This is a genomic window from Sphaerospermopsis kisseleviana CS-549 (assembly GCF_028329225.1).
GTDB classification, from domain to species: Bacteria; Cyanobacteriota; Cyanobacteriia; order Cyanobacteriales; family Nostocaceae; genus Sphaerospermopsis; species Sphaerospermopsis kisseleviana.
On the sequence record NZ_JAQMTI010000272.1, the window covers coordinates 1 to 40,935 of the forward strand.

Consider the following 40,935-nt stretch of genomic DNA (forward strand, 5'->3'; position numbering starts at 1 on the left):
CGTGTCTAGCTACTCCTGCGTGTTGCGCCAGTAGTAGTCGTTGTTGCTTGTTAACTTTGAGTTGGGTTTTGAATCCTAGTAGCATACAGTGATTTTACTGTAATTCTGTCACAAAGCCAAAAGATGACAGGAAATTTTCAGCAAATGTGAGTATTTGTTATTCTTGGTTAAGAAAACAGTAACTAGCTACTAACCTCCTGCCTCCTATTCTTAACTAGCAACTTAGGTTAATACAAAATTACTGCTATTTTCTAACATTTTGACCACTTGGGATAATTAATAGCAGTAAAACTTAACTTTTTTCTATATGTATCCGTACTTTGGTAGACTTAAAGACTGAAATGGTCAGATAAAAACGACGCTAATATCAGCAACTGAGAGGGCAGTCCTGTGGAAAATACAATTGGTTTAGAGATTATTGAGGTTGTGGAGCAAGCAGCGATCGCCTCTGCAAAGTGGATGGGTAAGGGTGAAAAGAACACTGCTGACCAGGTAGCAGTGGAAGCTATGCGCGAACGCATGAATAAAATCTATATGCGCGGTCGCATTGTGATCGGTGAAGGTGAACGTGATGACGCTCCCATGCTTTACATCGGTGAAGAAGTAGGTATTTGTGCTAATCCCGAAGCTAAAGCACAATGCAATCCTGATGAATTAATTGAAATTGATATCGCTGTTGACCCATGCGAAGGTACTAACTTGGTAGCCTACGGACAACCTGGTTCAATGGCCGTTTTGGCAATTTCTGAAAAAGGTGGTCTGTTTGCTGCTCCTGATTTTTACATGAAGAAGTTAGCAGCACCCCCAGCAGCTAAGGGTAAGGTTGATATCAACAAGTCAGCTACCGAAAACTTGAAGATTCTTTCTGAGTGTTTAGGTCGCTCTATTGAAGAACTGGTAGTAGTTGTGATGAAGCGCGAACGCCACAACGATTTAATCAAAGAAATCCGCGAAGCTGGCGCAAGAGTACAATTAATTTCTGATGGTGACGTAGGTGCAGCTTTATCTTGCGGTTTTGCTGGTACTAACATTCACGCGCTGATGGGTATTGGTGCTGCTCCTGAAGGTGTAATTTCTGCTGCTGCTATGCGTGCTTTAGGCGGTCACTTCCAAGGTCAGTTAATCTATGATCCTGAAGTTGTGAAAACCGGTTTGATCGGTGAAAGCAAACAATCTAACTTAGATCGTCTAGCTTCTATGGGTATCACTGACCCAGATAAGGTTTATGATGCTCATGAATTGGCATCTGGTGAAACTGTTCTCTTTGCTGCTTGTGGTATCACTTCTGGTAATTTGATGCAAGGTGTACGTTTCTTCCACGGTGGTGCTAGAACTCAAAGTTTGGTTATTTCTAGCCAGTCTAAGACTGCTCGCTTTGTAGATACTATTCACATGAATGAGCAACCCAAGGTTGTACAACTGCACTAAGTAATTTTGGATTTTGGATTTTGGATTTTGGATTAAATTAACTCCAATCTAAAATCTAAAATCTAAAATCTAAAATTTTCTTACCCATTACAAATTATCCATTTAAGAATTTAAGAAATAAAAGATGAATATTGCAGTGGTGGGGTTAAGCCATAAAACAGCCCCAGTAGAAGTAAGAGAAAAACTCAGTATTCCTGAACCTCAAACCGAAGGTGCGATCGCTCATCTCCTCAGTTATCCCCATATTGATGAGGTGGCTATCCTTAGCACCTGTAACCGTCTAGAAATTTACATTGTTAGCAGTGAAATTACTTACGGTATTCAGGAGGTTACTCAGTTTCTGGCAGAACACAGCAAATTACCTATCATATCTTTGCGTCAACATTTATTTACTTTGATGCACTCTGACGCTGTGACTCATGTGATGCGAGTTGCTGCTGGTTTGGATAGTTTGGTTCTCGGTGAAGGTCAAATTCTGGCTCAGGTGAAAAATACTCACAAACTGGGACAACAATTTAATGGTATAAAAACAACTTTAAATCGCTTATTTAAACAAGCTATCACCGCAGGTAAACGAGTCCGTACAGAAACCAGTATTGGTACTGGTGCAGTTTCTATTAGTTCCGCTGCTGTGGAATTAGCGCAAATTAAGGTAGAAAATTTAGCTCCCTATCGGATCGCTATTCTCGGTGCGGGGAAAATGTCGCGGTTACTTGTACAACACCTAATTTCTAAAGGTGCAACTCGAATTGCTATTGTGAACCGTTCTCGTGAACGTGCGGAAGAATTAGCAAAGCAGTTCTCAGAAGTACCTATTAAAATACATCTGTTACCAGAAATGATATCTGTGGTTTCCCATAGTGATATAGTATTTACTAGCACTTCTTCAACAGAGCCAATTTTGGATCGTGCTAAGTTAGAAATGGTTTTAGATCCTAACCACTCGTTGATGTTATTTGATATTTCTGTACCTAGAAATGTTGATGCAGATGTAAACGATTTGCCAAATGTCCAGGCTTTTAATGTGGATGATTTAAAAGCTGTTGTAGCGCAAAACTACGAAAGTCGTCGTAAAATGGCACAGGAAGCTGAAAAAATCCTAGATGAAGAGGTGGCAGATTTTGATGTGTGGTGGCGGAGTTTAGAAACTGTCTCTACTATCAGTTCTTTGCGGAATAAAGTGGAAAACATCCGCGAGCAAGAATTACAAAAAGCACTTTCTCGCTTAGGGTCAGAATTTGGTGAAAAACACCAAGAAGTGATTGAAGCTCTCACACGAGGAATAGTGAATAAAATTTTACATGATCCCATGGTACAATTACGGTCACAGCAAGATGTTGAAGCTAGACGTAATTGTATGAGAACTCTGCAAATGCTATTTAATTTAGATGCAGAAGAGCAGTTTAGTTAATCAAAGGGAACAGGGAACAGGGAACAGGGAACAGAAAAATCTTTATTCTGACTCCTGACTCCTGACTCCTGACTCCTGACTCCTAAAGTTTGAGTTTCTCTAACTGCTTAGTTTGTTCTTCGAGTCTCACTTGTAGGCGATCGCATACTAAATCACACAATTGAAATAATATCGGATCAGCTATTTCATAAATCACGCTGACTCCTTCGGGTGTTCTTTTGACAATACCCGCTTGAGTTAAAATTTTAAGATGCTTCGATACGTTTGCTTGTCCTAGTCCAGTCTCAGCTATGATTTGGGTTACATTCTTCGCTCCATTTTTTAAACAACACAACACCTGTAACCGACTGACTTCAGATAGCACTTTGAAATATTCTGCAACATGACTAAGAGCGCCCGGAAATATATCTGACATAAAAAACCACAAAAATTTTATAACTTTATGTTGACTATCTTACTATATAGCAATATAATCATTTTGTTAGGTAAATAATTCAGGTGTAAATATGTTATTTCGCCAACTTTTTGACAGAGAATCTAGTACATATACTTACTTAATTGCTGACGAGACAACAAAAGCAGCAGTTTTAGTAGATCCGGTGTTGGAACAGGTAGAACGGGATCTAAAGCTAATTGAGGAGTTAGGATTAACACTACGCTACTGTTTAGAAACTCACATCCATGCAGATCATATCACAGGTACGGGTAAATTACGTCAACTAACTGGATGTTTGGGAGTTGTACCAGCAAATGCACCAGCGAGTTGCGCGGATCAACAAATGCAAGATGGGGAAATTTTACAATTAGATTCTATTGTAATTGAAGCGATCGCCACACCAGGACATACAGATAGTCATCTAGCTTATTTATTAAACAAAGAAAGATTATTAACCGGCGATTCTTTATTAATTCGCGGTTGTGGAAGAACCGATTTTCAAAGTGGTAATGCGGGAATTTTATTTGATGTCATTACCCAAAAAATGTTTACTCTTCCTGATGCAACTTTGGTTTATCCTGGACATGATTATAAAGGTTTTACAGTTTCAACTATTGGGGAAGAAAAGCAATATAATCCTAGATTTAAAGGACATAATCGGGACTGTTTTATTCAATTAATGAATGGGTTAAATTTACCTAATCCGCAAAAAATGATGGCTGCTGTTCCAGCAAATGAAAAGTGTGGAAATGCTATTGCAGTTTAATATTTTAGGGTATTTCTCACGCAGAGGCGCAGAGTACGCAGAGTTTTTAATGGCAGAGTTTTTAATATTTAGTAAATAGGATTTTGAGGAGTTTTGAGAAATGAATACTTCAACTAAACAGGAATTACAATTTGTTGATGCTGCTGGTGTTAAGGAGTTAATAGAAAAACAGCAAGTACATTTAATAGATGTGCGAGAAATTTCAGAATATGCAGGTGAAAATATTCCCGGTTCTCAAGTTTTACCACTTTCTCAATTTCAACCAGAAAAAATCAAATTAGTTCCTGGTAAACAAGTTGTTATTTACTGTCAATCTGGAAATAGATCCAATAAAGCAGCACAAAAATTAATTCAAGCTGGGTTTGTAGATTTTTGTCAGTTACAAGGTGGAATTACTGCTTGGAAACAGTCAGGATATCCGACTCAAGTTAATAAAAATGCTCCTATTAGTATTATGCAACAAGTACAAATAGTTGCAGGTTCTTTAGTTTTTATAGGAACTGTGTTAGGTGCTTTTGTTTCTCCCTGGTTTTTAATTTTAAGCGGTTTTGTGGGTGCTGGTTTGGTATTTGCAGGGGTGACAAATACCTGTGCAATGGGTATGTTATTAGCTAAGTTACCTTATAACCAACGTGGTTAATTTTTCTTTGTAATAATTCAGGAGTCAGGAGTCAGAATATTTGTTTGTAGTAGTGAGCTACAAAAGTAAGTTTTTGTATCAATTATCAAGAATAAATCGAAAACTCTAATTCTTAATCCTTTATTCTGTATCCTGAATACTTACCTAAAAATTACGAATTACGAATTATTATGATGTGGATATTAGGACATATTTTAGCAACGGGAATTGGTATTAGTTTAGGTTTAATTGGTGGTGGTGGGTCGGTTTTAGCTTTACCAATATTAGTTTATGTAATGGGAGTACCAACAAAACCTGCAATTGCTATGACTTTAGTAATTGTAGGTACTGTGAGTTTAATTGGTTTAATTCCTCATTGGAAAAAGGGAAATATTAATTTTAAAAAAGCATTTATTTTTGGTTCTGCTACTATGTTGGGTGCTTTTTTAGGGGCAAAAATTGCAGGTTTACCATTTGTTACTGATAATTTACAAATGCTGCTGTTTGTAATTATGATGCTGATAGCAGCAAGTTTAATGATTAAGAGAAGTTTGCAAAATTCCACTAAATTATCTTCAGAAGATCACTTAGAAAATATCAAAATCGAAGTTTATCAACCTCCTGTTTGTCAGTATTGTTGGTTATGGTTGTTAACTGAAGGTTTAGGTGTGGGAATATTAACAGGTTTAGTGGGAGTTGGAGGAGGTTTTGCGATTGTGCCGGCTTTAGTTATTTTGGGTAAAACTCCGATGAAAGAAGCTATTGGTACTTCTTTATTAATTTTAGTTGTTAATGCAATTTCTGGTTTTTTAGGTTATTTAGGACAAGTTGATTTAGATTGGAATTTAATCGGATCTTTTGTGATTGCTGCTAGTTTGGGTAGTTTTTTTGGTGCTTATTTATCTCAATTTATTGATGGTAAAAAATTACAAAAATATTTTGGTTATTTTTTAATAGCTGTAGCGGCTTTTGTGTTATTTCAAAATCAAAGTCAAAGTGCTTCTCCAAGAAAAAAATCAGCGTTAAATTGGCAAGATAAAGTAACTATTCTGAATCCTGTACAGACTGCCCAGCATAACCTATAGTCATAAAAAAAGCTGTTAGGATATTAACTGATGATAAAACCTCAAGATAAAAAGATGACAAATTGTCTTTCTTGTGATACTGTTATACAGTAATACTGTAGTGATGATAAAAATATTTATGTAGGGGTTTAGCATTACTAAATCTTTACTGACTTCTGTCTCCTACTAGATCTACATAAATCGTGAATTATTAAAAATAATGTTTCTATATCTTTCTAAATTACTACCTCTATTTTTTTATCCTTTGGGATTAGCTTGTGTTAGTTTAATAGTGGCTTTGGTAACTTTGTGGAAACGTCCAAAAATTGCCGCTGTTTGTATTTCCCTATCTTTAACTTTATTATTGGTTTGTGGTAATGCTTGGGTGGCTAAAAATCTGGTGCGATCGCTAGAATGGCAAAATATCCCCATGACGGAAATACCCCAAGCTGAAGCTATTGTGGTTTTGGGTGGTGCTACTAAATCAGCGGTTTGGCCTCGTCCGACGGTTGATTTAAGTGAAGCGGGCGATCGCGTGATTTATGCGGCTCAACTCTATCGGCAAAAAAAAGCACCTCTAATTATTTTAAGTGGTGGTCGCATTGATTGGCGTGGTAGCGGTTTTCCTGAATCAGCAGATATGGCTACTATTCTTACATCTTTGGGTATACCAGCCCAAGCGATTATTCAAGAACCTGATTCTTTAAACACCTATCAAAACGCTGTTAATGTGCAGAAAATTCTCGGAGAACGAGGAATTAAAAAAGTATTGTTAGTAACTTCGGCTATGCACACACCGCGATCGCTCAAAATTTTTCAGCGTCAAAATATTGATGTTATTCCTGCACCCACTGATTTTCTCGTTAGTCGGGGTGAGTTGGAAGAATTAACCAGCACTCCCAAAGCCGCTATACTAAATTTATTCCCTGACTCTGATAACTTGAATCAATTTACCAGTGCTTTAAAAGAATATATTGGACGTTTTGTTTATGGTTTGCGGGGTTGGTTGTGAGTGACTGGTGACTGGTGACTGGTGACTGGGAAAAATTCACTAATAACCAATGACTAATAACCAATGACTAATAACCAATGACTAATAACCTATGAGTAAAGAACTACCATATATAGTCCCATCACCTCAGCCGGAAGTTGAGGAAGTGTTTGCAGTTCACCAAACAACTGTAGAGTTTTACCACGAAGTTCAGACTCGTTCGGAATTTAAACGTTATTGTGAATGGTATTACACAACCGCAGCCGAAAACCGTAGAGATTTAGAAAAAATGCGCGGCGAACTCAATATTATGGGGTGGTTTTTTCGCCGCTAAAAGAATACAGTAGCGAGTTATCAGTTATCAGTTATCTGTGACTCATGGTTTCTGACTCCTGACTCCTGTACGGGCGTTGGCGAAGCGTGCTGGAAGCATCAGCATTCGGGCAATCAATTATCAATTTTTGTCTAAGGTTATTTTCCGAATGCTTCGCCCCTACTGACTACTATTTAAATAACCTCTAATTCATTCTCACGTAAATGAGCTTTAAATTTTTTGCTAAACTGAACTAAAATTGGCAGGTTAGCACTGACAGGTCTGCCTTGCCATTGAGTAACAACAGCAAAAATTTCCCCTTCTGATCCTTTGATGTCAAAACCCTGACCCCGATGCTCAGGATGATGATAAACTATTACCGACTCTTTTACACGAACGCGATCGCCAATATTCATAGTATTATTTATACCTAATTTTCTTGATTACTGAATTGATTGACTTGGTTGATCTTACCATATCTTGACATTCAAGAAATATAGCTTATTGGCGCTGGGGGCAGAATTGTTGTAATTCTGGGGGAAGTTGCTGACACAACCGCCCAAAAGACTGGGGTTGAAGTTGCCACCAAGCAAATAAACCTAAACTTGTACCTCCAACCAACAAAGCTAAAAATCCGCCTAAAACTAAGACCAGTTTACCCCGATTTGCTGCTTTAACAGGAGTAGAAGCTGATTCTTCACTTAGATTCAAATCTATTAAAGCTAGGGAACTCTCTGCTAAATAATCTACTGCTGGTGCTTGCGCTTCAAAGTTTTCTGTTTCTGTGCTTGTGATCCCTACTTCCTCTGTTTCGGACGTTTCTAATACTATTGGTACAGGTGTAACAGGTACTAAATGGGCTTGGGAAGTACGGACAACCGTGAGAACAATAGATGTATTATCTTGACCGTTTTTTTCATTTGCCAATTTTACCCAGTTACGTGCTGCATCTTCCACTGTCAGTTTACCTGTTAACAGGGGAATTGCATAATTCTGCCAAGATTTTTCTACCCAATCATGATCACTTAAACCATCGGAACATAATAATAAAATCCCGTCTTCTTCCAAAATAAAGCGTTTGATGGCAAATTGTAGAGATTCGGCTTCTTTTGTTCCTAATGCTTGGGTGAGTGCATGGGCGTTAGCTGTTGTGATTGCTTGACGATACAAACTTTGACCAAAACACACTTCCCTGGTTGCCATATCATCATCTATGGTTAGTAGTTGGCAATAGCTGGGAGTAATCCAATAAGCACGACTATCACCAACATTAGCTATATAAAGTTCATGAGTATTTTCTGATTCCCATCCTGTATTGGTGACTATACGTTGCGGTAATTGTATGGCCATGACTAACGTGGTGGCCATGCGTTCTCTACCTTGGCGGTTTTGTTCGTCGTTGCGTGACCAGATCATATTATTTACTACCCGCAAACTAGCCGCTAGTTGTTGCTGCAACAAATCTGGGGGGACAATTTCTGTTTGTTCGGCTACATCTTGTAACCAAGCACGGATTTGTAATTTTAAGGACTGAACTGCTAGTTGACTGGCAACTTCGCCGCCTTCATGTCCGTCAATACCATCACAAACTACTGATAGATGCTGGTTTAAATAGTTGTCTATTTTATCAGTAGTATTAGGGAAACAACTGTCCTCATTGTGTTTCATCACAAGACCTGCATCTGTAAACCCAGCAACTTTCACCATTAATGGTAATTCTGCTGCTGATGCTAGTAATAGTTGATTAAGTTGATGGCTAATGGTAGTAAAATCTACTTCACCTTGGCACATCTGCTGGATGATATTACTTAAACCAGGGGCTATTTCGGCTTTTGCTACCAGTACCCATGAGTGCCAAGATTGCCCTAAGTGCTGCAAGGTAAGTGTTTCTGTTGTTTGGTATAGTTCTAGTAATTTGATACACCAACCTTGAAGGAGTATGTTATTTGGTGATAGTAAACTTGCAGCTACTCCCAGTTCTGATAAGGGTTTCCACAGTTGGAGAATTTGCCATAGCCAGTATAATTGTCTAACGGCTTTTGCTTCTTCCCATACTTCGGTAATGATGGGGTAGAGATTGCCTTTTGTATCTATAGGTGCATTTTCTAATAAGAGAATATCATTTGTGTCTTCTGTGTCTTCGGTTGTAGAAGTTGTAAATCCGTAGGGTTGGGGGATGTGTAACTTTTGTGGATATAATTTTAGGTAGGGGATAACTGCCGGTGGCAGTTCTGATGGTATTTCTGGTGGTTTTCCTGGTTGGGTATCTAGCCAAATTTGCTGTGTAATTACCTCATATCTGTCGGCAATTTTTGTTTCCGGGAGTATGTTGGCTGCGTTTGTGCCGATCGCCCACAGATAGCGGTAAACTATGGGTGTTTGGCAATTTTTACAAGTGCGATCGCCTAGATTATTAATGGGTTTTTCACAGTCGGGATTGATACAATGAATTATCCGTTCAGTAGAAATCATAAATGTATAAACTAAGGAGTTAGGAGTCAGGAGTCGTAGGGGCGAAGCGTTCGGAAAACAACCTTGGACAAAAATTAATAATTTATCACCCCAATGCTTTGCCCGTACAGGAGTCAGGAGGAAGAAGAACTAATTTCTGTACTTTGCACTTTATACTTTGCACCCTGCACCCCGCACTGAGTCAAGAGAATAGTTAAGTCAGAAATTATAAAGATTTAATAATTTTAAAAGAAGTTTAAGTATAATACTCAAAGTTTGATTTATGCTACATATTCTATTTTTGAGCTTGAGTTGTGAGTGTATAAATTATAAAGAAATTCAGGTGATTTTAGATCAAATTGGGATGTTAATTACTAGAATAGGAATCAAATATGTTTGTATGCTCTTGTTGATAGGTTTGTACTTGAAAGCAAAAATTTGGAAATCAAAAATTTCTTTCCGTAAATAGTGATGGTTGAGATGTAGTTAATCACAAAATAATATTGGGGTTAAATTTTTTGTTTTTATTGTCTGGGATGGCGTTATGCCAACTTTTACCTTAATCTGGCTGGTAGCAGGAATAATCCTGTGTTTGATGGAACTTTTGTTACCAACTGCCTTTGTAGAATTTATGATGGGAATTAGTGCCTTTGCGGTGGCGCTACTTTCTTATTTGGGTTTGAGCAGTTTATGGCTACAAGTTATTCTTTGGCTGTTGCTTTCCACGGTTTTAGTTGTGTTTTCCCGCAGGTTTTTACAACCACCAACACGCAGATCAAAAATCTCTGATGCAGTGATTGGCGAAACTTTAACAGAAATTTTACCAGGTCAGGCGGGACGGGTACTATATGAGGGTAATTCCTGGCGGGCTAGATGTGATGATGACAAACTCAGTTTAGCACCAGGGCAAAAAGTTTATGTGGTCAGTAGAGAAGGTACGACTTTGATTGTAATGCCAGAAAATATTTTATGACAGGTGACAAATGACAGGTGACAGATAAGAGTTTTCAAAGCACCGTATTTGCGGAGATTTATCAAAATGGGTCAGTTTTTATTGTTACTTGCTTTGGCTTTTGGGGGCGGTACTGTTGTCCTCAAATCAATTAGAGTGATTAATCAAGGTGATGAAGCTTTGGTGGAAAGTTTGGGTAGTTATAAGAAAAAGCTTGGTCCAGGCTTAAATATGATTAATCCTTTTTTCGATAACATTGTGTATAAGCAAACTATCCGGGAAAAGGTTTTAGATATTCCTCCTCAGCAATGTATCACCCGTGACAATGTTTCCATTACTGTTGATGCGGTGGTGTATTGGCGGATCGTGGATATGGAGAAAGCTTACTATAAGGTAGAAAATCTCCAGTCAGCGATGGTTAATTTGGTTTTAACTCAAATTCGCTCGGAAATGGGACAATTGGAGTTAGATCAGACTTTTACTGCCAGAACTCAAATTAATGAAATTCTGCTGAGAGATTTAGATATTGCTACTGATCCTTGGGGTGTAAAAGTTACACGAGTGGAATTGAGAGATATTATCCCATCTAAGGCTGTGCAAGAGTCTATGGAATTGCAAATGTCCGCAGAAAGACGGAAACGGGCAGCAATTTTAACATCTGAAGGTGATCGAGAGTCGGCGGTAAATAGTGCTAGAGGTAAAGCAGATGCTCAAATTTTGGATGCGGAAGCGCGACAAAAGGCGATAATTTTACAAGCGGAAGCGGAACAAAAAGCACTTATTTTAAAGGCGCAAGCGGAAAGACAGCAGCAGGTTTTGAAAGCACAGGCGATCGCGGAGTCAGCAGAAATTATAGCCCAAAGGATGCAAACTAACCCAGATGCACACAAAGCTTTAGAAGTTCTCTTTGCACTAGGTTATTTAGATATGGGTACAACTATTGGTAAAAGTGATAGTAGTAAGGTGGTGTTTATGGACCCTCGCACCATACCTGCTACTTTAGAAGGTATTCGTTCTATTGTCTCTGATATTCCCAATGGTTCTCATTCTTTGTTGGAGAATAGGGACTAGGTTATTATCTCATCTTGTGGGTTAGGCATCCTGCCTGCCCTGTATAATTAGCGGGCAAGATACCCGCACCACAAGAAACACTTGTATATTTTTTTATTGGTCAGTCCCTTAATAAAAACTCTTACCTGTCACCTGTCACCTGTCACCTGTCACCTACTTCCTGACATTTATTACACAGTCCGAAAAATTCTAGGGTGTGGTAAAATACTTTAAATTTATGGCTGGTTTGTAACTCGTTTTCTAGTTCATGGACTGGACATTGATGGATAGGTATGGAAAGACCACATTGTAAACAGGTGAGATGATGTTTATCTTGTTGGGTTAAACTATACAAAGCCTCACCATTAGATAAAGTTCTCACCTGTACTTTACCTTCGAGTTTCAAAGCTTCTAGGGAACGGTAAACTGTGGCTAAACCCATGCTTTGACTACAGTTACGTAATTCTATGTATATGTCTTGTGCGGAAATTCCTTGTTTGATGTTTTTCAATAGGTTTAAAATTCGCTCTTGACTGCGGGTACGTATAGCTTTCATAGTAATTTTGGCTTTTAGATTGGGACTGGAAAATAAAAATTTTTTTGTATCTTATGTGACTAGTTTAAGTTACCATATCTGATATGAGCTTTTTTGATTGGCTGGCTGATAGATTAACTTTAACCAGTCTGTGATTCTATTTTCACTCAGTTGGAACATAAAAGTTATAGGATAGCGATCGCACCATTCAGCAAAAGTTACCCCCCTCATGCAAAGGAAGTATTTAGCTAAAATTTTTGTGACTCTTCGGCCTTCAGTTCTCGATCCTGCTGGTGTCGCCGTACAAACTAGCTTAAAACAAATGGGACATGAAACCGTTGAACAAGTAAGAATTGGTAAATATATTGAATTAACCACGATTGCACCCGATGAAGCTATAGCGAATCAAGATGTGAAAAATATGTGTGAGGAACTGTTAGCAAATACTGTGATCGAAAACTATCGTTTTGATTTGATTGAAGTAGAATCTCAAACTGGTGTTTTTTAGGTAATGGGTAATTGGTAATGGGTAATTGGTAAAAACTTCTTTACTGTCACCTATTCCCTATTCCCTATTCCCTATTCCCTATTCCCTATTCCCTATTCCCTATTCCCTTATTTATGAAATTCGGTGTTTTAGTTTTTCCTGGTTCTAATTGTGACCGTGATTCCGCGTATGTGACTAGAGACTTACTCGGACAACCAACACGGATGGTTTGGCATCAAGAGACGGATATTAGTGATATAGATGTAATTATAGTCCCTGGGGGCTTTAGTTACGGTGATTATTTGCGTTGTGGGGCGATCGCTCGTTTTTCCCCTGTAATGCAGGAAGTTGTCAATCACGCACAAAAAGGTAAGTTTGTCATCGGTATTTGCAATGGATTTCAGGTATTAACTGAAGCTGGTTTGTTGCCGGGTGTGTTAACGAGAAACCGAGATTTGCATTTTATTTGCGATCGCTCTCCCTTAAAAGTTGAGCGTAATAATTTACCTTGGACTCATGGTTATACAGAGGGAGAAGTGATCACTTTACCCATTGCCCACGGAGAGGGTCGATTTTACGCTGATAAGGATACTTTAGCAGCAATTGAAGATAACGGACAAGTGGTATTTCGTTATCACGGAGAAAACCCCAACGGATCATTAAATAACATTGCAGGGATTTGCAATTTGCAAGGTAATGTGTTAGGAATGATGCCACATCCTGAACGCGCAGCAGATCAAGCATTAGGTAATACTGATGGTTTACGCTTGTTTGCGGGTTTGTTGGGGAAGGTTGCAGCTTTGATTTAGTCTTGTATTTGACAAACTCTCAAAAACATAAGGTGGTTAATTTCCACCTTATTTAAGGATTTTTACGTATTGACTTGTCAAATTGACTAGATGTATTATTTTTGATAGTATAATATTAAATCCATCAAGAAAAGCGCAGATGAACAGAATAGCAATAAATCCAGACTTAGCAAATGTGGATTATACTGATTTATTAGATAAAATACTCAGAGTATTAAAAAATCAGCAGATATTTATAATTTCTGCTGATAATAAAAGAGTTAAGGTTGATATTAATGAAGTAGTTAATGAAGTTATTAAATTAACTCCTCATAACCCATTGGGAAACCAAAAAGCAGCACGTTCAGCAACTTTGAATTTTACTCCCGGTACTGAAGTTTCATTTCGAGAGAAAATTAGACAAATTACAGGTTATATTCAATATCAATTAACATTAGCTATTCAGCAAAATCCCAATAGTAAATCAATGGATAGATTTGAATTTATCCAAAATTTACTGACAGACTTACAAACATTTCAAACAGATAGAAAACCAACTAAATTAGACTTGAGTTATGAATTTCTACCCTCTAAAAACTTACAAAAACAAAGATTAACAGTCAAAAAAGACGATAAAGCAAAACAGAAACAACTACTAAAAGCGCATAAAGTTAAAATTTCTGTAGATAAACCAAAAGATTTTTACACAGCACTATTAACCGGATTGAATAACTTTATAGACATTAACTTTTCAAGTTCTAGTGACAGAGAAGAAATAGGATTTATTTTAGAAAACCTCAAACAAAATACAAAGTCTGATATTTATCAACTACAAAACCTAGTCAACGAAGAAACACTAGGAAAACTCAAAAAACTATCACAAATTAAATATTTAGAATTTCTCCTAGAAAACATTGACGAAAAAGCTAGTTCTAAAAACTACCAAGCTAAAATATATTTACAAGACTTGATCAGGAGATTACAAATATTAGAAGATTACATTAATAACCCCAATAAAGCAGATGGAGAATATGAAGTTAGCTATGCACAAGAGAAATTTAATTTGCAAACAGTATTTTCTCGTGGTGATGCTTATGATAAATTACCAATTATTCCCTTAGTCGAGGGTTATTTAGGAGAAAGTGAACATCAACACCAAGAAAAAATAGAATTTACCTTTGGTTTAAAATTAAAATTTGATGGTAAAGTCCAAACCGATGGAGGTAAAAATGTTTTTCAAAGAAATCTTGATATTCTCCTCGCAGATCCAAATAGTGAAGAGAATATAAAAGAATTTGCAGAGAATTTGAATAACAAGAAGAACTTTGTCAACAAAGTTTTAAAAATTGCCTTTCTGTATTATTTTATATTTGCATCAACACAAGATCCAAAAGCAGCAAATTATGATCCAAGAGAAGAATTAAATTACGATCCTCTACGGAGATTTGAAAAGGATATATTATCAGTATTTAAAGGAGATGATGAAAATGCTAAGAAAGAATTACTCGGAAAGTTAAAAAAAGGTTTCGATAAATTTAAAGTCCAGAAAAAAGTAGACATATTAAAAGAAGTCTTAACTAACTTAATTAAAAGAGAAACACCATTTCCTGAAAGACAATATCCGGTACACATCTCTGTCAAAAATAGCATTTTAGAAAACGATATTGAAACAATTACGGAACGAGATACTTTATTTAAAAATACATTGCGTGGTAACTTTAAAGACTGTTTAAAATATATTCATTTAGGAAACCCAAGTACACAAACAAACATCCTTGTCACTCTACCCGCAAACATCACCATTAGCGAAATTCACTTTTTAGAAACTCCAGATGTAGAAACATTTGACATGGAATATGACATTACTTCAGGAATTAAAGTTTTACCAGCAATATTTTTAGGAATAGATAACCAACAATGTAGAAATTTTTATGAAAGCAACTTAAAAAATAGAAACTTATTAGTATTTCCCCATAGGTTGGAAGAACAAAAGCTAGAAAAGCATCAAGAATTTATTTACAAGATTGTGTATAGTTTACTAGCATATCTTTGTCTTCATGTGATTTTAGAAAGACAAATAAAAGAAGATGCAAAACCATTTATACCACTAATTAGAATACACCTCAAAGAAAAAACGGATGAAACTGCAATCATTGAAAAGTTTATAGTTGATCTAACCAAAGTATTATCTCATTTATTGAATGAAAGATATCGCTGCAATGAACAAGGGATAGTGGTTACAAACCCCAAAACAATCAGCTTTAAAATTCCTAATGTTCTCAGTTCATTATATTCCGTAGTTCCCAAAAAATTCACATTCTTACCAACGGATAATTTTAGATTTCAGGAACTTAATAAACTTGCGATCATCGTTGTTTCTAGTCGGGAAAGTGATCGTCGTTTCGGAGTAGATGAAAAAAAATCTAACTTAATAGGTGAAATTATCACCATACAAACAGAAGACAACAAAGCAAGGTTTCAACTCTTCAAAACTTTCTCAGAAAACTACGACGATCATCAAAAAATGTTTGAATATCCTACAGTTGTAGTTGATAATGTGGACAAACTTTACAAAAGAGGGTACAGACACTTTATTTATATTGCAAAAGTTCCCTACAGTAGTACATTACACATTACTCAAGCAGAAAAAGATGAAGAATTATTCTTCATGTCACAAAATGTAATTCAATCTTTGAAAAAAGAAAGACATGATATCAAAATTTACCCGATGTTTTTTGAAAAATACTATGCAGTAAAAGTGGGAAATTTTAAATCTACATCCTTATACATTCAGGATACTTTAGAGTTGACTAATTTAGCGGAGGATAGAAACAAACAATCTGTAATTTTCTTTAATTTATTTAATGGGTTACAGGTTGCTAAGGAGGTTAACTATCATGGAGTCATGTCTTATGCAACTTTATATAATATGTATGAAAGTACAATTTTAGATGATAAGGATATTTTTACAGGATTAATAGATAATGAAAGTAAGTTAAAAAATGAAATTACTCAATGTTTAACTTTGTTTCATTTCTCCCGTTATGAAAAATCTGAAAAATCAGGGAATATGCAATTAAAGTTAGATCCCTATCAAAATTTAATCGGGGATGAATCAGTTAGTGAATCTGCAAGTTTTAAACATATTCGAGATAAAACTGATTTCAATTCTCTTGCTTTTTTAACTCATGTTAAATCAATATTACTAGGTAAGGATGAATAACACTTCTCTTTCTTTACGTCTTTGCGTGAGATTTTTCTTATAAAAACGAACCGCAGAGACACAGAGTTCACAGAGAAAAGAGGTTTTTGAGGGTTTTTATAAGGAGTAAAAAATGACTGCAAAAATAGCTGATGATCTGGGAAGGTTGTTTGAGGTTGGTTTTAATATCGGGATTTTATCTTATATCCATAAAAATAATATCAAAAATCATTTTGGTGATTTGTATAGTCAGGAGTTGCAAAATCTCAAGTTTGCAGAAATTACAAAAAATATTGTGAAGAAGGTTGTTGGTAAGTTAGAAAGAGAAATTGCAGAAACTTGGTGTCAGTTTTTTGTACAAAAGGGTTTTTTGTGTGGGTTAAATTTCTTTCGGGAGTATCTTAAATCTCTGGGATGTCGTGAAAAAGCAAACTTGCAAAATCTGGAAGTTATTTATTTTCAATGTCGGTTTAATGGTGAAAATAGTATTGGTACTCATGAAGTTGATGAAATACAATGGTTCAAAAATGTTCTCTCTCAGTTTGAAAATGTAAATGTCACTTCTGGGGATATTCAAAATTATAAACAAGGTGGTGATTTTCTCAATGCAGATAGTTTGATGTTGTTGAAATATAAAAATAATTACCGGGTTTTATGTCTTGACTTGTCGGTGTTTTCTATTCACACTGATGAGGATTTACAAAATATTGATTATGTGGAAATTATCAGAGGTTTGTTATTACGAGATATCAATTATTTACGTTCTAAAAGTGTGTTTTCTAAGTTGCGTATTGATACCGAATCTTTGGGTTTAGATTTTTCTCCCAGTTTAAAGGAGTATTTTACCGCTTTTAAATCTAAGGATAAGGAAAGTGCTAAATTAATTCAAGCGGGTAGTTATATTTATAGTTTCTGTCAGTTTTTACAAGCAAATTCTTTTCTTCCTGATATTTCTAGGTTGGTTTGTAATGCGGTGGGATATAGCGATCGCTCTTTTAATACTATCTCTATTCCCGGAAATAATATCCAACTTTTTGAAAGTTGTCATCAAATTTATCAACAAAATTACAAAACAGAAGAAGAAATTAGCGACGCACGTTATCGCGTTTTACAAAAAATCCAAGTTAACGCATATCGCAGTTTTCAACAAGGTAAAAAACTGGTTGACTCTCTCCTCAACATTACTCCTAATACCATCAATATTTTACCACGTCATACAGAAACGATTACCGATTTTTATAACTCTGTTTCTCCCGTACCATCTGAGTTAATTTCTAGTTTAAATTTAACCGAAAATCCCAATTTTAGACAAGCGCACAACCAACTAATTAAAAGATATTTACTTTCTGAAAATACCTACATTTTCTTAACAGGAAATCCCGGAATCGGAAAAACTACCGCTATTGTTGATTTTCTCACTCAATATCAAAATGATGGTTTCCTATTATTATACGTCAGTCCCCGGAAACAAGTCAATCTTGATATCATTGAAAAATTCAAAGATCGCAAAACTGGAAGATTAGTAAATGATCAAATTTTTGCTATTAATACTCATAGTAATTTGATTCAAGATAACTCTGGTAAACTCTCAGTTGCTTATACATCAAACAAACATGAAGAAGATTTTACTTTGGAAAATGTTGATTTTCTCAACAGTGAAAATATTGAACGAAAATCTCGACGCAAAGACAGACTGCAACAGATTACAGATGATACCTTTCAGGATATGGGAACAAAAAACAAGGGAGTTTTACAAAGTATTTGTGAAGGGTTATATTACCTCATCAAATATCAAACATCTAATCAAATTATCGCTACCGCTTCTACCCAGTCTTTGAAAAAAACAGACTATGGTGATACTTTACAACATTTAGAAAAAATCTTTCAAGACGCATACAGAAAAAGTGACGATAAAGTATTTCCTCAAAAAATGCGAAATATATCCCGTCGCATCAAACATCTATTTATTATGATAGATGAAATTACCGGAGATGAAGGAGGAGTAGAATTTTTAGAGGGAATTAAAAAAATGGTTAAAACTTATAAATTAACAAACCCAGAAAATGGTTTTAATACTAAAATCATCGTCGCAGATGCTTCTATTGTTGATAAAAATGTCATTTGTCAACATTTAGAAGATACTTCCCCCGAACCAAATAAGGTTTATTTTAGAAAAGCAGAATCAAACATTCAACCTCTATCTGTAGAAAGTTTCATATTTAAAGGTTCACCCGCTATCATTATTAATACTAACACCTATCCTGCAAAAAGTCTTACTATTAATTATCAAATAATTGTCGAATCTTGTCGTTTTACTGATAGAATTAAACTAAGAGATAAATCTGATTTAGAGAAAAAATCCCAGGAAGAAATTTTCAAAGATATTAAAATTATCTTCCAAAAATCCGATGTTGAACAATTTATAGTTTACATCCAAAATAAACCTAAATTATCAGAACTGATTGATAAAATTCAGTCAGAGTTAGGAAGAGATAACTTTGTTAAAAATACTCACTTCCTAGAAATACACGCGAATATTTCAGAATTAGAAAAACAGGAAATTAAACAACATCAAGAAAACGTCAAAGTGGTTTTCATGACTGCTTCCGGGAGTCGCGGTTTATCCTTCCCCAAAGCGAAACATATCTTAGTCGAAATTCCGAAATTTGAAATTGAAAAAAACCTGATGGAAATAATTCAGGTTATTTACAGAGGTCGGGGAAATGATATGATAGATAATCAAGATAAATACCTCACATTTTATTTAGCTGAACGTTCAGTTTATTATCAAGATGATCCAGAATTATCTATCAAAGAAAATTGCTTGAGTTTATTAAATCTTCTGTTAATTCTCAAAGCATCTATAATGACAAGAATTCAAGGTTATGGTAATATTGGTAGGAAGAATTATCTACTTATACCCATCGGTGGAAAATCAGTTTTTGCTGCGGGAGAAACCTTTTCCAGTAAAATCGAAAATCTTATTACCCAACTGAAAAAAGAATATAACCGCAATAAAAGTCACACTTCCTTAAAAGACGCATACACCAGACTAGAATTATTAATGGGTGAAGGTGATTTTTGGGTTGCTAAAAATACGGAAGAGAGTTATTTAAAGATTCGGGAAAATTTCAACAACACATTTTTAGAAGTCGCTAAAACCTTTGATAAATTATTAGATTTTACACCCTTGGAATTAGGTTATATTAGTGGAGGTTTATTAATTGTACCCAGTCAAAATATCCAAGAATCTTATCAAATGCGCTTTTTAGATATTCAAAAATATGCAAATACAGAATTATGGAATACTTTAAAAAGCATTAGTCGCAATCAAAATTACCCCGAAAGTCTCACCTCTGCGGTAAAAGATGCAATAGAATTAGTAGAAAAGTTAATCAATGCACCTGCAAAAACCCAGAATTATCTCCAAAAAAGTCAACATACAGATCAATATTACGCTTTACCATTATTTGCGTTTATTAGTGGGGAAGTGATGAAAGAATATTTTGCAAATAAACCAGAAGAACCGGAAGATCAACGTTTTAAAGATATCTTATCTATATATATTCGTTCTTTATATCCTGTAAGTAATATTTTACCCATAGGACATAATTATCAAGAATTTCCCTTTGTGGTATTTAGAAGTTATAGTTTGGAGGAAATTAGAAATAAATTGTTTACAGAAAAATATCTGTTAAATTCTCAGGAATTAAATGTTCTTAATTTAATTCTGTCTCAAACTTAAAATTAGTAATTAGATCCCCGACTTCTTTAAAAAGTCGGGTTTCTTATTTTATTAATCTTCTTGAAATCTCCCTAATAATTCCTCACGGGATAATTGCAAAAGTAAAGGTGTAAATTCTTCCCTAGATAGGGTAATGATTTTATCAATCACTTTCTCTAACTCAGCATCAACTTTACCAAAACGTACTTGTAAAATACTTTCGGCCATCCCACGACGTTCTCTTTTTTCTCCTTCTTCTCTTCCTTGATATCTACCTTGTTGCAGTCCTTGTTGCAGTCCTTGTTGCAGTCCTTCTCTTCGCGTTTCTTCTTTAATTTGTTCTAATAATTCCTGATACATTTGTGATAATTTCATAATCAACTCCTGATCATCTTGATCAATATCCTTTTCTTTTTGCTGTCTGGCTGATAACATGGCTATTAAGTCATGTACTAATTGTATAACATTTTCTAGCTGTGGGTTATTGTTAGCTAATGCTTCTAACTCTTCCACTGCTTTTCTCTGTACCCTACCCCTACCTAATACCCTTAAAAATAAGGTTTCTGGTGTACTGGGTAACTGGTGAATAACGATAATACCTGTCCTTGATACTTCGTCTAATAAATAAACTCCTTTACCCCATGTTTGATAATCTAAACTCAGATCAATACCTCTGAATATTTCCTCTGATGCAGTAGGTGTGAATATCCATAAAAATGGTAATTGGTTTTCACTAATGCGGGTATTATTGCGTTTTGCTTGTCTTTCTAAGTTTGCATGAATATCAAATAGTTTACCCTTACAACTTCTGATTTCACTTCTATCAACGGGGTTACGAAATGGTTCAAAAACTACGGAAGTTGCATGAATTCCCATTTTTCCCAATAGTCCTAATTTTTCGATGTTTTCAGGATTTGAAGATGGGGTAAATAATACGTCTATCTGTCTTTTTTCTGAGATAATATCTTGACTGACTTCTACTTTTCCGTAGGGTGTAAATATCTCTGTTAGATATTGTTTTGCAAACTGATCATGAATAAACCGAGTCATGGAATTTTAGATTTTGGATTTGGGATTTTAGATTGATTAAAGATTGATTATAAACAATTTGATTATAATTTAATTATCTCCATTCGTTAAATTCTTCGCACACACATCAACCAACTCACAAACATCACAACCAGGAGAACGTGCTTTACAAACTGCACGACCATGATATATTAAACGAATAGACCAATTTTCCCATTCTGGTTGGGGTAATAATTTCATTAAATCTTTTTCAATATTAATAGGTTCAGTATTTTTTGTTAACCCCAATCTTTGACTTAACCGCTTGACGTGAGTATCTACAGTCACCCCTGCATTAATACCATAAGCGTGCGCTAAAACCACATTTCCAGTTTTTCTCGCAACTCCGGGAAGTTTTAATAATTCTTCCATTTTATTGGGAACAACGGAGTTAAAATCATCAACAATCATCCGACAAGCAGCTTTGATATTTTTCGCTTTATTGCGATAAAAACCCGTAGAACGGACTAATTCTTCTAATTCAAAAATATCCGCATTTGCTAAACTTTCTGCATCAGGAAACCGACTAAATAAAGCTGGAGTAACTTTATTCACTCGTTCATCTGTGCATTGTGCAGAAAGAATTGTTGCTACTAATAATTGTACAGGAGTTTGATAATTTAAAGAACAAGTCGCATCAGGATAAAGACGATGGAGACGAGAGAGAATTTCTAAAGCGCGTTGCTTTTTTGATGATTTTGATAATTTTGATAATTTTTTAGTAGTCACATCAATAATATTTGAATTTATTTTATTTGAAATTTAACTTATTTCTCGTTCCCATACTCTGTATGGGAATGAATTGTATAAGACTCTGCCTTTTTTGTCAAATAGAGGTAGAACCTCTAGATCACATTCCCAGTCTGAGACTGGGAACGAGATGATCACATTCCCAGTCTGAAACTGGAATATACAAGCTAAAATTTGCTTACAAGTTCTGGAATATTTGTTGCACAAATTCTAGTTGCAGAGTTTCTTTGAAAATTAAGAAAATACCTAATCCTAAAAGTAGGACTAAACCTGTTTGCATGACACCTTCTTGAATTTTTGCTGGTAAGGGTTTACCAAGTAAACCTTCAATCAAAAGAAAAGCTAATTGTCCACCATCTAAAGCAGGGAGAGGTAAAATATTAATGATGGCTAAATTAATACTAATAATTGCTGCAAAAGATAGCAAATTTGCACTATTATCTGCTGCTAATTTAGCACCAATTTTCACAATATTCACAGGTCCTGAAACCTGACTTGCTGTTTGTTGAAAATTAGTTATTAGCTGTCCAAATCCTTTGATTGTACCAATAAATAGCTGTTGAAATCTATCAGCAGCAACGCTGAAAATTTCTATGGGATTTTGGGGACGACGATAAACAGCTTCTCCATTTGGTCCTAGTTCAATTCCTACTAAACCTTTACCATCAGCACTTTCTGTAGGAGTTAATTTTAAAGCTATTTCTTGATTTTGACGCTGAATTTTCAGGTTAAGTTGTTGATTTGGATGAGTTTGAATTTCTTTAGTCAGCAATAAGGTAGAATCTTTACTAGCAGCTAATTCCTGACCATTGACGCTGATAACAATATCACCTGCGCGAATACCAGCTTGGTAAGCTATTGATTGTTCATTAACAGGTTTGACAAGTACACCAGGTTGATATTGAAATTCTTGGGGTATACCAACAATACCTATTTGCAAAGCGAGAACAAAATAAGCAAATATTAAGTTTGCTATCACACCGGCGCTAATAACGATCGCCCGATCTAAAATAGGACGATTCCGCAATAAGTTGGGATCATTGGGAGGAATTGCGCTATCTGGATCATCGTCGGGAAAACCAACAAACCCACCCAAGGGGAAAGCGCGAATGGTGTATTCTGTCTGTGATCCTTGGTACTTTAAGAGAGTGGGACCAAAACCCAAAGAAAAGCGGTTAGCGTAGATACCTTGAGAACGTGCGGCTATAAAATGTCCTAACTCGTGTACTAAGATCAAAATAGCCAAAACTGCGATCGCTGCTAAAACTGACATAGAGCAAATAAGTCAAAATATTTCGGATATATATTTCTATTGTAGTTTGGGAATGGACTCAGAAACAAAATCTGCTGTTATTTATTGTCAATTGCAAAGAAAAGCGCAAGTTATGGTAATTTTGCTAATTTCCAGGTTTTGAGCTAAACTTGTCTGATAGCGTAGCGCAAGCCATATCAGGATATCCAGGATTTGAGGATGTACAGGATATCTTCTTTGCGCGAAATAGATTTTTGTCAGAATCAGGACACCCTTCGGGAAGTCAAAAGTCAAAATTCAAAAAATTATTTCTTTTCAGAAGTTGCGCTAATTCAAATATTTCAGAATATTAATATCAAATATAATCCTGTTAATCCTTTCATCCTGGTTATCCTGATTCTGACAGTTAATTATACATTACTGAGTGCTTTAACCTGAGAAATAGCACGTTCAACATCTGGTAATTTTTGACCATGTTTTTCTGCTGTTTCTAACCATAAATCTCTGACAATGATCAATTCTTGTAATGTTTCTTCTAAAGTTTCTCCCTGTGCTAAACATCCTTTTAATGCTGGAATTTCAGCAACGAAACCGCCTTCTTCACAGGGATAAACAACTATGGGATAATTCATAATTACGCTCCTTCTATCAATTCTAATACTCGTTTAACATAAATTGATTTTACCCGATTATTATGTACGGGAATTACTAAAATTATATCATCTTTGATAAAGATATGATGACTACCTGTAATTCTATCTAATACAAAATTATCTAATTCTAACAGTTTACGAATATCACTGAATTTGGCATTATTGGGACTATTTGTTAATTTTTCAATTAGTTTATCTTTTTTGACCATTTTCCGCGATTTGAGGATCTACAGGATGGTTTTTTAATATTCAGCTACATTTTCAGAAGTTGCATTTTGTCAGAATCAGGATATCCAGGATTTGAGGATTTACAGGATATTTTTTTAGTATTCCTCTACATTTTCAGAAGTTGCATTTTGTCAGAATCAGGATGTCCAGAATTTGAGGATTTACAGGATGGTTTTTTAATATTCATCTGTATTTTCAGAAGTTGCGCTAATTTTAATATCCCAGAATATCAATATCAAATATAATCCTGTTAGTCCATTAATCCTGGATATCCTGATTCTGACAGTGGATTTTAACGTAATATTCTAACTTCAACTCCCACATTAATATTACTCCATAAACGATCAGTAGTTAAAACAGGTTGGTTAAGAATAATACCTAATGCTAAACAAGCTCTATCACCAAATGAAAGTCCAATTGATTTAGTAATTGGGCGTAAAATTCCCGCTTTTAATGCTTGTTCTTCATTAAAATCAATTACTTCCAGATTCAGATTATTTATAATTAAAGTAATATCATTTTCTGGTATTCCTGCATCTGCTAATTTAGCGATCACCTCAGATAAATTAACCGTACTAATTGCAGCTTTATCAATAAATTTTAATACTTCTTCGCTTCCAGGTTCTTCATTGAGTAAAGCTAAAATTGCCGAAGCATCTAAAACAACTTCACTCATTTAAAGTTTCCTCTCTCCGTTCCTGAATTAATTCTTCAGATAGTTTTCTAGTAGGTGGAATATACTTTCTAAAAATAGCTTGGGCATTTTTTACAGAATTATGTAAATTATCACTTATTGGGTTATCTTCTAGTACAATAACTGCTTTATATTCTCCCTTTGGGATATCTACAAGAGAATCAACTAACAATTTGCCATCACTGGTTATAGTTACTGTTACACCTAATGTAATCATAGTCAACTCCATTGGTTAATTAGTTTATTAATTATATCAGAAAATGTGCATTTTGTCTGAATCAGGATGTACAGGATGGTTTTTTAATATTCATCTACATTTTCAGAAGTTGCGCTAATTTTAATATCCCAGAATATCAAAATAAAATATAATCCTGTTAATCCTTTAATCCTGGTTATCCTGATTCTGACAGTGCAATATATTATAAAAATAATAAAAAATGGTGCATTAAATAAAGTTGATTAACGCACCCTAAGAGCAGTATTATTTAAAAGGAATATATTCAACGACATTCATCCATTCATCAATCTCTGAAGCTTTAGCAATAAATTCTAAATCTTGCACAAATTGACCAATTGTACCACCTAGTTGATGTCCAAAAATTAATCCTGAAAACTGTTTTCCTTCTTTTTGCCAAGTTTCCGCTAAAACTCGAAAACGGATATCTTGAGTAAATAGAACTCGTTTAATTTCTGTCACTCTTTCTAATAAGTTATCATCAGGAAGTTCTTGGGTTTCATCATCAAAAGCAGTTAATACATCCACACCCCGACGACGCAATTGTGATGTAATAGATTGAGGTACATGAACATCCATATATAAAGCAATGGTCATTTACAACAGTCCTTTTGCTTTCATTCTGTTGTAAAATGGAGATGATACTAATTCATTTTTGCTTTGTTGTACTTGTTCCCATTCCTCTTTAATTTCTTGGTCAATTTCTTCTTGGTGGTCAAAGTAATAACCCATAGTAGCATGAGCTTCAGCTTGAGTTAAATAAGGATGTTGACGACACATTTCTTCTACTGACCAACCATAAGCAATATAGTCCATGACAATTTGTGCTACTCTAATTCTGGGAAAACGCTTTAATCTTGCTGGTTGATTTTCGGTTTTTTCAATATGCGGGTAATTCAGGGTTAACATATTTTTTTATATAGCTAAGTTGCTTGAATCACTATATTTTAGTATATCATTTTTTTGTCTGAATCAGGACACCCTTCGGGATATTCTGTGAATATCAATATCAAATATTATCCTGTTAATCCTTTAATCCTGGTTATCCTGATTATGACAGTTAATTATACATTACTGAGTGATTTAACTTGAGAAATAGCACGTTCAAAATCTGGCAATTTTTGACCATGTTTTTCGGCTGTTTCTAACCATAAATCTCTGACCATGATCAATTCTTGTAATGTTTCTTCTAAAGTCTCTCCCTGTGCTAAACATCCTTTTAATGCTGGAATTTCAGCTACAAAACCGCCTTCTTCACAGGGATAAACAACTATGGGATAATTCATGATTATGATCCTTCTATCAATTCTAATACTCGTTTAACATAAACTGATTTTACCCGATTGTTATGTACGGGAATTACTAAAATTATATCATCTTTGATAAAGATATGATGACTACCTGTAATTCTATCTAATACAAAATTATCTAATTCTAACAGTTTACGAATATCACTAAATTTGGCATTATTGGGACTATTTGTTAATTTTTCAATCAGTTTATCTTTTTTAACCATTTTCCGCTAATAGAATTTTTAACATTATTTGTCTGAATCAGGATGTCCAGGATTTGAGGATGTACAAGATGGTTTTTTAATATTCAGCTACATTTTCAAAAATTGCATTTTGTCTGAATCAGGATGTCCAAGATTTGAAGATGTACAGGATGGTTTTTTAATATTCATCTACATTTTCAGAAGTTGCGCTAATTTTAATATCCCAGAATATCAAAATCAAATCTAATCCTGTGAATCCTTTAATCCTGGTTATCCTGATTCAGACAGTTAAATTTTAATAAAAAAACGGTGCATTACATTTTATTAACTTACTCAACCCAATTTTCTAATAATAGATTAGGAATGCGAGAAAATTCGCAGATATTGTTAGTAACTAGAGTAACGCCTAAACTCATTGCATGAGCAGCAATTAACATATCCATTTGTCCAATAACAAGACCTTTACTTTCTAAATTACTTCTAATACATCCATAAATTACTGCTGCATTTTGACTAAATTCTACAATTTCTAAAGGTAGTAAAAACTGAATTAAAGCATTTTTATTTTTTTCTTGTTGCTGACTTTTATAAACACCATATTCTAATTCAGCAACGGTAATGGAAGAAATACCAATATCAGAAATTGACAAAGTTTGAAATTTTGATATTACTTTTTCTGGTTTTTGCTTAATCAGATAAATACAGATGTTGGTATCGAGAAGATATTGCATTTAAAATTCCTCTCTTTTATCAACAGGAAGTTGATCTCTAGTGTTCATAAAATCATCAGAAAATTGATCTAAACTATCAATTAAACTTTGCCAAGGGTTCTCTTTACTAATAAGAATAATTGCATTACCAATTTTTTTAATATAAACCTCTGTACCTGTCATTTGAAAATCTGGGGGTAATATGACTGTTTGCTGAGTACCATCACTGCTAAGTTTAGCTGTATTCATGATATGTGGTTTTTAGGTTAGTTGTTTATTCTTTGATTATAGCTAATAATTGTCAGAATCAGGATGTCCAGGATTTGAGGATGTACAGGATGGTTTTTTAATATTCATCTACATTTTCAAAAATTGCATTTTGTCTGAATCAGGATGTCCAGGATTTGAGGATGTACAGGATGGTTTTTTAATATTCTTCTATATTTTCAGAAGTTTCACTGATTTTAATATTCTGTGAATATCAAGATCAAATATTATCCTGTTAATCCTTTAATCCTGGTTATCCTGATTCAGACAGTTAAATTTTCATAAAAAACGGTGCATTACATTTCATTAACGCACCCTACGAGATGAGCGATCGCACTGTTGATACTATTCATCTATTCCAATGATACTTCCAAGTCTATTAGTAAAATACCTATCTAAATTAATGAAAGTCCAACCAAATTGCCCACGTCTGTTTGCACACTGACTTCGTAAACCGACAAAATTAGTTCCTTGTATCATAAACAATTCAGTATTTCGACAACTTCTAGAAAAAAATCCGCCTGTTCTAGCTATTAATCCGAAAGGGTTAGGAATAGGTTGGGTATAGACATATTCTAATCTACCATTTTCATTTTTAATGTAAGCGTCTAGGTTAATAGCTGGTTTATATATATAACCTTTTGGTGTTTTACAATTTGCCTCTAATACAACTCCGCTCTTTAGAATAATATCAAAACAAGAACGAGAAAAATGCTGTGCTTTAGCAGTCGTAGAAAAAGAAACTACTCCCACTACTGTTGTAGTTAATATAAATAAATTTCTACAAAGAAATTTAGATGAAATAGATAAGAAATTCTTATTCATTTAACCGTTTTCCTTTTTTGTCAAAAATTATGAAATAATTATCAATTATCTTACACATTTATATCAATAGTTTAATAATAATTGTTATTTGTTTACTTAACATCATGATCCGTTACATAAATTTACGTAGAGACGCACCCCAAAAACGCCTCTACAAAACCCCTAAACTACAAAACCTCCCTACCCAAATAAACCTGCAAAACCTCCGGTACTTTAATCGTCCCATCAGCTTGCTGATAATTCTCCAAAATCGCCGCCATAGTCCTTCCCACAGCTAAACCAGAACCATTTAAAGTATGTACAAACTGCGTCCCCTTCTTCCCCGCTTCCTTAAACCGAATATCCGCCCTTCTTGCTTGAAAATCAACACAATTAGAACAACTAGAAATCTCTCGATACTTCCCAGAAGATGGCAACCAAACCTCTAAATCATAAGTCTTTGTTGCCCCAAAACCTAAATCACCAGTACATAAATTAATCACTCGATAAGGCAACTTTAAACCCTGTAAAATTGACTCTGCACTAGCAACTAATTTCTCTAATTCCTCAAAAGAATCTTCCGGTTTTACTAACTTCACCAACTCCACTTTATTGAATTGATGCAACCGAATTAAACCCCGCATATCCCGGCCATAACTTCCCGCTTCCCGACGAAAACATGGCGTATATGCACAGTGATAAATCGGTAATTCTTCCGCGTTTAAAATTTCCCCACGATAAAAATTTGTTACCGGAACTTCCGCAGTAGGAATTAACCACAATTCATCATCTGCACATTTAAAACTTTCTTCTGCAAACTTCGGTAATTGTCCAGTTCCCGTTAAAGAATCAGTATTAACTAACAACGGTGGACTAACTTCAATATACCCATTTTCAATATGCTTAGAAAGCATAAATTGAATTAACGCCCTTTCTAAAGCAGCACCCGCACCTATCAAACTGACAAACCGACTTTGGGCAATTTTTACCGCCCTTTCAAAATTCAAAATACCCAATTTTTCCCCAATTTCCCAATGAGGTAAAATATTCTGATTTTCCGGTTTATATTCATCTCCCCATCTTCTCACTTCTGGGTTATCATCTTCACTTGCACCGATGGGAGTAGAATCACTAGGAAGGTTAGGAAGTGCTAAAAGTAAATCTTGAATTTGCGCTTTTAACTCTTTTTCCTGGGGTTCTAATTCGCTTAATGTGATTTTAATATTATTCCCTTCTTCTTTTAAAGCAAGAATTTCCTCACTTTGTGGACTAACACCGGATTTTACCTTTTGTCCTACCAGTTTACCAATTTCATTACTCCGCGCTTGTAAATCGTTGCGTTTTCCTTCCAGTTCCCGTTGTTTTTGACTTAAATCTAATATAGGCTGAATGTCATATTTACCACTACGAGTATTCAGCTTTTCTTGTACGAGTTGGGGGTTTTCTCTAATTTGTTTAATATCCAGCATTGGTGAATTTTGTGAGTTTTTGTCAATTATACTCGATTGAGGTGATTATTCGTAGGGGTTTAGCAATGCTAAACCATTTCTTGCATCATCAATCATATCTATTATTAACACCAGTTTTATACAATAACCACACAAAATCATCAGATTAATCAAAATCCCTTTTTCATCCGCGTTTATCTGCGTTCATCTGCGTTCAAATCTCAATATAGAATGTAGGTTGGGTTGAGGAACGAAACCCAACATTTAGAGGAACGAAACCCAAAATTAATAAGATATTGATAAGATTTTGTTGGGTTGCGCTATCACTTAACCCAACCTACAAAATATGATAAACTAAAATCAAAATCAAAATCAAGAGGTTTTCAGCAATGATGACATCTGAACCAGTAATTTTAAATATCAAAAATGTCGGTTTAAGTGATGAACAATTTTTTAATCTCTGTCAAATTAATGAAGATTGGAAACTGGAAGAAACAGCTAAAGGAAAGTTAATTATTATGCCTCCAGTGGGTGCAATTAGTGGTAATAGAGAATCAGAATTTAATGCTGATGTTGCAATTTGGAATCGTCAAACTAAGCTAGGAAAAGTATTTATTTCTTCCACTATTTTCACTTTACCTAATGGTGGTAAACGTTCTCCTGATGTCGCTTGGGTAGCTAATGAACGTTGGGATGCTTTAAGCATTGAAGAACAAGAAAAATTCCCTAAAATTTGTCCTGATTTTGTCATAGAATTACGTTCTCGTACCGATTCTTTAACTCAATTACAGGAGAAAATGCGAGAATACCTGAATAGTGGTTTAAGGTTGGGTTGGTTAATTGATCCGCAAAATCAACAAGTAGAAATTTATCGTCAAAATCAACCTGTAGAAGTTCTATCCTTACCGACAACTTTATCAGGAGAAGATGTTTTACCAGGATTTATTTTAGAAGTACCTAATTTTCCATGATTAATAATAGCATTTATCCCAATCACCAATCACCAATCACCAATCACCCATTACCAACCTACTTTGTAATCCGATTTAATAAAAATAGTGAAGCTATAAGTCCTGAAAAATGCGCTGATACAGTATTTATATTTGCCTGTACTACAAGCATATCTAAACCGCTAATAATCCGAGTGGGGTCAAATAATTGCGTTGTTACTGCTTGTGGCGAAATTGACCTAGCAACCAGTGTACCTACAATCGCTTGCGCTCCTAACAGTGTGACTAAAATTCCACCTAAATTTACCCATAACCCTAATCTTAATACTTGCACACTTTCCAGCTTACGAGGACGGTTACTAGGATTTGAGGATTCTAATTGTTTGCCAATTGTTGTATACCTATAGGCTAAGTAAATACCCGCACCTAAAACAATTAGTCCACAAACTGCTAAAAACACACCAAAGCCTGTTCCGGGATTATTACTAGGGCTTCCTGGTCTTTGACTAAAAAAGGCAAATAATATCACTATTATACCAGAAATTACCCCTAAAACTAATTGTATCCAAAAACTAATCCAACCTGCTAGGCGAAACATTTGGGCGATCGCTCTAATATTAGAGGATGGGGTTTCAAAATTTTGTGTCATAAATCTAAATATTAAATATATTCGGTAATAGGTAATGGGTAATGGGTAATTGGTAATGGGTAATGGGTAATTAAATAATTATTCTCAGTCACCAATCACCAATTACCAGTCACTCATCACTGCTTCCCTTAACTTCCAGAATAATTGATAATGTATATGTCAGATCAAAAAGTCAAAATTAATTATGGGTAATACTATTGTGCAATCTACTTTCCTACTCACTTTACTTTTATCAGTAGGCTTATTTTTCTTTATTCGTGCTTCTACAAAAGACCGCACTGAACAAGCGCAGTTAACTTCTGAGCAAGATGAAGCTACTTTGATGAACCAACTCAAGGAGTATTTTCGCTCCCGTTCCTACCGTGTAACATCTATAGAGAAAGAAAGGAATCAGGTTAATTTTGAAGGATTTGTTAGACCTAGCTGGTTTTTAGCTATATTCTTAACTATTTTAGCCGCAGTTGGTTTTGCTTGCCTCTCTTTGGTTTTATCTCAGCTTTTTTCTAGTCACAGTCCATTTTTCTTGGTTTTAGTCCTGCTGTCACCATTAAGTGGTATATTTTATTGGCGCAAAGCAGGAAGACTTGAGAAAGTGTCACTCAAAATGGAGTCTACCCCAAATGAACAACACTCCTCAAGTGTAATTACTGTCATCGCCCATCGTGATGAACTCGCTGAGTTACAAAAGGCATTACAGTTAAAAATGGTTGACTAAACTTGATTTGTTAGTCTAGGCTTGACAATCGCATCCTGATAATGAACTGCTAACTTCTGACAGACTTTTGAGGAAAGAGAACAGTAGGGAGGAAACACACCAAATCTTATATGGGTAGTTTTGCTTTTAGATACATTTGGCAATTAAAGCTCATTATATCTAAGCAAAACATATTCTTGTGTGCTTGATTTTGTTGCTACTCCCTCCTGTATGATTATCTTAGATATAAAACCATGCAATCTAAAACTGCACAGGGTTTGACAATCTAAAGTGAATTAGCGCTACTGACAGTTCAGCTACAAACTTAAAAAAAATTGAATTTTTGCATAAACTGATCAATTTTGCCAGTTAATTAATGCCACAGTCAGAAGTAAGAATTAGGATTCAATGCGTAAGAGATAATTTTAGAACTTAGCGACTTGCCACAGCCACTAATTCTTGTTGACTAGCTGGAGTTTCCAACACTCTCAGACTAGGAAATAGAAAATGATTCTCTTCTACGTATTGAGCGCCAAACAGACCTTTTTCCGCCCAGAAATAACGGTCTGTAGTGTGTTCGTTGCGTTTTACAAGTAGCAAGGCAGGAGGCAAGATACCTTCAGCTTGAATGAATTTTCTCGCTGCTGTCACAGGTTTATCTTCGCCACTTTCTATGCTGTACTGAGGTACGTGTTCTAGAATCCGTCGTCCTTCCTGACGACGACGACTTTTCCGTTTGCGTCTCCTTGCCAACCTATTGTCCTCCTCTTTCAAGCTATAAGTTTGTAGTCATAGCTACAAAACCCGTCGTAATTATATAAGTTATAACTGAAAAAATCAATGGTTTTTAACCTTTTGATACAACTAAAGTCATCTGTTAGCAATTTAGAAAAATTATCAGTAGCAAAGTATCGTGTACACTACAGTATAAATCACTAGAAATTCGGAAATGTATCAAGTTTTTTGGTCTTAGGGAATAGAGAACAGGGAACAGAGAATAAATTGCTGTGTAATTCATTAGACTGGAAAACGCTATAAAATATTTAGTACAGCAGAAGGCAGGGGAGGTAGGGGGAGCAGGGGAAGATTAATAACCCAATCCCCAATCCCCAGTTACCTGCTATCAGCCGCTAGTCCATAATCCTGAGCAAGAACTAAAAATGTTAATTTCTGCTAGTTCTGATTTTATTGCTCTATGCAAAGAGCAAATATCTCTGTTAACCCAAGGACTGGGAGCGTCTTTGAGTGTTGTCTATTTAACTCAAGAATTAGTAGACACTCCCACAGGTGAGGCGCAATTAATTCCAGTGGTGGTTTACCCAGAGACAGTAAGATTAAAACAAGCCGAGGATCTGGTTCAGGGTCAAGACAACAAGCAAATAAAATTTAGTAAAATTTTGGCATTACCAGACCAGCGGGGAAAGTTATTGACAGCAGGTTCAGCTTCTGATCCTCCATCCCCGGAGTCAGAAAATACAAATACACCCCTACCAAATTTAGAAGATGAATATATATTCAGTGGTAATCAAATTGTGTTACCTCTGATTTATGAAAGTGTGATGATGGGGTTATTGGTGACAGGAAGAGAAGATCGACCTTGGAATGAATCGGAAGAAAGGGAAATTCAACGCATAGCTAAAACCCTAGCGATCGCCTGTATTTTAGATCAGCGTCAAGTTTGGTTACAACAACAATTACATCAACAACAACTTCTGCAAGAACAACAACGGGATTTATTGGATAATCTTTTACACCAGTTTCGCAACCCTTTAACAGCTATTCGCACCTTTGGGAAACTGCTGTTTAAAAGATTGCGGCCAGCAGATCCTAACCGAGATGTAGCCACCAGTATAGTTAGGGAAAGCGATCGCCTCCAAGAATTATTACAACAATTTGATCAAGTTATAGACTTAACAGATACAGATTTAACCCCCATTCCCCTGCCAGAGTCTAAACTGCCAGAATCCAAAATTGTTGTTGAGGCATCTGTACAGAAACCAGCTAACCCACCCCTATTATTACCAGGAACAGGAGAAAATATTATTGATTGTCACTTACAAGATTTATTAGTACCATTATTAATATCGGCTCAAGCTATTGCTCAAGAAAGAAATCTAGAATTAATAGCAGATATTCCTGAAAGTTTACCATTAGTAAAAGCTAATATCAAAGCATTAAGAGAAGTATTGAGTAATATTATTGATAATGCCTTGAAATATACCCCTGCTGGCGGGAAAATTTGGATTCAAACCGGACTGCAAAAAGTTAATTTTCAAGGTTTAGCTATTAGTGATACAGGTCCTGGTATTCCTCCAGAAGACTTACAGCATTTAGGAGAAAGACATTATCGCGGTGTACAAGCACAAACAGAAATTCCTGGAACTGGTTTAGGAATTGCGATCGCCAAACAATTAATCGCACAAATGCAAGGAGAAATCGAAGTTTTCAGCCCTGCATTAAATTCAAATATTACTTCCCCAAAACATCCAGGAACTACCTTTATTATTTGGTTGCCGGAAGTAGGTGATAGCTAACTGGGGACTGGGGACTGGGGACTGGGTAATCAATTTTATTTTTCCCAATCACCAATCACCAATTACCAATTACCAATTACCAATTACCAATCACCAATTACCACTATTGCACAGAAATTAATAGATTTTGATTAATTGTCATTTCTAAATCTGTGTTAGGTTCAATGGCAATTAAATCCACACTATTTCTACCAAAGAAAAGACCAATCAGCGCCCCAATACCAGCACCTCCGAGAACTTCTTCTGTAGCCACGGCGCGATCGCCTGTCACCGCAGATACTGCTGCTGCTGCTCCTGCTCCCAATATAGTATTTCTGATAATTGAACTGGTGCTAGTGCCTTTCCTCACAGTTTCCACTTTGGTAATCACATCAGAACTAGCACTCACATTATATTCTTGCCCTGTGGTTAAAACTAATTTTTGTGCTACAAATTGAGAACCACCTTGAGCCGGTCTAAGTTCACCTATCACCTGACTTCCCGCAGGAATCACTACTCTACCATCTTGGGTAATTACACTTTGTGATGTAGTTAAAGTTAAAGGTGCAGTTTCATCTTTAGTCACCAGAATTTTTTCAGCCCGTTCATACTTGACAGGAATCACTGTTCCTTGGGGAATGGTAACAGTTGTAACTGGTGGTGGTGTGGTTTGCAGAGCTACAATATAAGGTGAGTTAATAGTCGCAGCCTGATTAGCACTCACTAAAGCTTGGTAAATGAAAGCCGCTACTTGCGCTCTGGTTGCAGTTACACCAGGATTGAGAAATCTCACATTAGGATAGTTAACTACAATACTTCTTTCAGTGGCCGCAGCAATGGGAGTACGAGCATAGCCAGAAATACTTCCAGAATCATTGAATAATTGTAGAGTGCTTTCCACATTACCAGTAGCAGCATATTCTAAACCATTAGCCAAAGAAACTAAAACTTGTTCACGGGGAATAGCTTGGTTAGGTCTAAAAACATTGCCAGGATATCCTGATAAAAAACCAATAGAGTAAGCTTGTCTAATGGCGTTATATGCCCAAGAATTACTAGGCACATCATTAAAATTGATAGGTTGCCGTTGTGCAGACTTGCTAAAAGCTTTATTAATCATGGCTGCAAACTGCGCCCGTGTCACCGGTTCTTCTGGACGAAATGTACCATCAGGAAATCCCGCAATTACACCCCGTTGTGATAACTGTTGAATAAATTGTGATGCCCAATAATTAGATGAAACATCAGAAAAACCAGTTTGTGCTAAGGTTGGTGCAGATGTTATTAAAGGTGTTACACTGCCAACTGTGACACTCAAAGCCATGAATAAGGCTGTTTTTGATTGCAAGCGATTTAAAGTAAACATTGATTTTACTCCTGTAAAAATTATAAGAAGGAACAAGGAACAGGTAACTTTTAACAGGGGATAGGAAAAACATGAAAAGTCTTTTGCTATCTGACTTTGATAATCACTGTTTGTCCTAACCTACCTAGTAACTGCTTTATTTGTTTTTTTTGTTATCTACTCTGTTAACTACTTAGACAATTTTCACCTTAAACTGTTCCCAGTTGTTTCTTGAATTTGTAAATAGTTTTACTTTTAGGTTTACTGTCATTGATAGAAATACGAATTTAGTAACAGCAGTGAATTATGACTTTAGTCATCTACTTTAGTCATCTATTAAATATTGTTTTTAACATAAAATCAAGCGATCGCACACAATATTTGCAATGGCGATCGCTTTTTCAGCATCATAAAACTCACGACTGCAATTAAGTTAAGTCTAGTTACGAGATAGTACCAAATTAGACAAAAGTGTGATATCTAAATCCTCTTCCGTCCGCAAAACGAAAACATCAGCCTGTTTCTTCCGCAACAGCACACTTGCTAAAGCACCCGCAGCAGCACCACCAATAGGTTCTAAAGTTTCAATTTTCTTGTTACCTGTCAGTAGTGAAATCACAGTAGCTGCACCAGCACCAATAGCAGCATCAGTTAAAACCTGTCCAGTATCAGTTCCTTTGGAGATTTTTTCAGTTTCGGTGATAGTGCGAGAATTAGCATTAATCTGCTGCCGTCTTCCACTGGCAAATACTAATTCTCTAGCTACAAAACGTACACCTTGTCTATTATTACTGCTAGAAAGGTTCACCGGTTGTAACTCCCCTACCACCTCAGTATTAGCCGGAATCAACACATTTCTGTTACTGTCGATAATATCATTAGCTATTTTCAGCGTTAAAGGTAATCTTTCTCCAGGATTCACAATTACTTTCTCTTTTTCATAAGTCACAGGTAAGGTGACATTTGCCGGAATGGTAATGGTTCGGGGTTGGTTAATATTGAATTGTCCCTGATTAAATTGTGCCTGAGCAGGAGCAAAGGTAAATAAAGGGGTGACAGCACCTGTAGTAATGGCTATTGTCATCAGTGCCGCAGTTCCAGACTGCCAACTCATAAGACTTCTCATATATGATATTTCCAATGATGTGGATAGATTTGATGACGTGGGTTGACCCGGATAGTTTCTTCTATTATCAGTTATCCGTTAGTAGTTGACTTGCATAGTAGATATGGTGCTATATTATATGCCAGGTGACGCACTTGGCTACGTATGGCTATTACTTAGTCATTCACTGACTTAAAGCGATAATAGCAATAAGTAACATAAACTAACTGCTATGCCATCAGATAAGCCAAGAGTGACATTAAGACTGGAAGAGGAAGAGTATAAATACTTAGAAGATTGGGCATCTCAGGAATTTTTAACCGTGCCTCAGTTAACTAGAGTCATTGTCAAAAGAGCGATCGCCCAAAACAAACAAAACAGCCCGCAAAAATCAGCATGAGCAATGAAGAAAACATTTCAAAACACGCAGTAACTGACCCTAAAAAGTGTCGTGAAATAGCTGATAAGTATGGATGGGAACTACTGCGGGTAGAACCTACAAAATCTAAAATTCTTAAATTCGACGGTTAGTAGCATACAGTGATTTTACTGTAATTCTGTCACAAAGCCAAAAGATGACAGGAAATTTTGAGCAAATGTGGGTATTTGTTAGTATTGGTTAAGAAAACATTAACTAGCTACTAACCCCTGCCAATAATCTGTATTTTTGAGGATTACCCAAATGAGTGAAACAGCTACTCAAGTGCCTATAAATACTATTGTTCCTATGCTGAATGCAATTAGCGATCGCCAATGGGAGCAATTTAAAATGTTAGAAACTGATTTTGTACGTCAGTATGGTCTAGAAGTATGGGAAGAAGTGTTTAATTTCCGTCTCAAACCAGCATTAGATAAAGATTCAGACCGTTGGTTATTAATTCAAAAATGCAGCCAGGGGATTAAATCAGTAAAAACCGTGGCTTAGTTGAGGTAAATATACAGCTACATATTCCCAAACAAAAACCCGCCCTTGGGCGGGTTAAAATTTGTAGGTTTAATGAAACGCCTACGATGCTACTAACTCATCACTTAACTTAGAAGCTGAAGGTTGTACGCAAAGTACCTACATAAATTGTGTCGTTGTTATCGTTGTGATCAGGATTGAAGATCACCAACAAACCAGGAGTAATCAAAATGTTGTCGGAAACCTTCATCTTATACAGACCTTCTAAATGGTAAGAAGTGCTAGGTTCTCCATCTACTGATGTACCATTAACTTTCCCACCAGTAAATTTAGGTGGTTGACCAAATATTAGACCCAAAGTGTTGCCTTCTCTACCCAAGTCTTTCAGACCTAATGTGGCTGCCCAGTACCAAATATCTGCACTTGCAGCAAGACCAGTGACAGTATTAGCAGTTGTGTAACCAGCCCAGCCGCCTAATGTAATTTTAGCACTGGGGTTAAAGGTAAACTGTAAACCGTAGTTGTTAGATTCAACAGGAACATCAACATCATTTACTGTTACACTACCTGTGCCACCCAATAAGTTTACATCACCAGCAGTCTGATAAGATTGAGCATAGGTGAAACCTAGATTTAAGGCTTTATTTGGCTTGAATGCTAACTGACCAAAAATAGTGCTACTACCATCAAACAAACCTTCGCCAATAGCAGGATTAGCAGCCTGATTTCTACCTCTAGCAAAATAAGCTGCACTTAAAGTCAATGGTCCTTGAGGATTAACGTTAACAGTGATACCTGCACCATCTTGAGCTAGGCGATAGATAGGGCTGAAACGTCCGTAACGGGATAGCGCACCTGTACCACTGCTTCTGAAGTCAGGGTTGAAAACGTTAACGTTTTCGTTCAACTCCCCACCAACAGCGTCAATCCTGACACGGATTTTTTCGCTCAGGTTGAAAGTGTAGTTGAGTTTGTCAATAGTAACACTGTTGCCACCGCCACTTTCATAACCCAGTTGGGTCATGGGAGTACCTGTGACAGCAGTATTTAATGATGTAAAGTTACCTGCATTCAACCGGGTTTGCAACACATCAGTACCCATGAAGCTGCTTTCTAAACTCAACCGCACCCGGTTGGAGAAAGTTATGTTGCTGTCTAAATTAGGATTGTTATTGGGGTTGTTGTCTTGATCAGCTTGTTTATCCCCAAAAGCCTGAGACACACTGAAAATCGCTTCCCCTCTCAGCTTGGTAGTAGTAGAAAACTGATTAGCTTCTAACTCAGCAGTACGAGCTTCTAAAGCATCTACACGACCACGCAGAGTTGCTAGTTCAGCAGAAAACTCTTCTTGTAATCGTTGCAAGGTAGCTAAATCTTCCTTGCTTACCATATCAGCGGTAGCTGTAGCAATCAATTCGTTAACTCGGTCTAAGCAAGCATTCAAACCTGCTGCAAATTCATACCGACTCAAAGCACGATTACCGCGGAAAGTACCATTAGGATAACCTGCAACACAACCGTAACGCTCAACTAATGACTGCAAAGATTGAAACGCCCAGTCAGTGGGTTGCACGTCGGAAAATTGAGAAACGGATGTTACTTGACCGATGCTATTAGCTTCTTGAGATAACTGTGCAACACTGGTTGCTTGTTGATTGACTTCGTTTGCTAAGGCACTGTTAGCAGACAGCAAGGTAGCTGCAATAACTGGACTAACTTTTAGAACATTCCAAAATAGTTTTGTCATGTTTTTACTTTCACTCACACCTAAGGAATTTTGATGATTATGATAAAATACCCGAAGTTTTCAGGGCATTTACACATAAAATTCTTTGTATTCACTATATATTATTTATGGTATCCAGCACAAGTCTCAAATTAATATTTTAAGTTAATTTTTGGAAGAAATACTGGTTAATTGGGTCTGTAAATTCAGCACAACACTGCGTCTATGACGTGATATTTTTCCTTCTTCCTCAAATTTCTGCAATAGTCGTGTAACTGTGACTCTCGTTGTGTTCAACACCTCTGATATCTCTTGATGTGTAAGATTTAAATCAATCAACTTACCCTGTTCTATATCCCGACCAAATTTTTCACTCAACCACACCAAAAATTTCCACAACTTTAGAGAAGTTGGCTTACGATGTAATATGCTTAAAAGTTCCTCTGTTTGCTGAATGTAGTGCAATAATGCCTTTATCTCTTCATGCCAGAGATGGGGCGGTATCAAAGTCGCTTCTACACTGGTCAAACACTCAATATGGTAGGGGTTGACTTTTGACAAAGGATAGCCAACTATATCTCCTAAACTCCAATAACCCAAGGTGATATATGTTCCATCTTCATTCCAAGTCAAGGTACGAACTAACCCTCGATCAATACGCCACAATACATCATTGCTGACTGGAATTATTGACCGACGAGTAAATATTTGTTGGTTTAAATGTTTGTTTTTAGGGTAGATGAGGGTTTCAGTTGTGGAAAACATCATTTTTAGTTAGATGGGTATAAATTTAAATAACGTAAGTTGCTAGTTCTGCAAGAAAGGCTCTCAAATCAAAGTAAGAAGGATAAGTAGACAGCAAAAAAGCAGGGAACACCATTATAATTCATTCTTTCTCCTGACTCCTGACTCCTATTCCTAACTAGCAACTTGGGTTAATAGATTTTAGATGGAAGATATTTTTACGCTATCTTGCATTGACTGTAATATTAAAAGTTTAAGAATAGGTAAGCTTTTAGTGAAATGTATGTTATTTAGGGTTTGCTGAATAAATATGAAAACTTTACAGGTAAAAAGCAAGATATATCAAGGGTTAGTAGCTAGTTACTGTTTTCTTAACCAATACTAACAAATACTCACATTTACTGAAAATTTCCTGTCATCTTTTGCTTTGTGACAGAATTACAGTAAAATCACTGTATGCTACTAGGATTCAAAACCCAACTCA

Annotated in this window: 46 protein-coding genes; 20 read left to right on the forward strand and 26 right to left on the reverse strand. The window is 35.8% G+C overall.

What is annotated here, in order from left to right:
• A partial coding sequence (locus PN497_RS21315; protein WP_272110135.1) for a helix-turn-helix domain-containing protein occupies positions 1-85 on the reverse strand: 85 nt, incomplete at its 3' end.
• A gap of 305 nt (positions 86-390) precedes the next feature.
• On the opposite strand from PN497_RS21315, the gene glpX reads away from it, so the two are divergent.
• Complete coding sequence (gene glpX / locus PN497_RS21320) at positions 391-1,428, forward strand: class II fructose-bisphosphatase (RefSeq protein ID WP_096572048.1); 1,038 nt, start codon at positions 391-393, stop codon at positions 1,426-1,428.
• Between the two features lie 124 nt (positions 1,429-1,552).
• Positions 1,553-2,839 (forward strand): glutamyl-tRNA reductase, encoded by a 1,287-nt coding sequence (locus PN497_RS21325; protein WP_096572047.1) that lies wholly within the window; start codon positions 1,553-1,555, stop codon positions 2,837-2,839.
• Between the two features lie 82 nt (positions 2,840-2,921).
• Here the strand turns inward: PN497_RS21325 and PN497_RS21330 are convergent, their stop codons facing one another.
• Positions 2,922-3,254, reverse strand: coding sequence for an ArsR/SmtB family transcription factor (locus PN497_RS21330; RefSeq protein WP_096572046.1), 333 nt, complete (start codon positions 3,252-3,254; stop codon positions 2,922-2,924).
• A gap of 91 nt (positions 3,255-3,345) precedes the next feature.
• On the opposite strand from PN497_RS21330, the gene PN497_RS21335 reads away from it, so the two are divergent.
• From PN497_RS21335 to PN497_RS21355, 5 genes are all read left to right on the forward strand, one after another.
• Positions 3,346-4,041 (forward strand): MBL fold metallo-hydrolase, encoded by a 696-nt coding sequence (locus PN497_RS21335; RefSeq protein WP_096572045.1) that lies wholly within the window; start codon positions 3,346-3,348, stop codon positions 4,039-4,041.
• A gap of 100 nt (positions 4,042-4,141) precedes the next feature.
• A complete protein-coding gene (locus PN497_RS21340; RefSeq protein ID WP_096572044.1) occupies positions 4,142-4,681 on the forward strand; it encodes a rhodanese-like domain-containing protein in 540 nt (179 codons plus the stop codon).
• Between the two features lie 170 nt (positions 4,682-4,851).
• Entirely contained in the window at positions 4,852-5,745 is an 894-nt protein-coding gene (locus PN497_RS21345) for a sulfite exporter TauE/SafE family protein (protein WP_096572043.1), read from the forward strand.
• A 199-nt stretch (positions 5,746-5,944) separates the two neighbouring features.
• Positions 5,945-6,736 carry a YdcF family protein gene (locus tag PN497_RS21350; RefSeq protein WP_096572042.1) on the forward strand — a complete coding sequence of 264 codons (792 nt, stop codon included), beginning with the start codon at positions 5,945-5,947 and terminating at the stop codon, positions 6,734-6,736.
• A gap of 91 nt (positions 6,737-6,827) precedes the next feature.
• Positions 6,828-7,049 (forward strand): hypothetical protein, encoded by a 222-nt coding sequence (locus PN497_RS21355; protein WP_096572041.1) that lies wholly within the window; start codon positions 6,828-6,830, stop codon positions 7,047-7,049.
• Between the two features lie 173 nt (positions 7,050-7,222).
• On the opposite strand, the gene PN497_RS21360 is transcribed toward PN497_RS21355, so the two are convergent.
• Positions 7,223-7,444 (reverse strand): ferredoxin-thioredoxin reductase variable chain, encoded by a 222-nt coding sequence (locus PN497_RS21360; protein ID WP_096572040.1) that lies wholly within the window; start codon positions 7,442-7,444, stop codon positions 7,223-7,225.
• Between the two features lie 85 nt (positions 7,445-7,529).
• A complete protein-coding gene (locus PN497_RS21365; protein WP_096572039.1) occupies positions 7,530-9,500 on the reverse strand; it encodes a PP2C family protein-serine/threonine phosphatase in 1,971 nt (656 codons plus the stop codon).
• A 523-nt stretch (positions 9,501-10,023) separates the two neighbouring features.
• On the opposite strand from PN497_RS21365, the gene PN497_RS21370 reads away from it, so the two are divergent.
• Together PN497_RS21370 and PN497_RS21375 are read left to right on the forward strand one after the other, a co-directional pair.
• Positions 10,024-10,452 (forward strand): NfeD family protein, encoded by a 429-nt coding sequence (locus tag PN497_RS21370; RefSeq protein WP_096572038.1) that lies wholly within the window; start codon positions 10,024-10,026, stop codon positions 10,450-10,452.
• A 66-nt stretch (positions 10,453-10,518) separates the two neighbouring features.
• The gene (locus tag PN497_RS21375; protein ID WP_096572037.1) at positions 10,519-11,502 is read left to right on the forward strand and encodes an SPFH domain-containing protein; all 984 of its coding nucleotides are present in this window, start codon (positions 10,519-10,521) and stop codon (positions 11,500-11,502) included.
• Positions 11,503-11,644: 142 nt separating this feature from the next.
• Here PN497_RS21375 and PN497_RS21380 read toward each other — a convergent pair whose 3' ends face one another.
• A complete protein-coding gene (locus PN497_RS21380; protein WP_096572036.1) occupies positions 11,645-12,037 on the reverse strand; it encodes a Fur family transcriptional regulator in 393 nt (130 codons plus the stop codon).
• Positions 12,038-12,245: 208 nt separating this feature from the next.
• Between PN497_RS21380 and purS the strand changes: the two genes are divergently transcribed.
• From purS to PN497_RS21400, 4 genes are all read left to right on the forward strand, one after another.
• On the forward strand, positions 12,246-12,524 hold the full coding sequence (purS, locus tag PN497_RS21385) for a phosphoribosylformylglycinamidine synthase subunit PurS (protein WP_096572035.1): 279 nt from the start codon (positions 12,246-12,248) through the stop codon (positions 12,522-12,524).
• Positions 12,525-12,637: 113 nt separating this feature from the next.
• Positions 12,638-13,312 (forward strand): phosphoribosylformylglycinamidine synthase subunit PurQ, encoded by a 675-nt coding sequence (gene purQ / locus PN497_RS21390; protein ID WP_096572034.1) that lies wholly within the window; start codon positions 12,638-12,640, stop codon positions 13,310-13,312.
• A gap of 139 nt (positions 13,313-13,451) precedes the next feature.
• Positions 13,452-16,514: a hypothetical protein gene (locus PN497_RS21395; RefSeq protein WP_096572033.1), complete on the forward strand. Its 3,063-nt coding sequence runs from the start codon at positions 13,452-13,454 to the stop codon at positions 16,512-16,514.
• Between the two features lie 112 nt (positions 16,515-16,626).
• Positions 16,627-20,238, forward strand: a complete 3,612-nt coding sequence (locus PN497_RS21400) for a helicase (RefSeq protein WP_096572032.1) — start codon at positions 16,627-16,629, stop codon at positions 20,236-20,238.
• Positions 20,239-20,289: 51 nt separating this feature from the next.
• On the opposite strand, the gene PN497_RS21405 is transcribed toward PN497_RS21400, so the two are convergent.
• The 15 genes from PN497_RS21405 to serS form a co-directional block, all read right to left on the reverse strand.
• A complete protein-coding gene (locus tag PN497_RS21405) occupies positions 20,290-21,267 on the reverse strand; it encodes a hypothetical protein (RefSeq protein WP_096572031.1) in 978 nt (325 codons plus the stop codon).
• Between the two features lie 69 nt (positions 21,268-21,336).
• On the reverse strand, positions 21,337-22,020 hold the full coding sequence (gene nth / locus PN497_RS21410; RefSeq protein WP_371851436.1) for an endonuclease III: 684 nt from the start codon (positions 22,018-22,020) through the stop codon (positions 21,337-21,339).
• Positions 22,021-22,213: 193 nt separating this feature from the next.
• Positions 22,214-23,308: an RIP metalloprotease RseP gene (rseP, locus tag PN497_RS21415; protein WP_096572029.1), complete on the reverse strand. Its 1,095-nt coding sequence runs from the start codon at positions 23,306-23,308 to the stop codon at positions 22,214-22,216.
• Between the two features lie 389 nt (positions 23,309-23,697).
• A complete protein-coding gene (locus tag PN497_RS21420; protein WP_096572027.1) occupies positions 23,698-23,919 on the reverse strand; it encodes a type II toxin-antitoxin system HicB family antitoxin in 222 nt (73 codons plus the stop codon).
• 2 nt (positions 23,920-23,921) lie between these two features.
• Positions 23,922-24,149 carry a type II toxin-antitoxin system HicA family toxin gene (locus tag PN497_RS21425; protein WP_096572026.1) on the reverse strand — a complete coding sequence of 76 codons (228 nt, stop codon included), beginning with the start codon at positions 24,147-24,149 and terminating at the stop codon, positions 23,922-23,924.
• A 311-nt stretch (positions 24,150-24,460) separates the two neighbouring features.
• Complete coding sequence (locus PN497_RS21430; RefSeq protein ID WP_096572025.1) at positions 24,461-24,844, reverse strand: PIN domain-containing protein; 384 nt, start codon at positions 24,842-24,844, stop codon at positions 24,461-24,463.
• On the reverse strand, positions 24,837-25,079 hold the full coding sequence (locus PN497_RS21435) for a hypothetical protein (RefSeq protein WP_096572024.1): 243 nt from the start codon (positions 25,077-25,079) through the stop codon (positions 24,837-24,839). The genes PN497_RS21430 and PN497_RS21435 overlap by 8 nt, the downstream gene beginning before the upstream one ends.
• Positions 25,080-25,343: 264 nt before the next feature.
• A complete protein-coding gene (locus PN497_RS21440) occupies positions 25,344-25,694 on the reverse strand; it encodes a DUF5615 family PIN-like protein (protein ID WP_096572023.1) in 351 nt (116 codons plus the stop codon).
• On the reverse strand, positions 25,695-26,006 hold the full coding sequence (locus tag PN497_RS21445; RefSeq protein ID WP_096572022.1) for a DUF433 domain-containing protein: 312 nt from the start codon (positions 26,004-26,006) through the stop codon (positions 25,695-25,697). It abuts the gene before it with no gap.
• Between the two features lie 155 nt (positions 26,007-26,161).
• The gene (locus PN497_RS21450) at positions 26,162-26,383 is read right to left on the reverse strand and encodes a type II toxin-antitoxin system HicB family antitoxin (RefSeq protein ID WP_096572021.1); all 222 of its coding nucleotides are present in this window, start codon (positions 26,381-26,383) and stop codon (positions 26,162-26,164) included.
• 2 nt (positions 26,384-26,385) lie between these two features.
• A complete protein-coding gene (locus PN497_RS21455) occupies positions 26,386-26,613 on the reverse strand; it encodes a type II toxin-antitoxin system HicA family toxin (RefSeq protein WP_096572020.1) in 228 nt (75 codons plus the stop codon).
• Between the two features lie 308 nt (positions 26,614-26,921).
• The gene (gene vapC / locus PN497_RS21460; RefSeq protein WP_096572019.1) at positions 26,922-27,323 is read right to left on the reverse strand and encodes a type II toxin-antitoxin system tRNA(fMet)-specific endonuclease VapC; all 402 of its coding nucleotides are present in this window, start codon (positions 27,321-27,323) and stop codon (positions 26,922-26,924) included.
• Positions 27,324-27,551 carry an antitoxin gene (locus PN497_RS21465; RefSeq protein ID WP_096572018.1) on the reverse strand — a complete coding sequence of 76 codons (228 nt, stop codon included), beginning with the start codon at positions 27,549-27,551 and terminating at the stop codon, positions 27,324-27,326.
• 363 nt (positions 27,552-27,914) lie between these two features.
• Positions 27,915-28,394, reverse strand: coding sequence for a CVNH domain-containing protein (locus PN497_RS21470; RefSeq protein ID WP_096572017.1), 480 nt, complete (start codon positions 28,392-28,394; stop codon positions 27,915-27,917).
• Between the two features lie 167 nt (positions 28,395-28,561).
• Positions 28,562-29,842, reverse strand: a complete 1,281-nt coding sequence (serS, locus tag PN497_RS21475) for a serine--tRNA ligase (protein ID WP_096572016.1) — start codon at positions 29,840-29,842, stop codon at positions 28,562-28,564.
• Between the two features lie 371 nt (positions 29,843-30,213).
• Here serS and PN497_RS21480 point away from each other — a divergent pair, with 371 nt between their 5' ends.
• The gene (locus PN497_RS21480) at positions 30,214-30,792 is read left to right on the forward strand and encodes a Uma2 family endonuclease (protein ID WP_272110842.1); all 579 of its coding nucleotides are present in this window, start codon (positions 30,214-30,216) and stop codon (positions 30,790-30,792) included.
• Between the two features lie 58 nt (positions 30,793-30,850).
• On the opposite strand, the gene PN497_RS21485 is transcribed toward PN497_RS21480, so the two are convergent.
• On the reverse strand, positions 30,851-31,420 hold the full coding sequence (locus PN497_RS21485; RefSeq protein ID WP_187040224.1) for a DUF3611 family protein: 570 nt from the start codon (positions 31,418-31,420) through the stop codon (positions 30,851-30,853).
• A gap of 184 nt (positions 31,421-31,604) precedes the next feature.
• Here PN497_RS21485 and PN497_RS21490 point away from each other — a divergent pair, with 184 nt between their 5' ends.
• Complete coding sequence (locus tag PN497_RS21490) at positions 31,605-32,135, forward strand: cofactor assembly of complex C subunit B (RefSeq protein ID WP_272110838.1); 531 nt, start codon at positions 31,605-31,607, stop codon at positions 32,133-32,135.
• A gap of 411 nt (positions 32,136-32,546) precedes the next feature.
• Here the strand turns inward: PN497_RS21490 and PN497_RS21495 are convergent, their stop codons facing one another.
• Positions 32,547-32,867, reverse strand: coding sequence for a DUF3155 domain-containing protein (locus PN497_RS21495; RefSeq protein ID WP_096572014.1), 321 nt, complete (start codon positions 32,865-32,867; stop codon positions 32,547-32,549).
• A gap of 407 nt (positions 32,868-33,274) precedes the next feature.
• On the opposite strand from PN497_RS21495, the gene PN497_RS21500 reads away from it, so the two are divergent.
• Entirely contained in the window at positions 33,275-34,648 is a 1,374-nt protein-coding gene (locus tag PN497_RS21500; protein WP_096572013.1) for a GAF domain-containing sensor histidine kinase, read from the forward strand.
• A gap of 103 nt (positions 34,649-34,751) precedes the next feature.
• On the opposite strand, the gene PN497_RS21505 is transcribed toward PN497_RS21500, so the two are convergent.
• The gene (locus PN497_RS21505) at positions 34,752-35,993 is read right to left on the reverse strand and encodes an S-layer homology domain-containing protein (RefSeq protein WP_096572012.1); all 1,242 of its coding nucleotides are present in this window, start codon (positions 35,991-35,993) and stop codon (positions 34,752-34,754) included.
• Between the two features lie 285 nt (positions 35,994-36,278).
• On the opposite strand from PN497_RS21505, the gene PN497_RS21510 reads away from it, so the two are divergent.
• Positions 36,279-36,404, forward strand: coding sequence for a hypothetical protein (locus PN497_RS21510; protein ID WP_255427166.1), 126 nt, complete (start codon positions 36,279-36,281; stop codon positions 36,402-36,404).
• A gap of 7 nt (positions 36,405-36,411) precedes the next feature.
• Here PN497_RS21510 and PN497_RS21515 read toward each other — a convergent pair whose 3' ends face one another.
• Positions 36,412-37,098, reverse strand: coding sequence for a conjugal transfer protein TrbI (locus PN497_RS21515; RefSeq protein ID WP_096572011.1), 687 nt, complete (start codon positions 37,096-37,098; stop codon positions 36,412-36,414).
• A gap of 211 nt (positions 37,099-37,309) precedes the next feature.
• Between PN497_RS21515 and PN497_RS21520 the strand changes: the two genes are divergently transcribed.
• The 3 genes from PN497_RS21520 (at position 37,310) to PN497_RS21530 (ending at position 38,002) form a co-directional block, all read left to right on the forward strand.
• Positions 37,310-37,477: a hypothetical protein gene (locus PN497_RS21520; protein ID WP_272110839.1), complete on the forward strand. Its 168-nt coding sequence runs from the start codon at positions 37,310-37,312 to the stop codon at positions 37,475-37,477.
• The gene (locus PN497_RS21525; protein ID WP_272110840.1) at positions 37,474-37,608 is read left to right on the forward strand and encodes a hypothetical protein; all 135 of its coding nucleotides are present in this window, start codon (positions 37,474-37,476) and stop codon (positions 37,606-37,608) included. Before PN497_RS21520 ends, PN497_RS21525 begins: the two co-directional genes overlap by 4 nt.
• A gap of 151 nt (positions 37,609-37,759) precedes the next feature.
• Positions 37,760-38,002 (forward strand): hypothetical protein, encoded by a 243-nt coding sequence (locus PN497_RS21530; protein WP_096572010.1) that lies wholly within the window; start codon positions 37,760-37,762, stop codon positions 38,000-38,002.
• Between the two features lie 109 nt (positions 38,003-38,111).
• Here PN497_RS21530 and PN497_RS21535 read toward each other — a convergent pair whose 3' ends face one another.
• On the reverse strand, positions 38,112-39,728 hold the full coding sequence (locus PN497_RS21535; protein WP_096572009.1) for an iron uptake porin: 1,617 nt from the start codon (positions 39,726-39,728) through the stop codon (positions 38,112-38,114).
• Positions 39,729-39,872: 144 nt separating this feature from the next.
• Entirely contained in the window at positions 39,873-40,475 is a 603-nt protein-coding gene (locus PN497_RS21540; protein WP_096572008.1) for a Crp/Fnr family transcriptional regulator, read from the reverse strand.
• Positions 40,476-40,935 lie beyond the last annotated feature (460 nt).

Excerpts from the sequence above, each read along its gene's own strand:
- PN497_RS21325 (WP_096572047.1), top strand. The coding sequence starts at position 1,553 with ATGAATATTGCAGTGGTGGGGTTAAGCCATAAAACAGCCCCAGTAGAA.
- PN497_RS21330 (WP_096572046.1), bottom strand. The coding sequence starts at position 3,254 with ATGTCAGATATATTTCCGGGCGCTCTTAGTCATGTTGCAGAATATTTC.
- PN497_RS21335 (WP_096572045.1), top strand. The coding sequence starts at position 3,346 with ATGTTATTTCGCCAACTTTTTGACAGAGAATCTAGTACATATACTTAC.
- PN497_RS21340 (WP_096572044.1), top strand. The coding sequence starts at position 4,142 with ATGAATACTTCAACTAAACAGGAATTACAATTTGTTGATGCTGCTGGT.
- PN497_RS21345 (WP_096572043.1), top strand. The coding sequence starts at position 4,852 with ATGATGTGGATATTAGGACATATTTTAGCAACGGGAATTGGTATTAGT.
- PN497_RS21350 (WP_096572042.1), top strand. The coding sequence starts at position 5,945 with ATGTTTCTATATCTTTCTAAATTACTACCTCTATTTTTTTATCCTTTG.
- PN497_RS21355 (WP_096572041.1), top strand. The coding sequence starts at position 6,828 with ATGAGTAAAGAACTACCATATATAGTCCCATCACCTCAGCCGGAAGTT.
- PN497_RS21360 (WP_096572040.1), bottom strand. The coding sequence starts at position 7,444 with ATGAATATTGGCGATCGCGTTCGTGTAAAAGAGTCGGTAATAGTTTAT.
- PN497_RS21365 (WP_096572039.1), bottom strand. The coding sequence starts at position 9,500 with ATGATTTCTACTGAACGGATAATTCATTGTATCAATCCCGACTGTGAA.
- PN497_RS21370 (WP_096572038.1), top strand. The coding sequence starts at position 10,024 with ATGCCAACTTTTACCTTAATCTGGCTGGTAGCAGGAATAATCCTGTGT.
- PN497_RS21375 (WP_096572037.1), top strand. The coding sequence starts at position 10,519 with ATGGGTCAGTTTTTATTGTTACTTGCTTTGGCTTTTGGGGGCGGTACT.
- PN497_RS21380 (WP_096572036.1), bottom strand. The coding sequence starts at position 12,037 with ATGAAAGCTATACGTACCCGCAGTCAAGAGCGAATTTTAAACCTATTG.
- purS (WP_096572035.1), top strand. The coding sequence starts at position 12,246 with ATGCAAAGGAAGTATTTAGCTAAAATTTTTGTGACTCTTCGGCCTTCA.
- purQ (WP_096572034.1), top strand. The coding sequence starts at position 12,638 with ATGAAATTCGGTGTTTTAGTTTTTCCTGGTTCTAATTGTGACCGTGAT.
- PN497_RS21395 (WP_096572033.1), top strand. The coding sequence starts at position 13,452 with ATGAACAGAATAGCAATAAATCCAGACTTAGCAAATGTGGATTATACT.
- PN497_RS21400 (WP_096572032.1), top strand. The coding sequence starts at position 16,627 with ATGACTGCAAAAATAGCTGATGATCTGGGAAGGTTGTTTGAGGTTGGT.
- PN497_RS21405 (WP_096572031.1), bottom strand. The coding sequence starts at position 21,267 with ATGACTCGGTTTATTCATGATCAGTTTGCAAAACAATATCTAACAGAG.
- rseP (WP_096572029.1), bottom strand. The coding sequence starts at position 23,308 with ATGTCAGTTTTAGCAGCGATCGCAGTTTTGGCTATTTTGATCTTAGTA.
- PN497_RS21420 (WP_096572027.1), bottom strand. The coding sequence starts at position 23,919 with ATGAATTATCCCATAGTTGTTTATCCCTGTGAAGAAGGCGGTTTCGTT.
- PN497_RS21425 (WP_096572026.1), bottom strand. The coding sequence starts at position 24,149 with ATGGTCAAAAAAGATAAACTAATTGAAAAATTAACAAATAGTCCCAAT.
- PN497_RS21430 (WP_096572025.1), bottom strand. The coding sequence starts at position 24,844 with ATGAGTGAAGTTGTTTTAGATGCTTCGGCAATTTTAGCTTTACTCAAT.
- PN497_RS21435 (WP_096572024.1), bottom strand. The coding sequence starts at position 25,079 with ATGATTACATTAGGTGTAACAGTAACTATAACCAGTGATGGCAAATTG.
- PN497_RS21440 (WP_096572023.1), bottom strand. The coding sequence starts at position 25,694 with ATGACCATTGCTTTATATATGGATGTTCATGTACCTCAATCTATTACA.
- PN497_RS21445 (WP_096572022.1), bottom strand. The coding sequence starts at position 26,006 with ATGTTAACCCTGAATTACCCGCATATTGAAAAAACCGAAAATCAACCA.
- PN497_RS21450 (WP_096572021.1), bottom strand. The coding sequence starts at position 26,383 with ATGAATTATCCCATAGTTGTTTATCCCTGTGAAGAAGGCGGTTTTGTA.
- PN497_RS21455 (WP_096572020.1), bottom strand. The coding sequence starts at position 26,613 with ATGGTTAAAAAAGATAAACTGATTGAAAAATTAACAAATAGTCCCAAT.
- vapC (WP_096572019.1), bottom strand. The coding sequence starts at position 27,323 with ATGCAATATCTTCTCGATACCAACATCTGTATTTATCTGATTAAGCAA.
- PN497_RS21465 (WP_096572018.1), bottom strand. The coding sequence starts at position 27,551 with ATGAATACAGCTAAACTTAGCAGTGATGGTACTCAGCAAACAGTCATA.
- PN497_RS21470 (WP_096572017.1), bottom strand. The coding sequence starts at position 28,394 with ATGAATAAGAATTTCTTATCTATTTCATCTAAATTTCTTTGTAGAAAT.
- serS (WP_096572016.1), bottom strand. The coding sequence starts at position 29,842 with ATGCTGGATATTAAACAAATTAGAGAAAACCCCCAACTCGTACAAGAA.
- PN497_RS21480 (WP_272110842.1), top strand. The coding sequence starts at position 30,214 with ATGACATCTGAACCAGTAATTTTAAATATCAAAAATGTCGGTTTAAGT.
- PN497_RS21485 (WP_187040224.1), bottom strand. The coding sequence starts at position 31,420 with ATGACACAAAATTTTGAAACCCCATCCTCTAATATTAGAGCGATCGCC.
- PN497_RS21490 (WP_272110838.1), top strand. The coding sequence starts at position 31,605 with ATGGGTAATACTATTGTGCAATCTACTTTCCTACTCACTTTACTTTTA.
- PN497_RS21500 (WP_096572013.1), top strand. The coding sequence starts at position 33,275 with ATGTTAATTTCTGCTAGTTCTGATTTTATTGCTCTATGCAAAGAGCAA.
- PN497_RS21505 (WP_096572012.1), bottom strand. The coding sequence starts at position 35,993 with ATGTTTACTTTAAATCGCTTGCAATCAAAAACAGCCTTATTCATGGCT.
- PN497_RS21510 (WP_255427166.1), top strand. The coding sequence starts at position 36,279 with ATGACTTTAGTCATCTACTTTAGTCATCTATTAAATATTGTTTTTAAC.
- PN497_RS21515 (WP_096572011.1), bottom strand. The coding sequence starts at position 37,098 with ATGAGAAGTCTTATGAGTTGGCAGTCTGGAACTGCGGCACTGATGACA.
- PN497_RS21520 (WP_272110839.1), top strand. The coding sequence starts at position 37,310 with ATGCCATCAGATAAGCCAAGAGTGACATTAAGACTGGAAGAGGAAGAG.
- PN497_RS21525 (WP_272110840.1), top strand. The coding sequence starts at position 37,474 with ATGAGCAATGAAGAAAACATTTCAAAACACGCAGTAACTGACCCTAAA.
- PN497_RS21530 (WP_096572010.1), top strand. The coding sequence starts at position 37,760 with ATGAGTGAAACAGCTACTCAAGTGCCTATAAATACTATTGTTCCTATG.
- PN497_RS21535 (WP_096572009.1), bottom strand. The coding sequence starts at position 39,728 with ATGACAAAACTATTTTGGAATGTTCTAAAAGTTAGTCCAGTTATTGCA.
- PN497_RS21540 (WP_096572008.1), bottom strand. The coding sequence starts at position 40,475 with ATGATGTTTTCCACAACTGAAACCCTCATCTACCCTAAAAACAAACAT.